This is a genomic window from Janthinobacterium sp. OK676, assembly GCF_900103595.1.
Classification (GTDB): Bacteria; Pseudomonadota; Gammaproteobacteria; order Burkholderiales; family Burkholderiaceae_D; genus Janthinobacterium.
Window position 1 is genome coordinate 56139 of the sequence record NZ_FNHA01000015.1, and the last position, 56561, is coordinate 112699.

A 56561-nucleotide genomic window follows, 5' to 3' on the forward strand; every position below is an offset into this window, starting at 1 on the left:
GCCATCAAGAGCGCCACTTCGCGTTCGCGCGCCGTCAATGTCGCCAGTGCTGCCTGTGCCGTATTGGTGCTGGCGGCGCTGCGGCCCTCTTCCACGCTGCGGGCCACGGCGCGCGAGACGGCGTCCAGCAGCACCTGGTCCTTGCACGGTTTTTCCAGAAAGTCGCAGGCGCCCGCCTTCATCGTTTGCACGGCCATGGCCAGGTCGCCGTGACCGCTGAGAAAAATCACGGGCAGCGCAATCGCGTGGCGCGCCAGCTCCTGCTGCAGTTCCAGTCCGCTCATCAAGGGCATGCGCACGTCGAGCAACAAACAGCCCGGGGCATGGCCGTCGTAGCGCTGCAGGAAATCGCGCGCCGATTCAAAAGTCTGCACTTGCCAGCCGGCCGAATCGAACAGATAGGCCAGCGAGCGGCGCATGGCGGCATCGTCGTCGACGACAAAGATGATCGCATCGCTTTCATTCATGGTGTTTCCTTGTTTGCTTCCATGCCGCTATCTTCGGGCAGGCGGAACCAGACCGTCAAGCCTGGCGCATCAGCGTTGGCGTGCGCCGACAGGCTGCCGCCGAACGATTCGATGATGCTTTTGCTGAGTGACATGCCCAGTCCCAGGCCTTCGGCTTTGGTGGTAAAGAACGGTTCGAACAATCGCGCCATCTGCGCTGTCGGCAGGCCGCATCCCGCGTCGCGCACGGCTACCATGCAGGCGCCGTTTTCGCGGTGCAGCAGCACGCCGATCGGCTGCTGCGGATTGCCGTTTTCCACCTGCGCATCGAGCGCATTTTTCAGCAGATTGAGCAGCACCTGCTGCACTTGCTGCGGGTCGGCCAGCACGCGCGGCGCAAACCTGGCGCCGTCGTGGTTCCAGCTGATATGGGCGTGTGGGTGGGCCGCGCGGAACAGCGATACGGCTTGCTCCACGGCGCCGGCCAGGGCGAAGGGCGTGCTGTGCGCGGGGCGCTTTTGCGCCATCGCGCGGATGTGGCGGATGATGGCGCCTGCGCGTTCGCTTTGCGTGGCGATTTCCTGCGCGCCGTCGAGCAGCGGCGCCGCGTCGAGCCGGCCCGCCGTGATGCGGCGCGCCATGCCGCGCGCGAAATTGCCGATGGCCGCCAGCGGCTGGTTCAATTCGTGCGCGATGGCGCTGGCCATCTCGCCCAGGATGGCCAGGCGCGCCGTGTGGTCGAGCGTGGCCTGGCGCTGGCGCGCCTGTTCTTCCAGCGCGCGCTGCTGGTGCTGGGCCGCGCGCAATTGCTCCGTGCGCCGGCTGACCAGGTATTCCACGCGCACCGTATGCACGGCCCAGGCGACCAGCAGGGACAGCACCAGCAGCATCCAGCCCCAGTAGCGGCGCAGCGCCGTCTCGAACGTCAGCTTGTCCAGATAGGCGTAGGGACCGATGCGCAGGTCGCGGAACAGTTCATCGACGATCTGATAATCGCTGGGCACCGTCCAGCTGTAGCCTTCGCTGGTGCGCGGCATGGCCAGCAGGGCTTGCGCCACTTTTTTTGCCAGCGCGGGCGGCGTCTGGCGCAGGGCCACGAAGGGCCAGTCCGGATACAGCCGCGACGAGCTGGCGCAGCGAAAGCCGGGAATCGGGCGCGTGGTGATCACGCGCAGTTCCTCGGCGCGCACTTCGCCGCGCGCCACCATCTGTTCGAGCAGGCAAGTGCGCACGATGCCCGCATCCATGCGTCCGGCCCGTACGGCGTCGACGATCTGCTGCGAGGGAAAACCGCTGTAGCGCAGGCTGGCAAAATCGTGCGCGGGATCGACACCCGCTTCGCGCAGTTCGCGCGCGGCGATCTGGTAGCCGCCAAAGGCGTCGGGCGCCACGGCCATCACATTCTTGCCCGCCAGGTCGGCCAGGTCATGCAAGGGCGACGCGCTGCGCACGACGATGGCCGAACCGATGGCCTGGCGCGGCGAGTCCGTCCACGGCGACTCCAGCGTGGCGATGCGGCTGGCGCCGTCGCTGTGTTCGAGCGCCACGTAATGACCGCTGCTGGTGATGGCGAAGGTGATCGTTTGCGACTGCACGGCGCGCGTCAGGCCCGCCTGGTCGTAGTCGGCCAGGATGAAACGGATGCCGGGTATGCTGGCCTGCAGGTGGCGCGTCACGTAAGACCAGTCCTGCTGCACGGCGTCGCCGCCCTTGTAGGCCAGCACGCCAATGCGGACCTCTGGCAGTGCGTCATCCGCTTGCGCGCCGTGCAGACACAGCGCCGCCAGCGCGAACAGTAAAAAACGCACTAGAACATGCTGCGCTGTGCCGAACGCGCATCGCCGAACAGGTCCAGCAGCAGTTTCTTGATCGGTGCGGGCAGTGGCGCGTCCGCGATTTTCGCGCCGTCGTACCAGACGTGCGTCGCTTCCCCGGCCAGTGCCAGACGGCGCGCCAGCGTGATGCGGCAGGGGACGATGTGCAGCTTGTAGTGAGTGAAGACGTGCGCGATGGGCAGCAGCCGTTCCTGCGATTCGATCTCGCCGAACGGCGCCACGGCGCGCGCCAGCGCATCCTGGTCGATGGCACGGGGAGAGTCTGCATCGGCCAGCACGTGGCCATCGAGTTCGGGCAGGGACAGCAAGCCGCCCCAGATGCCCGAGCCGGGACGCTGTTCCAGCAGCACCTGGCCATCGTCGATGATGACGAGCATGACGGCGTGTTTTTCCGGGCTGGTTTTCTTCGGTTTGCGCACAGGCAGATCCTTGGTGCGGCCGGTGGCGTAGGCCACGCAGCGCGGCTGCAAGGGGCAGCGGCCGCAATCGGGGCTGCTGCGCGTGCACAGGGTGGCGCCGAAGTCCATCAGGCCCTGCGTGTAGGCTTCGATGCCGGTTTCCGGCAGCAGTGCTTCGGCGCGGCGCCACATGGCTTCCTCGACCCGTTTTTCGCCGGGATAGGCATCGATGCCGAAGGTGCGCGCGAATACGCGCTTGACGTTGCCGTCCATGATGGCCGCGCGCGTGCCGCTGGAAAACGCGGAGATGGCGGCCGCCGTCGAACGGCCGATGCCGGGCAGCTCGGCCAGCAGGGCCGGATCGCTGGGGAACACGCCGTCGTATTCGGCCACCACGCGCTGCGCGCACTTGTGCAGGTTGCGCGCCCGCGTGTAGTAACCGAGGCCGCTCCACTGCGCCATCACGTCTTCCACCGGGGCTGCCGCCAGATCGCGCAGGGTGGGGAAGCGTTCGAGAAAGCGCGCGTAGTAGCCGAGTACGGCCGTGACCTGCGTTTGCTGCAGCATGATTTCGGACAGCCAGATCAGGTAGGCGTCGCGCGTGTTTTGCCATGGCAGCGCGTGGCGGCCGTGCTGCTTTTGCCAGGCGATGACGGTGGCGGAAAAAGTCGGGTCGACGTAATCTTCCAAAGGTGCCGCGCCCGTGGCGGGCGAGAGCGGATGCAGCAGACGTTTCATGCAGGGTTCCAGTGTTCTGTTATCTATGTTGCGCTGGCCGCGCGCAAGGCAGCGAGCAACTGTGCCAGCCGCGCCTTGTCGCGTTCGAGCGCCGCCAGGCTGGCCTCGAAGCCGGCGATTTTCTGTTCCAGGCTGCCCGTGGCGTCGTGGATGCGCTGGATCGAGGCAAAGCGCAGTTTCAGCTGTTCCTTGTACTCGACGATCTGCGCTTCGAGCGGCGCCATGATGACTTTCAGCCAGGCGCTGGCGTCGTCGTTGGCGTTGGTGAAACTGCGGCGCACGCGCGAGGCGATAGTGTCGAAGAATTTTTCCATCAGCACGACGCGGCTGGTGGTGAGCAGGGTCGCCGTGCCGAACTGCTTATGGTAGACGGCTTCGATGTCGGCGATCTCCTGGCGGTAGCGGGCCAGCGAGAACGGCATCGGCAAGGCCAGCGCCAGGCCGTGTTCCGAGGCGAATTTGCGGTACATCACGTTCATCATTTCCGTGATCTCGGCCGTCTTGCCTTCCGAGCGGTCCAGGTTGCTGGCGATGCGCTCGAAATACTGGCGCACGGCTTCGCGCAGGCCCGTGAAGAAGCGGCTGCGCTGCATGGCGGCGCGCACGCCATCGATATCGTCGCGCACGATGTCCATGCCCAGGCTTGTGTACAGCTCCGTGGACAGACGGGTAAACACGGCGCGCGTCGCCTGCAGCTTGAACAGGCTGCTGTCGAATTCCTTCTTCTCGATATCGACGCGGCGCATCATGTGCGCGATCACGCTCTGGTTCTTGCCGCGCAGGCTGTGCAGCTCATGCAGCTGCTCGGCGATGCCGCGCGCGCGGGCCGCCGCCTGCACCTGCTGCGCCGCTTCGATGGCGTCCAAGTCGAACGCCAGCTGGCGCCGGATGATCTCCTTGCGCGCCGGGATCAGCTCCTCGAACAGGGCCGTTTCCAGCGCCTGCAGGCGGCTCTTTTCCAGCAGCGCCGCATCGTCGTTGATCTTGCCCACCAGGGCCTTTTGCGCCGAGACGGGAAACACCTGGCCCGCATCCAGCGTCAACAGATGCGCGACGCTGGCCTGCTGGCGTTCGATCGCTTGCGCCACCTCGGCATCGCCGCGCAATTCGTCCCACATGCTGTCGATCTTGTTGAGCACCACCAGGCGCCCCGCGCCGGCGCCGATGTGGTTGCGCCATACCTCGATATCGCTGCGCGTGACGCCCGTGTCGGCCGCCAGGATGAACAGCACCGCGTGCGCATTCGGGATCAGGTTCAGGGTCAGTTCCGGTTCCGTGCCGATGGCGTTCAGACCCGGCGTGTCGAGGATGACCAGGCCCTGTTTCAGCAGCGGATGGGGGAAGTTGATGATGGCGTGGCGCCACATGGAGATTTCCACCTGGCCGTCCTCGTCCAGCATGGCGTGGGCGTCCGCGTCGCCAGCGTCGTACAGGCCGTAGCGCGCCGCTTCCTCGACGCTGACTTTTTTCGTCAGGCTGACCTGGCGGATCGCTTCCTGCATGTCGCCGCCCGCTTCGATGTTCAGGGGCAGGACGGTCCAGGCGGCGGGCAGGTCGCGGTAGTCGCTGGTTGACAGGTTCTGCGCGCGCGTCTCGATGGGCAGCAGCCGGATCGAGGGCGGGCAGGCCGCGTCGTACAGCAGCTCGGTGGGGCACATGGTGGTGCGGCCCGCGCCCGAAGGCAGGATGCGCTGGCCGTAGCCGGCAAAGAAGATGGCGTTGATCAGCTCGGATTTGCCGCGCGAAAATTCCGCCACGAAGGCAACGGATAAACGGTCGTCGAGCAGGCGGGAGCCACAGCGCGCCAGGCGCAGCGCGGACGCGCCGTCAACCAGGCCCGCCGCGCTGGCGGCTTGCCGGTATGCCTGCAAGGCGGCCTGCACGTCCTGCCGCCATGCGCTGTATTGTTCCAAATCTCTGACCATCAGGTCCCCTTTACTTTTGACAGTTCACGCAGTAGAACGTGGAACGCTGTCCCTGCACGATCTGGCGGATAGGCGCGCCGCAGACGCGGCATGGCTTGCCCGCGCGGTTGTACGTGAAATACGTCTGCTGGAAGTAGCCGGACTGGCCGTTCACGCCGATGAAGTCGCGCAGGGTGCTGCCGCCTTGCACGATGGCTTCGGCCAGCACGTCGCGGATCGCTTGCGCCAGTTTTTCGTAGCGGGCCAGGCCGATGCGCCGGGCCGGCGTCTTCGGGTTGATCCCCGCGCGGAACAGGCTTTCGGAACAATAGATATTGCCCACGCCGACGACGATGTCGCCCGCCATCAGCACCTGCTTGATATTGGTGCCCTTGTTGCGCGTTTTTTCGAACAGCAGCTGGCCCGTGAAGCCGCCTTCCAGCGGTTCCGTGCCCAGGCCGCGCAGCAGCGCGTGGCCGTCGAGCGGACCGTCGGCCTCGTCGTGCCACAGCACGGCGCCGAAGCGGCGCGGGTCCGTCATGCGCAGCACCTGGCTGCCCCCTTGCGCGTCTTCCACGACGAGGTCGAAATGGTCGTGCTTCTGCGCTTCCGTCCCCGTTGGCAGCACGCGCAAATGGCCCGACATGCCCAGGTGGATGATCAGGGTGCCGTGGCGGAAGTGGATCAGCAGGTATTTGCCGCGGCGCCCCGTCAGGCCGATGGTTTGCCCCGATAATTGGTCGCCCAGGGCAGGGGGGAAGGGCCAGCGCAGGCCGTCGCGGCGCAGCACGACGGAGCGCACGGCGCGCCCTTCGAGGTGGGGCGCGACACCGCGCCGTGTGACTTCGACTTCTGGCAATTCTGGCATAGGGCTCGAATGGTTGAAAACCGGGTAAAAAACAGGCGGCTTGCTGGCCGAGGGCAGGCCCGGGCAAGTGACGCCGCCACGATGTATATATTTCGTTACATACGTGAAGTACGCGATAGCCGCGTTGGGCGTAGAATCAAACTTTGCCGTTTAGCCAGGATCAGCCTTTGAAAAACGCTTTCGCCATTGTAACCTTGTCCGCCCTGATGGCCACGCATGCCATGGCACAGACGCCTGTCGCCCCTGTCGAGGGGGCGGCCAGCCCCGCTGCGGCCGCGTCCGCAGCGCCGCAGGAAGAGGGCGTCGAGTCCAAGGCAGACGGCTTGCCCAAGGTCGAGTTGAGCAGCGACCTGCTGTACAAGCTGACCAAGGCAGAAATGGAATTCAAGAGCGGCCAGTGGCAAGGGCCTTACGTGACGATGATGGTGGCGGCGCAGCAGACGCGTGATCCCCGCCTGGCGCGCCGCGCGTCCGAAATGGCGCTGGCCGCCAAGCAGGGACCCGAAGCGCTGGCGGCCATCCGCCTGTGGCGCGAACTGGCGCCCGAATCGGACGAGGCAACGCAATTCTTCCTCGGCTTTGTCGTGTTGACGGACAAGATCGAGGAAGCGGAGCCGATCTTCGCCGAACGCCTGGCCAATGCGCCACCGGGTGCGCGTGGCGTGGCCCTGTTCCAGATGCAGCAGATTTTGTCGCGCTCGAATGACAAGCTGTATGCGTATTCGATGGTGACGCGCCTGGTGGAGCCTTACCTCGACATGTTCGAAGCGCACCTGGTGCTGGCGCAGGGCGCCTTGTCGATCGGCGAGCGTGAGCGCGCCATCCGTGAGGCGAACAAGGCGCTGGCCATCAAGCCGAACTCGGAACTGGCCGCGCTGACCCTGGCGCAGGTGACGGGCGAACCCGAGGCGGCAAACAAGGTGCTGGCCGCTTTCCTGCAAAAGAACCCGGACGCCGTCGAGGTGCGCGGCGCGTATGCGCGCCTGCTGGTCGAGCAGAAGCAGCTGGAGCCGGCGCGCGAGCAGTTCCTGCTGCTGCTGAAAAGCCAGCCCGATAACGTGGGCGGCCTGTATGCGCTCGGCATCGTGGCGCTGCAGCTGGAAGACACCAAGGGCGCCGAGCAGTACTTCAAGCGCTTCCTGGCCGTGCTGGAGAAAAATCCCGGCGACACGCGCGATCCGTTCAAGGCCCTGATGATACTGTCGCAGATCGCCGAGACGCGCGGCGACACGGCGGGCGCCATCGCCTGGCTGGACAAGGTCGACAACAGCGCGTCGGCCGGCTATGTCGAGGCGCGCTTGCGCCGCGCCCAGCTGATCGCCCGCGGCGGCAATCTCGATGCGGCACGCAAGGCGCTGACGGAAATTGAAACGGACGATCCGGCCAGCCAGGCGCAGGTACTGCTGGTCGACGCGCAATTCCTGCGCGATGCCGGCTACGTGCAAAGCGCGTACACGGTGCTGGAAAACGCCTTGCTGCGCTTCCCCGACAATCCGGAACTGCTGTACGACTACGCCTTGCTGGCCGAGCGCCTGGACAAATTCGAGCTGATGGAAGCGAGCCTGCGCCGCGTGATGGCGCTGGCGCCGGACAATCAGCACGCGTACAACGCGCTCGGTTATTCGCTGGCCGAGCGGGGCCTGCGCCTGGAGGAAGCCCATGCGCTGATCGAGAAAGCCTTGCAGATGGCGCCGGGCGACCCCTTCATCATGGACAGCATGGGCTGGGTGCAATTCCGCATGGGTAACCTGGCCGCGGCGGAAAACGCGCTGCGCCGCGCCTATGCCGTGCGCAGCGATCCGGAAATCGCCGTCCACCTGGGCGAAGTGCTGTGGCAGAAGGGCGACAAGGCCGAAGCGCAAAAGCTGTGGCGCGAAGCGCAAGGCAAGGACCCGAAAAACGATGCGCTGAAAAGTACCCTGGCGCGCTTGAATGTCAGTTTGTGATTATTGACCCCAAGGACAAATGCCGGGGTCAGACCTTCGGAGTCTGACCTCGGGTTTTGCACTTGGGGTGGACTCAAAAAATTTCCCATGTCAAAAAACCTCTTTGCTCTCACCGCCCTTTGCCTGTCCCTCTCGGCCTGCTCGACCCTGACCTCCCCCTTTTCGTCCGGCGCCGCGCCATCGGCTGCGGCCGTCGCCCCCTACCGCGAGCAGGTCGAACTGACGGGCCGCCTGAACGTCGTGTACCAGAAGGATGACAAGCCGGAATCGGCCACCGTCAATTTCAACTGGCAGCAGACGGCGCAGCGCACGGACGTGACCTTGTATTCGCCCGTCGGCAGCACCCTGGCGACGATCGCCGTCACGCCGCAGCAGGCCGTGCTGACGCAAAGCGGCAAGGCGCCGCGCAGCGCGCCCGATGTCGATACATTGAGCGCGCAGATGCTGGGCTGGTCCTTGCCCGTGTCGGGCTTGCGCGACTGGCTGCAGGGCTATGCCGTGGGCGCCGATGGCAAGCGCTTCGCCGCTTCGCCGGCCAACGACAGCGTGACGACGAAAGACGGCTGGCGCCTGCGCTATGTGTCGTGGCAAGAAGTAGGGCAAAATGCGTCCGACAATACACCGGGCGCCTTGCCCCAACCGCGGCGTATCGATGCCGAACGCAATGCCAGCGCGCAGGCCGATGCCGTGTCGCTGCGCATCGTGCTCGATCCCGCCCCATCCGCTCAAGCACAATGACGTTGACGACCCTGAATAACTGCCCCGCGCCGGCCAAGCTGAACCTCTTTTTGCACGTCAACGGCCGCCGCGCCGACGGCTACCATCTGCTGCAGACGGTGTTCCAGTTGCTCGACCATGGCGACACCCTGCACTTCGCGTTGCGCGACGATACGCTGATCCGCCGCGTGACGGCGCTCGCTGGCGTGCCGCAGGAGCAGGACCTGATCATCCGCGCCGCCAGGCTGCTGCAGGCCGAAGTGCTGCGCCGCACGGGCGCCTTGCCGCGCGGCGTCGATATCGCCATCGACAAGGTGTTGCCGATGGGCGGCGGGCTGGGCGGAGGGTCGTCCGACGCGGCCACGGCCTTGATGGCCTTGAACCGCCTGTGGCAGGCCGGTTTGACGCGCGAGGAATTGATGGCGCTGGGCTTGCCGCTGGGCGCCGATATCCCGTTTTTCATCTTTGGCGAGAATGCCTTTGCCGAAGGCGTGGGCGAGGCCCTGCAGCCCGTCGCCACGCCCGAATGCTGGTATGTGGTGATCGAGCCTGGCGTGCAAGTGCCGACCGCCGCAATTTTTTGTGCGGAAGGCTTGACGAGAAATACCGAACCCGTCACAATAGCGGACTTTTCCAGGCACCTCGCAGAAGAAAACGATGCGGGCGGGTTTGGTAAGAATGATTTACAGCAAGTAGCATGCAGTCTTTTCAAGCCGGTAGCAGATGCGGTAGAATGGCTGGGTGCTTACGGTGAGGCCAGGATGACTGGCTCCGGTGCTTGTGTGTTTGGTGCGTTTGGCAGTCAGGAAGAAGCGGATGCGGTGCTCAGCAATGTGCCATCAGTCTGGATCGCCTGGAAGGCAAAAGCGCTGAGCCGCCACCCGATGCTCACCATGTTGTAGAGAGAAAAAAAAGATTTTGCTTAGCGTCAAATAGTCGGTATAATACTGGCCAACATGACGGCAAGCAGTCAGTAACGTAGGGGAATCGCCAAGCTGGTTAAGGCACTGGATTTTGATTCCAGCATGCGAAGGTTCGAATCCTTCTTCCCCTGCCACCCTTTCACCGTAGTCTGTCGATGCGAAGTTGGCGTCCAGTGCGGGAAAAAGCAGATGTGTCGCCACGCGGCATATTCTAAACAATGACTGACCGGGCCTATGCCCGGTTAGTGCTTTTCAAGACTTCTATATCACCTCTTGGGACTCCCATGGCTTACGAAAACCTGATGGTTTTTACCGGCAACGCGAATCCAGCGTTGGCAGAGGGGGTCGCAAAAAACCTCGGCATCCCTCTCGGTAAAGCAAACGTTTCGAAATTCTCCGACGGCGAAGTAATGGTCGAGATTAACGAAAACGTACGCGGCAAGGATGTTTTTGTTTTGCAATCCACCTGTGCTCCAACCAACGACAGCCTGATGGAAATCATGCTGATGGTTGATGCCTTGAAACGTGCTTCCGCCGGCCGCATCACCGCCGCCATTCCTTACTTCGGCTACGCCCGCCAAGACCGTCGTCCGCGCTCCGCGCGTGTGGCGATTTCGGCCAAGGTGGTGGCGAACATGCTGGAAGAAGCCGGTGTCGAGCGCGTCCTGATCATGGACTTGCACGCCGACCAGATTCAAGGTTTCTTCGATATCCCAGTCGACAATATTTACGCTTCGCCAATTTTGCTGGGCGACCTGCAAAAGAAAAACTACCAGGATCTGCTGGTGGTGTCGCCGGACGTCGGCGGTGTGGTACGTGCGCGCGCCCTGGCAAAACGCCTGGGCTGCGACCTGGCCATCATCGACAAGCGTCGTCCAAAAGCGAACGTGTCCGAAGTGATGAACATCATCGGTGAAGTCGAAGGTCGCAACTGCGTGATCATGGATGACATGGTCGACACGGCAGGCACCCTGACCAAGGCTGCCGAAGTGCTCAAAGAGCGCGGCGCGAAAAAGGTCGTGGCGTATTGCACGCACGCGGTGCTGTCGGGCCCGGCGATCGACCGTATTTCGGCTTCGCCACTCGACGAGCTGGTCGTGACCGACACTATTCCCCTGTCCGAAGCGGCCCTGGCCTGCGGCAAGATCCGTCAATTGACGTGCGCGCCGCTGCTGGCCGAGACGTTCAAACGCATCATCAAGGGTGACTCCGTCATCTCGCTGTTCATCGACTGATTCGATCAGCAGTAACAGACGTAATGCCTGCGGCGCGACCGGCTTTTTGCCTGTTGCGCCGCAGTGTTTTAATTTTCGGGGTGTTTTTGCACCCCATTTTCGAGGATTCCTGGTCGCGGGAATCTTCATAACACAAGGCGCAAGCCTTGTTCTTCTTGGAGTATCACATGAAAGTTATCGCATTCAAACGCGAATTGCAAGGTTCCGGAGCGAGCCGCCGCCTGCGCATTTCCGGCCAAACCCCTGGTATCGTTTACGGCGGCACTGAAGCCCCGGTACTGATCTCGCTGGATCACAACGCCCTGTACCACGCGTTGAAAAAAGAAGTGTTTCACTCGTCGATCCTGGATCTGGAAATCGACGGCGTTTCCCAGCAAGTTCTGCTGCGCGACTTCCAAGTCCACGCATACAAACAACTGGTTCTGCACGCTGACTTCCAGCGCGTTGACGCATCGCAGCCTGTCCACGTGAAAGTTGCCCTGCACTTCACGAACGCTGACGTTTCCCCAGCAGTCAAACTGCACGGCGCGACCATCAGCCACGTTGCCAACGAAATCGAAGTCGCTTGCCTGCCAGGCCAGCTGCCAGAATTCATCAACGTTGACCTGTCGAACATCGACGTTGGTCACTCGCTGCACGTAGGCGACCTGGTCCTGCCAGCTGGCGTGACCGCTGTCACCCACGGCGCCAACCTGACCATCGCTACCGCTTCGGTACCGGCTGGCCACGTTGCTGCTGAAGCCGCTGCTGCTGAAGTTGTTGCTGACAAGAAGTAATTTTGCCGCCGCAGCAATGCGGTAGTCGCAAGGAAAAACCCGCCAGGTTCGCCGCGCGGGTTTTTTTCTGCCTGTTTTCACCGATAATGCTTTCTTTTACATTGCAGACACAGCCATGCCCATACGCCTGATCGTCGGCCTCGGCAATCCGGGACCCGAATACGAACAAACCCGCCACAATGCCGGCTTCTGGCTGGTGGACAATCTTGCCAATAGCTTGCCCGGCACGCGTTTGCAGCGCGACTCGCGCTATAACGCCATGCTGGCGAAAACGTCGATAGGCGGCAAGGAAGTCTGGCTGCTCGAACCGCTGACCTTCATGAACCGCTCGGGCCAGTCCGTGGGTGCGCTGGCGCGCTTCTTCAAGATCGCCGCCGATGAAGTGCTCGTCGTGCACGACGAACTCGACCTGATGCCCGGCATCGCGCGCCTGAAAAAGGGCGGCTCGGCCGGCGGCCACAATGGCTTGAAAGACATCACGGCCGCGCTGGGCACGCAGGATTACTGGCGCTTGCGCCTGGGCATCGGCCACCCGCGCACCCTGAGCCTGCAGCAGCAGGTGGCCGACTTCGTGCTGCACCGCCCGCGCCGCGAAGACCAGGAACTGATCGAGCAAGCGATCGAAAAATCGTTGCAGGTGATGCCGCAGATCGTCGAAGGCAAGTTCGAGGCGGCGACCATGAAACTGCATACGGCCTGAGAACAGGGCCTGATGGCGTCACGATGCGGCTGTTTTGGCGCCATTTGCCCATCATCGGGCTTTTGAAGCGCGCGGGACACGGGTACAATTGACCCCTTGAAACGCAGCACACGCACTATCCCCGGAAAAGGGCGAACCATCGCCCGTTTTCCCTAACAGCACGGCAAGCACGCCGATAGACGGCGCCATGTGCTTTGATTATTAAAGGTTTTCCATGAGTCTCCAATGCGGTATCGTCGGCTTGCCGAACGTCGGCAAGTCCACCCTGTTCAATGCACTGACGAAAGCCGGCATCCCGGCTGAAAACTATCCGTTCTGCACCATCGAGCCGAACGTCGGCGTCGTCGAAGTGCCGGATCCGCGCATGGATGCGCTGGCCGCCATCGTCAAGCCGGAACGCATGGTCAACGCCATCGTGGAATTCGTCGACATCGCCGGCCTGGTGGCGGGCGCATCGAAGGGCGAGGGCCTGGGCAACCAGTTCCTGTCGCACATCCGCGAAACGGACGCCATCGTCAACGTCGTGCGCTGCTTCGAAGATGACAACGTCATCCACGTGGCCGGCAAGATCAACCCGCTCGACGATATCGAAGTCATCCAGACCGAACTGGCGCTGGCCGACATGGGCACCGTGGAAAAAGCCATCCACCGCGAAAACAAGAAAGCCCGCTCGGGCGACAAGGACGCGGCCAAGCTGCTGGCCATCATGGAACGCATGATGCCTTACCTGAACGACGCCAAACCCGTGCGCGCGATGGGCCTGGATGCCGACGAAATGGAACTGATCAAGCCGCTGTGCCTGATCACGGCCAAGCCGGCCATGTTCGTGGCCAACGTGTCCGATTCGGGCTTCACGGACAACCCGCTGCTGGACCAGCTGACGGCCTATGCGCAATCGCAAAACGCCCCCATCGTCGCTATCTGCGCCGCGCTGGAAGCGGAAATCGCCGACCTGGACGACGCCGACAAGGGTGCTTTCCTGGCCGACATGGGCATGGAAGAGCCAGGCCTGGACCGCTTGATCCGCGCCGGCTACAAGCTGCTGGGCCTGCAAACCTACTTCACGGCAGGCGTGAAGGAAGTGCGCGCGTGGACCGTTCCCGTGGGCGCCACGGCGCCGCAAGCGGCCGGCGTGATCCACACCGACTTCGAACGCGGCTTCATCCGCGCGCAAACCATCGCCTATGACGACTTCATCGCCTACAAGGGCGAAGCGGGCGCCAAGGAAGCGGGCAAGATGCGCGCCGAGGGCAAGGAATACGTGGTCAAGGATGGCGACGTGCTGAACTTCCTGTTCAACGTCTAACCCCGACGCGCTCCCGTATGGCGCCACCGAGAACCCTGCAAGTCATTGATTTGCAGGGTTTTTTATTGCCCGCATGGCCAGCATGTCTGCGCTGGGGCGATTTTCTAGTCTTCACGGCCCCGCGCCAGGCTCTCCGAGCGTCGCCACGTCCACATCAGCCCGATGCCGGCCGAGGTTCCGCTGTTCTGGCGCAGCAGGGGGCTGGCGCGGTTGGCGGCACCCGTGTAGTTGTCGTAGCGTACAAAGGCAAAGGCGCGCCAGTCCCGTTGTAGCCGGTACGAAGCACCGAGGCTCAGCCGTGTGAGCATCAGCCCGCTTTTTGCCGCATACGCGGGGCGCTGAGCGGTGGCAAACGCGGGGTCCACGCCATATAAGTAATCGTTGATGGCGGCATTGCCCAGCATGGCGCCCAGGCTGGCGTCGACATGCCAGGCCTGCTGTTCGCCTTGCAGCGCGTAGACGAGGCGCGGCTCGAACGTGGCGCCCTGGCGTCGCAGGCCGCCGCGCGCTTCGATGACGGCGCGCAAGGGCAGTTCCAGCCCCAGGCGGCTGTGCTGCGTGGGTTCGGCCAGCTTGATTTTCAGGCGCGGGCCAAATTCCACCAGGGTGCCCAGGTCCGGCATGCCGCGCCGGGCCGGCACGTCGCTGGAGCGGGCCGGCAAGGACAGGGCAAAACCGATATCGAAGTCGAGGCGCTCCGTGTCGAACAGGCGCGCGCCCACGCCGGAGCGGTCGGCGCGCAAGACTTTGCCGCGATAAATCAGATAGGGCAGGGCCAGGCTGCGCGTCGAGCGTTCGCTGGCGCCCGGATAGGCGGGCGTGACGGCCGTGCCGCCAAACACGCCCGCTTCCCATAATGGCAGCGGTGCTTCGGCGGCGCGGGCCGGCGCCATGGCGAAGCAGAAGGCCGATGCCGCCAGCAATGCGCGCGCGGCGTTCATCGGGGCACGGCGCAAGGTTTGCCGGCGAGCAGCGAGTCCAGCGCCTTGTCGCTGAGGGCGCTCGATTGGCCGCTTTTCTTTGCCAGCGCGATGGCGCTGCGGAAATGAAAGGCGGCCGCGTCGTCGCGGCAGGCGGCGCTGGCGGCCCGTCCCGCCTCGTGGTGCAGCCGCGCCTGCCAAGCGGGATCGCCATGGCCCAGTTCGACATTATCGGCGGCGTCCGCGTAGTTGCGCATGGCTTGCGTCCAGTCGCCCTGGCTGGCCGCTTCCCGCGCGAACTGCTCCTGTTGCGCCGCCGTGCGCAGTTCGATTTGCGTGGCGCAGGCGCCCAGCGCCATCAGGACGAACGGCAGGACGAGGCGAGACCGGATGTGCAGGAGTGTGGACATGGCGCCACTGTAGCGTATGGGAAGGGGCGCACGTTTGCGCAGAACGCGCGAATCGGGGCTTTTTTGTAGCACTGATGACATATAATTTGCACACGACTTTGTTATCTTTGACACATCACCGAACAGGAGCACCATGTTTTCACGTAAATTTCATTCTTGTGCACAGCTGATGCTGGCTACCTTGCTGATGGGTTTTGTCGCAGCCTCCCCTGCGCGCGCGCAACAGGCGGCTGTCAAGTTGCCGAACGTGGTGATCCTGGCAACAGGCGGCACCATCGCCGGCAGCGGCGCCGACAGCACGACCACCGTCGGCTACACCTCGGCCACCGTCGGCGTCGAGCGCCTGATCGCGGCCGTGCCGGAACTGAAGAAAGTGGCAAACGTAAAAGGCGAGCAAGTATTCCAGATCGCCAGTGAAAGCATGGGCAACAGCCACTGGCTGACCCTGGCCAAGCGCATCAACGTGCTGCTGGCCTCGAACGACGTCGACGGCGTGGTCGTCACGCACGGCACGGACACCATCGAAGAAACGGCGTATTTCCTGAACCTGACCGTGAAAAGCCACAAGCCGGTCGTCGTGGTGGGCGCCATGCGTCCATCAACGGCCATCTCGGCTGACGGTCCGATCAACCTGTACAACGCCGTGTTGCTGGCCGGTAGCAAGGAAGCCGTGGGCAAGGGCGTGCTGGTCGCCTTGAACGACCAGATCAACGCCGCGCGTGAAGTGAGCAAAACCAACACTTCGACGACCGACACCTTCAAGTCGCCGGAACTGGGCATGCTCGGTTACATCCAGGGCAGCAAGCCTTACTTCTACCGCCAGTCGACGCGCAAGCACACCCTGGAAACGGAATTTGACATCAGCAAGCTCGATGCCCTGCCGCAAGTGGACATCGTCTATGGCTACGCCAACATGAACCGTGTCGGCATGGACGCCTTCATCGCCGCTGGCGCCAAGGGCATCATCCACGCTGGCGTGGGCGATGGCAGCGTGGCCGCGCAAATGAAGCCGGCCCTGGTGGAAGCGCGCCAGAAGGGCGTGCTGATCGTGCGTTCGAGCCGCGTCGGCCAAGGTATCGTGGCGCGCAATGGCGAAGCGAACGACGATGAACTCGACAGCGTCGTCTCCGACACCCTGAACCCGCAAAAAGCCCGCATCCTGCTGATGCTGGCCCTGACCAAAACGAACAGCACGCAAGAAATCCAGCGTATTTTCTACACGTATTGATCCTTGCCGCGCCAGGCCAGCCTCATCGGCTGGGCCTGGCTGATTTACGCTTGCCCGCTTTGCTGCCATACTTCGCCTCTGAATAACTTCCTGACAGAAGCAGCAACACTGTCTCCGGTTCATGGCCATCCTGTCCGACATCATTCTGTATCCCATCAAATCGTGCGCCGGCATCCATTTGCGCGAGGCGGTCCTGACGCGTTCAGGGCTGATGAGCGAACACGTGTTCGACCGCGAATGGATGGTGGTCGATGAGCAGGGCCGCTTCCTGACCCAGCGCGAATATCCGCGCATGGCGCTGATCGTGCCGTCCATCAAGGCTACCACCCTGGAATTGCGCGCGCCGGGCATGCTGCGCCTGGAAATCGAGCTGGGCTTGCCGCATCCGCAACTGGCGCCCATGCTCGAGGTGCAGGTGTGGGACGATAGCGTGCGCGCCTACGATTGCGACGACGTCACGGCCACCTGGTTTTCCAATGCCATCGGCGTGCCGTGCCGCCTGGCGCGCTTTCACCCGGACGTGGTGCGCGCCACCAGCACCACATGGACCAATGGCGTGGCTGCCGAGACCATGTTTGCCGATGGTTATCCGGTGCTGATCGCGGGCAATGCCTCGCTCGATGACGTGAATGACAAGCTGCGCGCGGCTGGCCGGGAGGCATTGCCGATGAACCGTTTCCGCCCCAACCTCGTCATCGGCGATATCGGCGCCTTCGAGGAAGACTACGCCGACTTCCTGCAATTCGGCGCGACCACCTTGAAACCCGTCAAGCCGTGCTCGCGCTGCCCGATCCCGTCGGTGGACCAGGCCACGGGCGTGCCAGGCCCGGACCCGCTCGACGTCATGCATGGCTATCGCGCCAAGCCCGAGCTCGACGGCGCCATCTGCTTCGGCATGAACGCCATCGTCACCGAAGGCGGCGATGAGCGTATCGTGGTGGGGCAGGACATCGGTTTCGAACTGGCATTTTAAGCATGGCGCCCGCATACAAGGGTTTAAGGTTTCTATGAATCAAGCAATACCGCCGGACCCGCGCATTGCCAGCCTCGAAGCCGAAAACCAGGCCCTGCGCGCGCGCATGGCCTATCTGCTGGAACAGGTCGAGCGCAACCACGACATCATGTGCCGCCACCAGGCGTTCGACCTGGAAATCGTCAGCGCGTCCACGTTTCCCGAGTTGATCGGCACCATCTTCCGCACCTTGCCCGTGATTTCCGACCTCGACGGCGTGACCTTGAGCCTGCTCGACGAAGATGACGATATCGTGCTGGTGATGGAAAAGCTGGGCGTCGATTTCAGCGCCTTCCCGCAATTGCTGTTCGTGCATGCCGTGGCCGAGCTGGGCTTTGCCGCACCACAGCCCGTGGCCGAAGGCGAAGCGGCCTTGCCGCCGCTGCCGCTGCTGGGACAGTTTGACGCGGCCGTGCATGGCCCCCGCTTTCCCGGCATCGATGCGCTGCGCAGCGTGGCGCTGGTGCCCTTGCTGCGCAACAAGCGCCTGATCGGCAGCCTGAACCTGGCCAGCAGCGACGTGACGCGCTTTACGCCTGCGCTGGGCACGGACTTCATCAAGCACATGGCGTCCATCATCGCCATTTGCCTGGAAAACGTGATCAGCAATGAAATGCTCAAATACATCGGCCTGACCGATTCCCTGACGGGCGTCTACAACCGCCGCTATATCGACCGCCGGCTGCTGGAAGAAATCGCCCGCGCGCGGCGCCAGAATTATTGCATCTCATGCATGTATATCGACATCGACCATTTTAAATTGGTCAATGACACGCATGGCCACCAGGGCGGCGATGAGGTGCTGCGCGAAGTGGCCACGCGCATCCGCACGGAATTGCGCCGCTCCGATGCGCTGGGCCGTTTCGGCGGCGAGGAATTCGTCGTGCTGCTGATCGATGCCAGCCTCGACAGCGCAACCTTCGTTGCCGAGCGCATCCGCGCCAGCATTGCCGGCACCATGTTCGACTTGCCTGGCAGCGCGCAGGCGTGGGTCAGCGTGTCGATCGGCGTGGCCAGCCTGGAAGCGGACGCTGCCCTGCTACCGATCGAAACGGTGGCGCAGCAACTGGTGGCGCACGCGGACCAGGCCCTGTACCAGGCCAAGGCGGCCGGGCGCAACAAGGTCGTCAGCTGGCAGGCGCAGCGCAGTTAATTATTTTAAAAGTAAAGTTTCCGCTTTTGCCACGGCGTCGGCCGTGCCGCGCAGCACCACCACGTCGCCGCTGGCCAGCTGCGTTTCGGGCGTGACTTCGAGGCGGCCGCGGCCGCGGCGGATCGCCGTCACAAACGCGCCGCAGCCGGCTACGTCGATCGCACTCAAGGGCAAGTCCACGCAATGCGCGCCGTCGCTGACGGTGACCGTATGCAGGCGCTCCAGCTCGGCATCGTCGCCCGCATCGCTGGTGCCATGGAAATAACCGCGCAAGGAGGCATAGCGTTCCTCGCGCGCCGCCTGCACCCGGTGCACGACGCGGCGCAGGGGCACGCCCATCATGATCAGCGCGTGTGAAGCGAGCATCAGGCTGCCTTCCATCAATTCCGGCACCACTTCGGCCGCGCCCGCCTTTTTGAGTTGGTCGAGGTCGCTATCATCGTGGCTGCGCACGATGACGGGCAAGGTCGGCGCCATTTCATTGAGCAAATGCAATAACCGCAGCGCCGACGGCGTGTTGGCATACGTGATGACCACGGCGCTGGCCCGGTAGATGCCGGCCGCCACCAGGCTTTCGCGCCGGCCCGCGTCGCCATACGAGACGTTGGCGCCGGCCAGCTGCGCTTCCTGCACCCGTTCCGGGTCCAGGTCCAGCGCGTGGTATTCGATCTTTTCTTCCGCCAGCAGGGTGGCCAGGCTTTGCCCGCTGCGCCCGAAGCCGGCGATCAGCACGTGTTTCTGCGACGCCATGGTGCGCGTGGCAATCTTCGTCAGCGCCAGCGATTGCATCATCCAGTCGTTGGCCGCCAGTTTCATGACGATGGCGTCGGACTTGGCGATGAGGAAGGGCGCCACCAGCATCGACAGCACCATCGAGGCCAGCACCACCTGCACGACGAACGGGTCCATCAGCTTGATGCCGCCAGCCAGGTTCAGCAGCACGAAGCCGAACTCGCCCGCCTGCGCCAGCCCCAGACCCGTGCGCAGGGCCACGCCGTTGCTGGACCCGAACAGCCGGGCCAGCCCCGCGATCAGGGCAAATTTCAGCAGCACGGGGCCGCACAGCAGGAGCAGCACGAGCCACCAGTTCTCAAACACGACGCGGATATTGAGCAGCATGCCGACGGTGATGAAGAACAGGCCCAGCAGCACGTCGCGGAACGGTTTGATGTCCTCTTCCACCTGGTGCTTGAATTCCGTCTCGGAAATGAGCATGCCGGCAACAAATGCGCCCAGGGCCAGCGACAGCCCGGCCCGCTCCGTGATCCACGCCGCGCCCAGGGTGATCAAGAGCAGGTTGAGCATGAACAATTCTTGCGAGCGGCGCTTGGCAACGATGGTCAGCCAGCCGCGCACCATCTTCTGGCCGATGAACAGCAGCAAGATCAGCACGACCAGGGCCTTGCCGCCGGCCCAGGCCAGGGTTTCGGCCAGGTTGTCCGAATCGCGCGTGAGGGCGGGAATCAGGATCAGCAGGGGCACGACGGCCAAGTCCTGGAACAGCAAGATGCCGATGATCTTGCGGCCGTGCTCGCTTTCGAGTTCCAGCCGTTCCGTGAGCATTTTCGACACGATGGCCGTCGACGACATGGCCAGCGCGCCACCCAGGGCGAACGCGGCTTGCCAGCTCAGGTGGACGTAGGCGGACAGGTAGCGTCCGACGAACCAGCCGAAGACGACGGTGGCGATGATGGTGGTGACCACCTGCGCCATGCCAAGGCCGAAGACGATGCGCCGCATGGCGAGGAACTTGGGCAGGGAAAATTCGAGTCCGATGGAAAACATCAGAAAGACGACGCCGAACTCGGCCAAGGTATGGCTGGCCTCGTTTTCGGCCGCCAGGCCCAGCGCGTGGGGGCCGATGACGATGCCAACGGCCAGGTAGCCCAGCATGGGCGGCAAATGCAACATTCTGAAAGCGACCACGCCCAGCACGGCGCTGCCGAGTAACATCAGGGTCAGTTCAAGCGAGGAAAACATGGGTTGCCCGGTGCGGTCAATGGAAATCGTTGTTTGTTGTGACTGGCAAGTTTTTTGCTTTCCTAATTCGTTTATACTTTGGGCATGAGTGTAACCCATGAAAAAACAATGCTGAAAGCTTTTGATCGAATTGACATGCAAGCGACGACCGAGCGCGCCGTTGCGCTAGCCCGCACCACCTTGCAGATCGAGTCCGACGCCATCGTTGCGCTGCACGCGCGCCTGGCCACGGACGACAGCGTGGGCCGCGCCGTGGCGCTGTTGCTCCAATGCAAAGGAAGAGTCGTCGTCTCCGGCATCGGCAAGTCCGGCCATATCGCGCGCAAGATTGCCGCCACCCTCGCGTCCACCGGTACGCCGGCCCTGTTCGTGCATCCGGCCGAAGCGGCCCATGGCGACCTGGGCATGGTCACCTCGGACGATGCTTTTATTGCCATATCGTACTCGGGCGAATCGTCCGAGCTGATGGCCATCATGCCCGTCGTCAAGCGCATGGGCGGCGTACTGATTTCCATGACGGGCAAGCCGAATTCCAGCCTGGCCCAGCTGGCCGACGTGCACCTGGATATTTCTGTTGAAAAAGAAGCCTGTCCGCTGAACCTGGCGCCGACGGCCAGCACTACCGTCACCCTGGCCCTGGGCGACGCCATCGCCGTGGCCTTGCTCGACTTGCGCGGCTTCAAGGAAGAAGATTTTGCCCGCTCGCACCCGGGCGGCGCCCTTGGCCGCCGCCTGCTCACGCACGTGCATGACGTCATGCGCAGCGGCGAACGCGTACCCAAGGTGCCCGTTGAGGCATCCCTGCTGCAGGCGCTGGAAGAAATGACGAAGAAGGGCATGGGCATGACGGCCATCGTCGATGCCGACAACCGTCCCGTGGGCGTGTTTACGGATGGCGACTTGCGCCGCATGTTCGAGCGCGTGCAGGACTTCACGCAAGTGGCGATCCGCGACGTCATGCATGCGCAGCCGCGCAGCATCGCGCCCGAACGCCTGGCCGTCGATGCCGTGGCCGTGATGGAGCAGTTCCGCATCAACCAGATGCTCGTCGTCGATGCCGACGGCAAGCTGGTGGGCGCGCTGCATATCCATGACCTGACGCAAGCGAAGGTGATCTGATGGACAGCGTGGCGGACAACCTGGCACGCGCGGCCAAGGTCAAACTGATGATCTTTGACGTCGATGGCGTGCTCACCGACGGCAGCCTGCATTTCGGCCCCGATGGCGAGATGATGAAAACGTTTAATGTGTATGATGGCCTGGGCATCAAGCTGCTGCAGGAATCGGGCGTGCAGACGGCCATCATCAGCGCGCGCCGCTCGGCCATCACGGCGCGCCGCGCGCAGGACCTGGGCATTACCCACGTGCACCAGGGCGGTCACGACAAGCTGACGCCGTTTCGTGAACTGCTGGCGCTGACGGGCTTGACGGAAGAGCAATGCGGCTATATCGGCGACGACGTCATCGATGCGCCCATCCTGAAACGCGTGGGCTTTGCCGTCAGCGTGCCGGGCGGGCGTCCGGAAGCGCAGGGCCTGGCGCACCATGTGACGCAGGCCGGCGGCGGCCGTGGCGCCGTGCGCGAGATCTGCGAATTCCTGCTGCGCGCGCAGGACAACTATACGCGCGTCATGGCGCCGTTCCTGGAGTGAGGCGCGCCGCCTCGCCAGTGACATTTGAAAGAGTAAAGTCCTATGCGTAAGCCAGGAGGCGCCCATCGCTGGCGCATCATTTTCACCGTGCTGGGCGCGGTTGTCGTCGCGCTGGGCAGCTTTTGGCTGCTCGAAGTGATGAACAAGAATGGCCAGGATGCCATGCCCAGCAAGCACTTGGATGAGCCCGACTATTTCATCACCAATTTCAGCCTGGTGCGCATGGACTTGACGGGTAAGCCCAGCTATATCGTGTCGGGCACCAAGCTCACGCATTATCCTGCCGACGATTCGTCCGACATCGACCAGCCCTTCGTGCGCAAGCTCACGCCGGGCATGCCGCCGTTGAACATGAACGCGGAACTGGCGCACATCGACCAGGACAATACCCGGCTGCAACTGCACCGCAATGTCGTGATCGACCGCGTGGCCAGTCCGAAGGCGCAGAACCTGACGATCAAGACGGAAGCGCTGACGGTGTTTCCGGACGAGGAAAGAATGGAAACGGACGTGCCTGTCGATATCCTGACGGGCACCTCGCGCCTCAATGGCATCGGCATGAAAGCCAATAACGCCACCGGCGAGGTGGAAGTGCAGAATGCGCTGCGCATGGTCCTCCCGCCGAAACCGCGCCCGGCCGCGGCGGCAAAATGACAGAATGAAACAAGGAAACCATACTATGAAGAACATCTTGCTGTTGACCGTATTTTCTCTGGGCATCATGGGCGCGGCGCATGCCGAGAAGGCCGATTCCGAGAAGGAAGCCGTCATCACGGCGCGTAGCGGCCACGTCGATGACGTCAAGCAGATCCGCACCCTGACGGGCGACGTCGTGCTGGTCAAGGGCACCCTGACCATGAAGGCGGGCCGGGCCCTGATCACGGAAGACCCGCAAGGCTACCAGTTCATCACCTTCTGGGCCGATCCCGGCAAGCTGGCCACCTTCCGCCAGAAGCGCGATGGCGCGGGCGACCTGTGGATCGAAGGCGAAGCGGAGCGCGTGGAATACGACAACAAGACGGAAGTGGTGAAACTGTTTTCCAAGGCCAAGGTAACGCGCCTGGAAGGCACGAAAGTGACCGACGTGGCCAACGGCGCGTTCATCTCGTATGACAGCCGCAAGGAAGTATTCCAGATGGAAAATACCAACAGCGGCACCAGCACGCCCGATGGCGGCAGCGTGCGCATGGTGATCCAGCCGAAGACCAAGGCGCCGGCGGCGGAGAAAGCGCCGGCCACGCCTGCGCCAGGAACGAAATAATGGACAATACTCGTTGCGGCAGCACCCTGATCGTTCGCGGTCTGCAAAAAACCTATGGCAAGCGGCAAGTCGTGCATGATGTTTCGCTGCAAGTCGAATGCGGTGAAGTGGTGGGGTTGCTGGGCCCGAACGGCGCCGGCAAGACTACCTCGTTCTACATGATCGTCGGCCTGGTGCCGTCGGACGGCGGCAGCATCGACATCAGCGGCGTGGACATTTCCAGCCTGCCGATCCATCGCCGCGCGCAGATGGGCCTGTCCTATCTGCCGCAGGAAGCGTCCGTGTTCCGCAAGCTGACGGTGGAAGACAATATCCGCGCCGTGCTGGAAATCCAGACCGTCGAAGGCCGCCCCCTGAAGAAGGCCGAGATCGAGGAACGTCTGGATAAATTGCTGGCCGACTTGCAGATTGAAAAGTTGCGCGAGAACCAGGCCTTGTCCCTGTCGGGCGGCGAGCGCCGCCGCGTGGAAATCGCCCGCGCGCTGGCCACCGATCCCCGTTTCGTGCTGCTTGACGAGCCGTTCGCCGGTGTCGATCCGATCGCCGTGATCGAGATCCAGCGCATCGTGCGCTTCTTGAAGGAGCGCAATATCGGCGTGCTCATCACCGATCATAATGTGCGCGAGACGCTGGGTATTTGCGACCGTGCCTACATCATCAACCAGGGCTCGGTGCTGGCGTCGGGACGCCCCGACGACATCATCGCGAACGAGTCGGTACGCCGGGTCTATCTGGGCGAACACTTCCGTATGTGAGCCAATGAAACAATCATTGCAGCTGCGCACCTCGCAGCACCTGGCACTGACGCCGCAGTTGCAGCAATCGATACGCCTGTTGCAATTGTCTACCCTGGAATTGCACCAGGAACTAGAGCAACTGCTGACGGACAATCCCCTGCTCGAACGGCTCGACGATCCGCTCGACCGTTCGCTGCGCCTGCTGTCCGATGGCGCCTTGAGTTCGACGGCCGCGCCGGCCGAAGCGCCGCCCCAGCCGCCAGGCCAGGAGGCGCCCGCGGCGCCGGCTGAAGCGGAAACCTTTGACGGCGAGGCGGGCGAGGGCCCGGCCGCCGTGGATGGCGGCGACAGCGACTGGAGCGAGGCGAGCCGGGGCAAGGCGCCCGACGACGAAGATTCCCGTCCGCAACTGGAAGCCCATCACTGCACCCTGCGCGAACACCTGATGGAGCAGATGCGCGTGACGGTGCTCGAATTGCGCGACCGCGCGCTGGTCGAGCTGATCATCGACGCGCTCGACGACAATGGCTACCTGGAAGAGTCGCTCGACGACATCCTGGCGCGCCTGCCGGAAGAGCTGGAAATCGACGCGGACGAGATGCGCACGGCCCTGGCGCTGCTGCAAAGTTTCGATCCGCCCGGCGTGGGCGCGCGCAATGCGTCCGAATGTCTGGCCCTGCAGATCAAGCGCTTGCCGCAGGTTGCCATGGTGACGCGGCGCATGGCCCTCGTCATCGTGGAAAAGCACCTGGCCTGGTTTGCCCAGCGTGATTTCAACAAGCTGAAAAAAGCCCTCGATTGCGACGATGAAGACTTGCGCGAAGCGCAGACGGTGATTCGCCAATGCAACCCGCATCCGGGTGCCGTGTTCGCCTCTGACGTGTCCGATTACGTGGTGCCCGACGTCGTCGTCAAGCGCGCGCGCAATGGCTGGCAAGTGACCCTGAACAACGACGTCATGCCGCGCCTGCGCGTGAACGCCATGTACGCCAACCTGCTCAAGCAGGGCAAGGGCGAAGGTGCCATGGGCGCACAGTTGCAGGAAGCCAAGTGGCTGATCAAGAATATGCGCCAGCGCTTCGACACCATCCTGCGCGTGGCACAGGCGATAGTAGAAAGACAAAAGAACTTTTTCTCGCATGGGGCCGTTGCCATGCGCCCCCTTGTGCTCCGTGAAATAGCTGATACACTGGGTTTACACGAGAGTACTATCTCGCGGGTAACAACTCAAAAGTACATGCTGACCCCGCACGGCATGTTCGAGTTGAAATATTTCTTTGGTAGCCACGTCGCCACCGAAGCGGGGGGCGAAGCGTCATCGACGGCGATACGGGCATTGATCGTGCAACTGACAGGAGCAGAAGACCCTAAAAATCCTTTATCCGACAGTAAGATTGCGGACATGCTGGGGGAACAAGGCATGGTGATTGCGCGACGTACTGTTGCCAAATACCGGGAAGCATTAAAAATTCCGCCAGTGAGCCTGCGTAAGTGTTTGTAAGTTTTTTTCGGTTCCTCTGCGGGCCGGATACGATGGACCGCACGAACCCGATCATCTTTAGGAGTGTGTATGAATCTCACCATCAGCGGACATCATCTCGAAGTGACACCAGCCATCCGTGAATACGTACAAACGAAGCTGGAGCGCGTGAAACGTCATTTCGATCAAGTCATCGATATCGCCGTGATTCTGACCGTGGATAACCTCAAAGAGAAAGAAAAACGTCAAAAGGCCGAAGTCAACCTGCGTCTGAGTGGCAAGACCGTCTATGTGGAAAGCCTGGCGCAAGACTTGTACGCCGCAATCGATGCCCTGATCGACAAGCTCGATAGGCAAGTGATGAAATACAAAACCAAAGTGCAAGGGCACGGTAAAGAGGCGATCAAGCATCTGCCAGACAGCTCGGAAGAAGAATTCGCCCCCGCCTAAGCGGCCTGCGACTTTCAACCGGTTGTGATCAACTAAGGGCGCACATTGCGCCCTTTTTTGCGCCCAGCGGAACGCAATGTTCCCCGCGCAGGCGCTAGAATGTTTGCACTTTCACTTCTTTCCTGCCTGCCATGAGCGACTTCGTCCAGACTGCCATCCGCAACCGCACGGGCCACATCGTGCTCGACCGTCCGAAAGCCTTGAATTCCCTGTCGCTGGACATGGTGCGCGCCCTGAGCGCGGCCCTGCTGGTCTGGCGCGATGATCCCCAGGTGGACGCCGTCGTGATCCGCTCCAGCAGCGAGAAGGGCCTGTGCGCCGGCGGCGACATCCGTTTCTTTTACGATGCGGGCCTGGCCACGCCGCAAGGCGGCAGTGCCTTGCTGGAAGATTTCTTTACGGAAGAATACGCTTTGAATCATTTGATTCATTTCTATCCGAAACCGTATATTGCCGTGATGGATGGCGTGGTGATGGGCGGGGGCATGGGCGTGGCGCAAGCTAGCCCCGGCAACTGCCTGCGCATCGTCACGGGCCGCACGCGCATGGCCATGCCGGAAGTCAATATCGGCCTGTTTCCGGACGTGGGCGGCAGCTATTTCCTGTCCCGCCTGGCTGGACAGCTGGGTCTGTACCTGGGCTTGACGGGCTTGACGATCAACGCGGCCGACGCCCTGTACACGGGCCTGGCCGATGTCTACCTGCCCGAAGCGCAGGTGGGGGCCCTGCTGGACCTGTTCGAATCGACGCCGGGCGAGGCCTTGCCGGTGGCGATCAAGGCCCTGGCGGCGCCGTTCCAGGCCAAGGCGGGCGTTTCTTCCCTGGCCACGGCGCGCGCGGCGCTGGATCGCCATTTCAGCGCTGGCTCCGTGGCAGCCATCATGGCCTCGCTGGCGCAGGACGACGGTGCGTTCGCCAGCAAGGCCTTGGCGGCCATGCGCCTGCGCTCGCCCCTGATGATGTCCGTGACGTTGGAATTGCTGCAGCGGGGCGCCCACCTGGGCGTGGCCGATTGCCTGCGCATGGAACGCACGGTGGTGCGCCACAATTTCGAACATGGCGAAGTGCTCGAGGGCGTGCGCGCGCTGGTGGTCGACAAGGATAATGCGCCGCGCTGGAATCCATCAAGCCTGGACGAGGTCGACGCGGCCATGGTGGCGCGCTTCTTCGCTCCCGTCTGGCCGGCGCAAGCGCATCCGCTGCGCCACCTGAATTAAACTAGGCGCGTTCGCGGTGGCGCAAGACGACGCGTTCGTTGGGCCCGAAGTATTGCGCCAGCCGTTCCGCCATGTACACGGAGCGGTGCTGGCCGCCCGTGCAGCCCAGGGCCACCGTCAGGTAGCTGCGGTTGTCGGACTTGAATGATGGCAACCATTTCTCGATGAAGGCGCGTATGTCGGCCAGCAATTCCAGCGCGCTCGGCTGCGCGTCGAGGAAGGCGATCACGGGCGCGTCGCGTCCGTCGAGGGGGCGCAGGGCCAGGTCGTAATAGGGGTTCGGCAAGGCCCGCACATCGAAGACGAAGTCGGCGTCCAGCGGCACGCCCAGCTTGAAGGCGAACGATTCGAAGAACAGGGTCAGCGGTGCACGCTCGGAGGCGACGATATCCTTGATCCAGGCGCGCAGCTTGTTGGCGCTCAGCTCCGACGTGTCGATCACGTGGCCCAGCTGTTCGATGGCCGACAGGCGCTCGCGTTCTTCCGAGATGCATTCGATCAGGGTGCGGCGGCTGGCCGGATTCTGGTTCGGACGCAGTTCGTGCGACAGCGGATGGCTGCGCCGCGTTTCCGAGAAGCGCGCCACCAGCGAATGCGTGGTAGCCGTCAAGAACATGACCTTGACGTCGTGCCCCTGGTCGCGCAGCAGGGCCACATTGTGCGGCAGGCTGACGAGCGACTCGGCGCTGCGCGCATCGACGGCGACGGCCAGTTGCGGTGTGCCTTCGTCGAGCAGGGTTTGCACCAGGCTGGGCAGCAAGGCCGGTGGCAGGTTGTCGACACAATAGTAGCCGGCATCTTCCAGCACATTGAGCGCGACGGATTTACCGGAGCCGGATATTCCGGTGATAAGGACGATATGCATAGCCCGATCATACAATAAAGACCGGTGCTCTGCTCCCAAGGCAATTATCTTTACAAACTATTGCAATTTCATATGTGTATTTCGTAGGTCGGCTTAGCGCAAAGCGGTGCAGCAGGGAATTCACGCAGCATGGCTGCGTGCCTGCGTAACGGTCCTCGCTTGCAAGCGAGGGCTCCTGCTGACACCCGCTAACAATGTCGTCGGATTACGCTGGGCCTTGCCCCGCTAGTCCGACCTACGTTGCTAATCCCCGCTCATTGCGAGTCGTTGGTGCAGCCGGGAATTCACGCAGCACGGCTGCATGCTTGCGTAACGGTTCGCCCTTGCAAGGGCGAACTCCTTGGCAACATTAATCGCCACTCATGGCGAGTCGTTGGTGCAGCAGGGAATTCACGCAGCACGGCTGCGTGCGTGCGTAACGGTTCGCCCTTGCAAGGGCGAACTCCTTGGCAACATTAATCGCCACTCATGGCGAGTCGTTGCCGTTCCATGAACTCCTGCAAGGTATCGATGCCGCGCAGTTGCAGAATGGTATTGCGCACGGCCGCTTCCAGCAGCACGGCGATGTTGCGGCCGGCGGCGACGGGGATGACGACCTTGCGCACGGGCAGGCCCAGCACGTCTTCCGTGGGGAACAGGAAAGGCAGGCGCTCGACTTCCTCTTCCAGCGCGTTGCGGCGCACGAGGTGCACGATCAGTTTCAGGCGCATCTTGCGGCGCACGGCCGTTTCGCCAAAGATGGCCTTGATGTCGAGCAAGCCCAGGCCCCGTACTTCCAGCAGGTTCTGCAGCAGGGGCGGGCAGCGGCCTTCGATCATGTTCGGTGCGATGCGCGAGAATTCGACGGCGTCGTCGGCCACCAGGCCGTGGCTGCGCGAAATCAGCTCCAGCCCCAGTTCGCTCTTGCCCAGGCCCGAGTCGCCCGTGATCAGCACGCCTACGCCCAGCACGTCCATGAACACGCCATGCATGATGATGCGTTGCGCCAGTTTTTTCGACAGGTAGACGCGCAGGAAGTCGATCACTTGCGCGGCCGGCAGCGGAGTGGAGAACAGGGGAATGTTTTGCTCGTCGCAGATGGCGAGGATGTCGGGCGGCGTTTCCAGCCCTTGCGCGATGATCAGCGCGGGCGGGCCGCCGGCGATCAGTTCGCCGATCACGTGGGTGCGCGTGTTGACCTTCAGGCGCTGGTAGTAATTGATTTCCTGGTGGCCAAAGACCTGGATGCGGCCCGGATGGATCAGGTTCAAGTGGCCCACCTGGTCGGCGGCCGACGAGACGTCGCCCGAGATCAGGCGTTCGCCGCCGGGGAAGCCGGCGAACCAGCCCAGTTGCAGACTTTCACGATTATCGTCGTACAGGCGTTGTATCGTCAGTGGCGTTTGCAACATGGCGGTCTTCTTCAGGAGTGGAGGAATACCTGAAGTTTAACCTGCCGCTTGCAGACTGGGTTGCCAATTGACGATGCGCGAATGCACGGATTTCGGTTCCGGATCCGTGGCCAGCGCCGTGCGGAAGGCGTCATCGGAAAACATTTCGGCGATTTCCGACAGGATTTCCAGATGTTGCTGAGTGACATGATCGGGAATCAGCAGGAAAAACAACAGATTGACGGGCTTGCCATCGGGCGACTCGAAGGGAATCGGTTCGGCCAGGCGCACGAAGGCGCCCAGCGGCGATTTCAGGGTTTTGCTGCCCTTGACTCTGCCATGCGGCACGGCCACGCCATGGCCCAGACCGGTCGAGCCCAGGCGTTCGCGGGCAAACAGATTGTCCGAAACGGTAGAGCGGGCGATGCCGTAATTGTTTTCGAAGATCAGGCCGGCTTGCTCGAAGGCGCGCTTTTTACTGGAGACTTCCAGGTCCAGCAGGACGTTTTCGAGGGATAATATTTTGCTAAGATTAGTCATGACACTCAATGAAATGGTGCAATGCGCAGAGGGCTTGCGAGCCGAATTATAGGCCTGTTTCGGCGGCCTGTAACGCCAATTCTCAACAGTATACGCCCGCTGCGGGCGCAGTAGGCGCTACAGCCCACGTGGCCATCATTTTAGCAAAAAAATAACATCGGCGTGTATCGGCTATTTCTTGATTAAAAACACGCGGTGCGCCGGTTTTTCCGCCGCCGAATGCTGATTTTCCGATTTTTCAGCGTCTTTGACATGCACTGCGGCACTACGACAACGTTGTTTTAAAACACAGCCAACATTCCTGCTGGCATGGTTTTGCGGTGTTGCTCGGTTGTTACTGTCGCGCGTTGCGCAGATTGCCCGGCATCGTACCCGTGCTGTAGTTGCTGCGCCACGGATTGATATCGAGGCCGCCGCGGCGCGTATAGCGCGCATACACGGACAGTTTTTGCGGCTTGCACTGACGCAAGATATCGACAAAGATGCGCTCCACGCATTGCTCGTGGAATTCATTGTGCTCGCGGAAACCGATCAGGTAGCGCAACAGGCTTTCCTGGTCGATCTGCGGCCCCGCATACTCGATCTGCACGCTGCCCCAGTCGGGCTGGCCCGTCACCAGGCAATTCGACTTGAGCAAGTGCGAGACGAGTTTTTCTTCCACGGGCGCTTCATCCAGGGCAGCTTTCAGCAGCAGCGGCGAGGGCGTGTATTGCGTGATTTCCAGGTCCAGGCGGTCCAGCAGCACACCATCGAATTCGCCCATTTTCAGCTTGCCGAAATCGTCCTGCAAGGTCAGTTCGACTTGCACGGGGGCGCCGAAACCGTTCGACAAATCCTGCTTGAGCAGGGCCAGCAGCGCTTCGGGGCTGTCCAGTTTGGTCTGGTTGAACGAGTTCAGGTACAGCTTGAACGATTTCGATTCGATGATGTTCGGCGAATCGGCGGGCGCACTGACCTTGGCGATGGCCACCTGCGGCTTGCCGCGCTGGTTCAGCCACGACAGTTCATACGCATTCCAGATGTCAAGGCCGAAGAAGGGCAAGGTGCCGCGCAGTTCCAGCTCGTCGCGCTTGCCCTGGCGCGGAATCGGAAACAGCAATTCCGGCGCGTAATCGGTGCGGTAGGCGGAGCTTTTGCCCAGGGGGGATTGTTCGGCGAGGTCGTTGGTGGTGGTCATGGTCGTGTGGCTACAAATTCTGTGAAGGGTGAATGGTAGCTTATTTCAACCCAACGGCAAGGACCGGGGTCAGACCCGGCGGGGGAATGCGCCCCGGTGGGACGCATTCCGATCGTGAAGCGACTGACCTGTTATTACCCCAGGAATAATTTGTACACAGGATTGCTGCTCTCATCCCAATAGCGGTACCCCAAGGTATCGAGGAAGCGGGCGAATTCTCCCATCTCATCGGGCGGCACTTGCAGGCCGATCAGGATGCGGCCCACGTCGCCGCCCTGGCTGCGGTAGTGGCACAGGGAAATATTCCAGTTCGGCGCCATGCTGTCGAGAAAGCGCATCAGCGCGCCCGGGCGCTCGGGGAATTCGAAGCGGTACAGCAGCTCGTCCTGGGCCAGGCGGCTCTTGCCGCCCACCAGGTGGCGGATGTGCGACTTGGCCAGCTCGTCGTGGGTCAGGTCCAGGGTCTTGAATTCGTGTTCCTCGAAGGTCTTCGCCAGCACGCTCGATTCATGCCGGTCTGCAATCTGGATGCCGACGAACACGTGCGCGGCTTTTTCATCGCTGATGCGGTAATTAAATTCCGTCACGTTGCGCGCGCCGATGAGCGAGCAGAAGCGCTTGAAGCTGCCCCGCTGTTCGCGCATGGTGACGGCAAACACGGCTTCGCGGAATTCGCCCAGTTCAGCCCGTTCCGCCACGAAGCGCAAGCGGTCGAAATTCATGTTCGCGCCGCTGGCGATGGTGACCAGGGTTTCGTTGTTGACGGGGTGCTTGGTCAGGCTGGCCCGTTCCACATAGGCCTTGGCGCCGGCGATGGCCAGCGCGCCGGACGGTTCCAGGATGGAGCGTGTATCCGTAAACACATCCTTGATGGCGGCGCAGATGGCGTCCGTGTCGACGGTGATGATTTCATCGACATACGCCTGCACGAGGCGGAAGGTTTCCTCGCCGGCCAGGCGCACGGCCGTGCCGTCGGCAAACAGGCCCACGTCGTTCAGGGTCACGCGTTCGCCGGCCTTGAGCGAGCGGGCCATGGCGTTCGAATCGACGCTTTGCACGCCGATGATCTTGATGTCAGGGCGAATCTGTTTCACATAGGCGGCAATGCCGGCGATCAAGCCGCCGCCGCCGATGGGGGCGAAGATGGCGTGGATGGGGCCGGCGTGCTGGCGCAGGATTTCCATGCCGATCGTGCCCTGGCCAGCGATCACGTCCGGGTCGTCGAACGGGTGCACGAAGGTCAGCTTCTGTTCCTTTTCCAGGGTCAGCGCATGGTTGTAGGCATCCGTGTACGACTCGCCGTGCAGCACCACTTCCACGTTCACGCCGCCGCGTCCCTTGACCGCCTCGACCTTTACTAGCGGCGTGGTGGTCGGCATGACGATGACGGCACGGCACCCCATGCGCGCGGCCGACAAGGCCACGCCCTGGGCGTGGTTGCCGGCCGAGGCGCAAATCACGCCGCGCTTGCGTTCCGCTTCGCTCAGTTTGGACATCTTGTTGTAGGCGCCCCGAATCTTGAAGCTGAACACGCTTTGCATGTCTTCGCGCTTGAAGTAAATCTGGTTGTTCAGGCGCTGCGACAGGGCAGGGGCCAGTTCCAGCGGCGTTTCGGTGGCGACGTCATAGACGCGGGCGGTCAGGATTTTCTTGAGGTAGTCGATGTTCATAGTCTGCAAGCAAGTGATTCTGGGCCAGAAAGGGTCTGGAGCGTGTCTGTCGATAGCGGCGGCGCGGCGGCGGATAGCCTGGCGACAATAATGCTCTGTGGAACTGCGGGCGGGTATGCCTTTGCCTGCCGGCGCGGATTGTGCGGCGCCCAGGCTGCTCTTCATTATAATGGAGAGCCTTACCTCATCGTGTAGTGTTCCATGATCGAATCCGCAATCGCCTGGCTGCTGCAGCTGATCGCAGCACCGGAAGTCGGGCTGACATCGGTCTTTCTGATCAGCTTTATTTCCGCCACCTTGTTGCCGCTCGGCTCGGAGCCGGCCGTATTTGCCGTCATCAAGGCCAATCCCGCGCTGTTCTGGGCCGCCATCGGCGTCGCCACCCTGGGCAATACCTTGGGCGGCATCGTCGACTACTGGATGGGCTACCGGGCCAAGCAGGCGTTCGCCAAGGAGCGCGACACGCGCTGGTTCCGCTGGCTGGCCCGCTACGGCGCCAAGACCATGCTGCTGGCCTGGCTGCCCATCGTGGGCGACCCGCTGTGTACCCTGGCGGGCTGGCTCAAGCTGCCGTTCTGGCCCAGCGTCGCCTACATGGCCGTCGGCAAGTGCGCGCGCTACCTGACCATGACGGGCTTGCTGCTGTACGTGCCCGATGGCGTATGGCACCGGATCGGCCAGATGCTGGCCTAAATGGGGCTGCCTGCAACGCCAGTTTGCCCCATTTTTGGGCAGATCGATAGTTTGTAGTAGAGCTCAATTATTGGCATTTTTGCGTCAAAAAATCATGAAAACTGGTTTTTTGTTCATGTAAAGGAAAGCTTTTCCGTATTTGCTATGGCAGTCGATGAGGTGCTTAAACCTTGGGCGGCATAAGGCTGTTCCCGCATGGTGCGGCGCAATAAGATAAAATGTACCTTTAGGGTCCAGTCTACATCGTCACCACACTCCATGAACGCTCCCGCACAAATCCAAGCTTTACTGGCAGAAACGCCGAATGGTCCCGCAGCAAGCCGCCTGCGCGAAATCCCGTATAACTACACGTCGTTTTCCGATCGCGAGATCGTCATACGCCTGTTGGGGGAGGACTCCTGGCGCCTGCTCGACGAGTTGCGCGGCGCCCGCCAGACGGGCCGTTCGGCCCGCATGCTGTACGAGGTGCTGGGCGATATCTGGGTCGTGCGCCGCAATCCCTACCTGCAGGACGACTTGCTCGACAATCCGAAGCGCCGCCAGGGCTTGATCGATGCCTTGCATCACCGCCTGGCCGAAGTCGACAAGCGCCGCCTGTCCATCGATGCGGCCGGCGGCGACGCGCTGGCGGCCGGCGAAGCGCCAGAAGTGGCCAAGGCGCGCAGCGCCAACGTGGAGCTGCTGCTGAAAGCGGCCAGCAAGGCCGTGGCCGACTTTGGCGACGAATTCCGCAAGACCTACGACTTGCGCAAGCGCACGGTCAAGGTGCTGGGCCGCTACACGGAAAAACACAATGTGCGCTTCGACGGCATGACGCGCGTGTCGCACGTGACGGACGCCACCGACTGGCGCGTGGAATACCCGTTCGTCGTGCTCACGCCCGACACGGAAGAGGAAATGGCCGGCCTCGTCAAAGGCTGCATCGAGCTGGGGCTGACCATCATCCCGCGCGGCGGCGGCACCGGCTACACGGGCGGCGCGATTCCCCTGACGCCGATGTCGGCCGTCATCAACACGGAAAAACTCATCACCCTGGGTGCCGTGGAAATGACGGTCTTGCCGGGCCTCACGCACGAATACGCGACGATCAATTCGGGCGCGGGCGTGATCACGAATAAAGTGTCGGAAGCGGCCGAGAAGGCCGGTTTCGTGTTTGCCGTCGATCCGACGTCCGCCCATGCTTCGTGCATCGGCGGCAACGTCGCCATGAATGCGGGCGGCAAGAAGGCCGTGCTGTGGGGCACTGCGCTGGACAACCTGGCTTCGTGGCGCATGGTCGACCCGAACGGCGACTGGCTCGACGTCACGCGTCTCGACCATAACCTGGGCAAGATCCACGATATCGCCTTGGCACGCTTCCAGCTGGAATGGCGTCACCCGAGCACGCGCGACGCGACAAAACCGAACGCGCCGTTCAAGACGGAAATTTTGGAAATTCCTGGCCGCAAGTTCCGCAAGGAAGGCCTGGGCAAGGACGTGACCGATAAATTCCTCGCCGGCTTGCCGGGTATCCAGAAAGAAGGCTGCGACGGCCTGATCACGTCGGCGCGCTGGATTTTGCACAAGATGCCGAAGTTCGCCCGCACCGTCTGCCTGGAATTCTTTGGCCAGGCGCGCGACGCGATCCCGTCGATCGTGGAAATCAAGGATTACCTGGACGGCTTGCCGGCCAAGGGCGAGCAATACACGAGCATCCGCCTGGCGGGCCTGGAGCATCTGGACGAGCGCTACCTGCGCGCCGTCGGCTACGCCACGAAGTCGAAGCGGGGCGTGCTGCCGAAGATGGCCCTGTTTGGCGACATTGTCGGCGACGATGAAAATGCCGTCGCGCAAGCGGCGTCGGAAGTCGTGCGCATCGCCAACACCCGCGTGGGCGAAGGTTTTGTCGCCGTCAGCCCGGAAGCGCGCAAAAAGTTCTGGTTAGATCGTGCCCGCACGGCGGCGATCGCCAAGCACACGAATGCGTTCAAGATCAATGAAGACGTGGTGATTCCCCTGAACCGCATGGGCGAATACACGGATGGCATCGAGCGCATCAATATCGAGCTGTCGATCAAGAACAAGCTGCAACTGGCCGACGCCCTGAGCGAATTCTTTGGCAAGGGTAATTTGCCAGTAGGCAAGAGCGATGATGCGTCCGACGACCGTGTCGACGATGCGGAAATGCTGGGCGACCGTGCCGAGCAGGCGCAGCAGTTGCTGGCGCAAGTCACGGCGCGCTGGACCTATCTGCTGGCCCAGCTCGATCGTCCGCTGGCGGACGTGAAGGGCGAATTGGCCGAACTGGGCCTGGAGCGCTTGCTGCCCGTCTTCGATGCACGCCTGGAAACGCAGCCGGCCGCCACCCTGTTCGACGTGGTGCAGGACCGCACCGTGCGCATCACGTGGAAGCAGGAAATCCGCGCCCAGCTGCGCCAGATCTTCAATGGCGCCGCCTTCAAGCTGATCCTCGACGAAGCGACCGCGATTCACGCGCGCATCCTGCGTAGCCGCGTGTTCGTCGCGCTGCACATGCACGCGGGCGACGGCAACGTGCACACGAACTTGCCCGTCAACTCGGACAATTACGAAATGCTGCAAGACGCCCACGAAGCCGTGGGCCGCATCATGATTTTGGCCCGCTCGCTGAACGGCGTCATTTCCGGCGAGCACGGTATCGGCATTACCAAGCTGGAATTTTTGACGGAAGAAGAGATTGGCGACTTCCGCAGTTACAAGCAGCGCATCGATCCGGAAGGCCGTTTCAACAAGGGCAAACTGCTGAACCTGCCAGGCATGGGTGCCGACTTGCGCAATGCCTACACGCCGTCGTTCGGCCTGATGGGCCATGAATCCTTGATCATGCAGCAAAGCGATATCGGCGCCATCGCGGACAGCGTCAAGGATTGCTTGCGTTGCGGCAAGTGCAAACCCGTGTGCTCGACCCACGTGCCGCGTGCCAACTTGCTGTATTCGCCACGCGACAAGATCTTGGCGACCTCGTCCCTGATCGAAGCCTTCCTGTACGAAGAACAGACGCGCCGCGGTATCTCCATCAAGCATTGGGAAGAGTTCGAGGACGTGGCTGACCACTGCACGGTCTGCCATAAATGCGTGACGCCTTGCCCAGTGAACATCGATTTCGGCGACGTGTCGATGAACATGCGCAACTTGCTGCGCAAGATGGACAAGAAGAGCTTCAATCCGGGCACCAAGGCCACGATGATGTTCCTCAACGCCACCGATCCCGTGACCATCAACGCCACGCGCCAGGTCATGATCGGCTGGGGTTACAAGGCGCAGCGCCTGGGTCACGACTTGCTGAAGAAATTTGCCAAGAAGCAGACCAAGGCGCCGCCGCCATCGACGGGCAAGCCGCCCGTCAAGGCGCAGGTGATCCACTTCATCAACAAGAAAATGCCGGGCAACCTGCCGAAGAAATCGGCGCGCGCGCTGCTCGACATCGAAGACGACAAGGTCATCCCGATCATCCGCAATCCGAAGACGACGACGGCCGATACGGAAGCCGTGTTCTACTTCCCCGGTTGCGGTTCGGAACGTTTGTTCTCGCAAGTGGGCCTGGCCACGCAAGCGATGCTGTGGGAAGTGGGCGTGCAGACGGTCTTGCCGCCGGGCTACCTGTGCTGCGGTTATCCGCAACGCGGTGCTGGCGAGTTCGACAAGGCCGAGAAGATGATGACGGACAACCGCGTCCTGTTCCATCGGATGGCCAACACGCTCAATTACCTGGACATCAAGACGGTGCTCGTCTCGTGCGGCACCTGTTACGACCAGCTGGCAACGTACCAGTTCGAGAAGATTTTCCCCGGCTGCCGCATCATGGATATCCATGAGTATCTGCTGGAAAAACAGGTGAAGCTGGAAGGCGTCAACGGCACGCGCTATATGTACCACGAGCCATGCCACAATCCGATGAAGCTGCAGGAATCGGGCAAGACCATCAATTCCCTGATCAGCACGGTAGACAACGTGAAGATCGAGAAGAATGACCGTTGCTGCGGTGAATCGGGTTCGCTGGCCGTCACGCGTCCCGACATTTCCACGCAAGTGCGTTTCCGCAAGGAAGACGAGATGGTCAAGGGCGCCGACAAGCTGCGCGGCGACGGTTTCACGGGTGACGTGAAAATCCTCACCAGCTGCCCATCGTGCCTGCAAGGCCTCTCGCGCTACAATGACGATTCGGGCACGACGGCCGACTACATCGTCGTCGAGATCGCGAAACACTTGCTGGGAGAGAACTGGATGCCGGATTACGTGAAACGCGCCAATGACGGCGGCATTGAACGGGTGCTGGTGTAATGTCCACGAATTGCGATCTGTGTCAGTTGCTGGACGGCTACGCCAACAAGCAGGGTCTGGAGACCTTGCTGTGGCGCAGCGAGCGCCTGTCCGTCGTGGCCGTCGATGACGCCGCCTATCCCGGCTTTTGCCGCGTGATCTGGAACAAGCACGTCAAGGAAATGACGGATTTGACGCCGGGCGAGCGCAACTACGTCATGGAAGTCGTGTGGCAAGTCGAGCTGGCCGTGCGTGAAGTGATGCAGCCGGAAAAGGTCAACGTGGCCAGTTTCGGCAACATGACGCCGCACGTGCACTGGCACGTGATTCCCCGCTACCTCGACGACGCGCATTTCCCGAACCCCAGCTGGGCCGTGGTCCAGCGCGAGACGGCGCCCGAGGTGCTGGCCGCGCGCCGCGCCCTGCTGCCGGCTCTGCGCGACGCCATCATTCAACGTTTATCCGCATAAAGTATCGTCATGACTGAAAAAGCAGCAACACCGCAACCGACCGGCTTGACCGTGCACAACCAGTCGCGCGTGCTCGACGTGGCTTTCGACGATGGCAGCGAATTTGCGCTGCCGTTCGAATACCTGCGCGTGTACTCGCCGTCGGCCGAAGTGCAGGGCCATGGCAAGGGCCAGGAAACCTTGCAACTGGGCAAACGTCTGGTCGGCATCACGGGCATCGAGCCGGTCGGCAACTACGCCGTGCAGCCCACCTTCAGCGATGGCCACAATTCCGGCCTCTACACCTGGGCCTATCTGTACAAGCTGGGCGCCGAGCAAGCGACTCTGTGGCAGGATTACCTGGACCGCCTGGCGGCAGCCGGCTACCCGGGCGACAGCGGCCGCGACGCCAAGGCGGACATGACGGTCAAGCAGTCGTCCGGCGGCCATGTGCACGGACCGAGCTGCGGGCATAAGCATTAAGCTGAAAAAATAATGCGGTAAGCTTGTCGGATTGCCGCATATCCATTCGTCGTATGAATGCCCGCGCTTGCGGGCATTTTTCTTTTGGAGAAGAGACTATGGAATACCTGATCCTGATCTATGCCGACGAGGCGCGCTATGCCGCCATGGAAGACGGGCAGATGGCCAGCCTGATGGCCGACTTTGCCAGCTATACGCAGGCGCTGGAGGCGGCCGGCGTGTTGCGCGGCGGGGCCGAGCTGGCGCCCGTGGCCAGCGCCACCAGCGTGCGGGTGCGCAATGGCAAGCCCGTCATCACGGATGGGCCGTTCGCGGAAACCAAGGAGCAGTTGGGCGGCTACTATCTGCTAGCCTGCGCCAACCTGGACGAGGCGCTGGCTTGGGCCGGGCGTTGCCCGGTGGCCTCCTTGGGCACCATCGAAGTGCGGCCCGTGACGGCTTGACGATGGCCGGCGACGCCATTGCGGCCGTCGAGCACGTCTTTCGCCAGGAAAGGGGCAGGGTGCTGGCCGGCCTGATGCGGCGTTTCGGCGACCTGGGCCTGGCGGAAGATGTGTTACAGGAAGCGTGCCGCAAGGCGCTGGAACTGTGGCCGCGCACGGGCATCCCCGATAATCCCGTCGCCTGGCTCAGTTCCGTGGCGCGCAATGCGGGCCTCGATCACGTGCGCCGGGCGGGCAAGAGCGTCGGCGAGGCCGAGGCCGTGTTCTCCGGCCTGCCTGCTCCCGTGATTGAAGAAGCGCAGGCCATCGTGGACGATCGCCTGCGCCTGCTGTTCATCTACTGCCATCCCGCGCTGGCGCCCGAGGCGCAGGTGGCGCTGGCCCTGCGCACCCTGTGTGGCCTGTCTACGGGCGAGATCGCGCGCGCTTTCGGCGTGGCGGAAACGGCCCTGTCGCAGCGGCTGTTGCGCGCCAGGCGCAAGATCGCCGAAGCGCGCATCCCCTTCGAGTTGCCACCGGAGCAAGACTGGCCGCAACGGCTGGCGCAAGTGCTGCACGTGATTTACCTGGTGTTCAGCGAAGGCTATTGCGCCAGCGGCGGCGAGACCCTGCTGCGCGCCGACTTGTGCGCGGAAGCGCTGCGCCTGGGGCGGTTGCTGGACAGCCTGCAGCCGGGTCAGCCGGAAGTGCAGGGGCTATTGGCCCTGATGTTGCTGCAGGCGTCGCGCGGCCCGGCCCGTTTGTCGCCCGAGGGGCATTTGCTGACCCTGGAAGAGCAGGACCGCGGCCTGTGGCAGGGCGACCTGATTGCCGAGGGACTGGCCGTGCTGGAGCTGGCCTTGCCGGCGCGCGCGCCAGGGCCATATCAGCTGCAGGCAGCGATTGCCGCCTTGCACGCCAAAGCGCCCGTGGCCGGGCAGACGGACTGGCGCCAGATCAGCGCCCTGTACGGCGCCTTGTTGCGTCACAAGCCGGAACCGTTGATTTTGCTCAACGCCGTCATCGCCTGCGCCATGGCGCATGGGGCCGCACACGGCCTGGCGTGGCTCGATCGCCTGGAAGCCGTGCCCAGCCTGGCGCAATCGCATTATCTGCATGCGGCCCGGGCCGACTTGCTGCGCCGCCAGGGCGACCGGCAGGGGGCGCTGGCCGCGTATGCCCAGGCGGCCATGCTGGCTTCGAATGCAGTGGAAAGGCAATACCTTCTCCGGCGTCACGGGGAAATGCGCCTGCCGCTTGTATAATGCTCCCAAGTTCAAACAGACTGCCTACCATGACCAATACGACCCATTTCGGATACAAAACAGTTGCAGAAGACGACAAAGTGCGCGAAGTCGCCAAGGTGTTCCATTCCGTCGCTGCCAAATACGATGTGATGAACGACTTGATGTCGGGCGGGCTGCACCGTCTGTGGAAGACGTTCACCATTGCCAACGCGGGCGTGCGCCCCGGTTTCAAGGTGCTCGACATCGCCGGCGGCACGGGCGACCTGTCGAAGGCGTTTGCCAAGCAGGCGGGTCCTACCGGCGAAGTCTGGCTGACCGATATCAATGAATCGATGTTGCGCGTGGGCCGCGACCGCCTCTTGAATCGCGGCTTGCTCACCCCCACCATGTTGTGTGACGCGGAAAAACTGCCATTCCCCGACAATTATTTTGACCGTGTCAGCGTGGCCTTTGGCCTGCGCAACATGACGCACAAGGATGTGGCGCTGGCGGAAATGCGCCGCGTGCTGAAACCGGGCGGCAAGCTGCTGGTGCTGGAGTTTTCCAAGGTGGCCGCTCCCCTGCAAAAGCCGTACGACCTGTATTCGTTCTCGGTCTTGCCATGGTTCGGACAGAAAATCGCGGGCGACGCGGAAAGCTACCGCTACCTGGCTGAATCGATCCGCATGCATCCGGACCAGGAAACCCTGAAGACCATGATGGAAACGGCGGGCCTGGAACGCGTGCAGTACTACAATTTGACGGCAGGCATTGCCGCTTTGCACACCGGTATCAAGATGTAATGCATCAACGTTGGTGTTTTTAGGAGATGGAATGAAATTGAAGAAATTTATGGTCGGCATGATGCTGGCCGCGACCACGGTATCCATGCTGGGCGAGGCGCTGGCCCGTCCCATGGGCGGTGGCCGTTCGTTTGGCCGCCAGTCGCAAAACGTGGGCCGCCAGGCTCCCGCACCGGCCCCAGCGCCGGCGCCGGCCGCCGCGCCACGCCAGGCGCAACCTGCGCCGGCTCCCGCGCCGGCCCCTGCCGCCAAGGCACCGAGCCGCTGGAAGGGTTTATTGGGCGGAGCACTGCTGGGCCTGGGCCTGGGCGCCTTGCTGTCGCATTTCGGCCTGGGCGGCGCCCTGGCCAGCATGATCAGCACCCTGCTGATGGTGGCCTTGCTGGCCGGCGTGGCTTTCTTTATCTACCGCATGGTACGTGGCAAGCGCGACAGCAATACCGTCGGCAATGCGCCGTTCGCCGGTTTCGGCAACCAGCCTGCGCCGGCGGGCAACGTGCCTGACATCGGTTCGGCCATCCCGCCACTGCCGCCGCTGCAGCCCGTTTCGTCCGGCGTAGGCCTGGACAAGCCGGCCCCGGCTGCCGCGCCATGGGGCGTGCCAAGCGACTTCGACAAGGATGCCTTCCTGCGCCACGCGAAAAGCAATTTTATCCGCCTGCAAGCGGCCTGGGACAAGGCCGACGTCAACGATATCCGCGAATTCACGTCGCCGGAAGTGTATGCGGAACTGCGCATGCAAATCCAGGAACGGGGCGCGCAGCCGGACTTTACCGATGTCGTCACCATCGATGCCGAACTGCTGGGTATCGAGACGAGCGTCAACGATTACCTGGCCAGCGTGAAGTTCACGGGCCTGATCCGTTCGGCGCCGGGCGCTGCGGCGGAACCGTTCGCGGAAGTGTGGAATATGTCGAAACCCGTCAGCGGCAATAGCGGCTGGGTATTGGCGGGCATCCAGCAATTGAATTAATTGCAAAAACTTGCTGAATATTGGCTTAAGTCCATGCGGAATGCATGATGCTTGACAGATATTTCCTGCTGAACTGGTAAGATCGAAACCGCCCGCGTTGTCATACGGGCGGTTTTTTCTTTTTGGGGGCGCGAAGCGCGCAACATGATGGCACCACTTTCCGATCTTTCTATGATGACGCCCGTCATCGCGACACTCAACCACCTGCTGGCGCAGGAGCCGTGGGCGCGCCAGCAGCTGGCCGTGCATGCGGGCAAGCTGGCCTGCATCGACACGGGTGCCGTGGCCTTGCGCCTGCGCGTCGACAGCGCCGGCATGCTGGAAACGGCGCCGGCCGACATGCCGGCCAGCGTCACCATCCGCGTGAAATTGTCCGACGTGCCGCTGATCCTGCAAAACCGCGAGCGGGCGTTTTCCTACGTCAAGATTGAAGGCGATGCCGAGTTTGCCAATGCGATTTCGCAATTGAGCAAGGGCTTGCGCTGGGAAGCGGAGCACGACCTGGAAAAGGTCGTCGGCCCCATGCTGGCCACGCGCCTCGTTGCCGGTGCGAAGGATGCGGCCGCCTTTGTGCGCACGGGCCAGCAAAAGCTGGCGGAAAACGTGGCCGAATATTTTCTCGACGAACAGCCCATGCTGATCCGTCCTTCTACCCTGCAAGAGTATTCCGCTGGCGTGACGCGCGTGCGCGATGACGTCGAACGCCTGGCCAAGCGCCTTGCCCGGCTGGAAAAGGCGGCCGCCGCCGTCCAGCCGCAGTCCTCCTCACCGGATTTGTCTACATGATATTGAAATTCCTGCGCCTGTTTAAAATCATCCGTGTTTCCATCAAGTACGGTTTGGATGAGATAGCGATTTCTGGTCTGCAAGTTCCCCGCACCGCCAAATTGATCGACACCCTGATTTTCTGGCGCGACCTGTCGTCGCCACGGGGCTTGCGCCTGCGCCTGGCGCTGGAAGAGCTGGGCCCGATCTTCGTCAAGTTCGGCCAGGTGCTGTCGACCCGGCGCGACCTGATGCCGCCCGACATCGCCGAAGAACTGGCGCGCCTGCAAGACCGGGTGCCGCCTTTCGATTCCGACCTGGCCATCGCGCAAATCACCCGGTCGCTCGGCGCCCACCCGGACCAGTTGTTTGCCCGCTTCGAGCGCGAACCGGTGGCGTCCGCTTCAATTGCCCAGGTGCACTTTGCCACCTTGAAGGATGGCAAGGAGGTGGCCGTGAAGGTCTTGCGCCCCGGCATGAAAAAGCTGATCGACGAAGACGTGGCCCTGATGCACATCGCCGCCGGCTGGATCAGCCGCCTGTGGGCCGACAGCAAGCGCTTGAAACCGAAGGAAGTGGTGGGCGAGTTCGACAAATACCTGCACGACGAGCTGGACCTGATGCGCGAGGCGGCCAATGCCAGCCAGCTGCGCCGCAACTTCGCCAACTCGAACTTGCTGCTGGTGCCGGAAATGCACTGGGATTACTGTTCCAGCAGCGTCATCGTGATGGAACGCATGTATGGGATTCCCGTGTCGCAGACCGAGCGCCTGGTGGCGGCCGGCGTGGATTTGCGCAAACTGTCCAGCGATGGCGTGGAAATTTTCTTCACGCAAGTGTTCCGCGATGGCTTTTTCCATGCGGACATGCACCCGGGCAATATTCTCGTGTCCATCGCCCCCGAGTCGTTCGGCCGCTACATCGCGCTCGACTTCGGCATCGTCGGCACGTTGAACGACTATGACAAGGATTATTTGTCGCAAAACTTCCTCGCCTTCTTCCGCCGCGACTACAAACGCGTGGCCGAGGCGCACATCGAATCGGGCTGGGCGCCGAAGGACACGCGCGTCGATGAGCTGGAAGCGGCCGTGCGCGCCTGCTGCGAGCCGATCTTCGACCGTCCGCTCAAAGATATCTCGTTCGGCCAGGTGCTGCTGCGCCTGTTCCAGACCTCGCGCCGCTTCAACGTGGAAGTGCAGCCGCAACTGGTGCTGCTGCAAAAGACCCTGCTCAATATCGAAGGCCTGGGCCGCCAGCTGGATCCGGAACTGGACCTGTGGCAAACGGCCAAGCCCTATCTGGAAAAATGGATGAGCAACCAGGTGGGCCCGCAAGGTTTCATGGAGCGTTTGCGCGCCGAGGCGCCCCGCTATGCGCACATCTTCCCGCAACTGCCGCGCTTGCTGCACCAGGCCTTGACCGTGCATGGCGAGCCGCGTGAAAACGATGTGGAACTGATGAAAACCTTGCTGGCGGAACAACGCCAGACGAACCGCCTGCTGAGCTTTATCGTGTACTTCGTGGGCGCCTTCGCCCTCGGCGCGCTGGGCTTGCAAGTGTTCATGCGCTGGCATCAACTGCCGTTTTAAAGGCTGAGGACGTAAGTGATGGCTGACTTTCACACCCGCGACCCCCTCTCGCCCGCCTTCTGGGACGAGCGTTTCGAAAAGCAATTCACGCCCTGGGACCACGGCGGCGTGCCGTCGCGCCTGCGCAGCTTCGTTGCCAGCAGTCCGGCGCCGCTGCGCTGCCTGATTCCCGGCTGCGGCTCGGCCTATGAGCTGGTCTTCATGCTCGATCACGGCTGGGATGCGACGGCCATCGACTTTTCGCCGGCTGCCGTGGCCGCCGCGCGCGCCGTGGTCGGCGAACGGGCAGGGCAGGTGGTGGAAGCGGATTTCTTTGCCTGGGAACCTGTCGCGCCGCTGGACCTGATCTATGAACGTGCTTTCCTGTGCGCCATGCCGCGCGCCATGTGGCCGCAGGTGGCGGCCCGCTGGGCGCAGTTGCTGGCGCCGGGCGCCATGCTGGCAGGCTACTTTTTCTTTGATGACAATGCCAAGGGACCGCCGTTTGGCATTTCGCGTGAGAAACTGCAGGAATTGCTGGCGCCGCATTTCGACTGTCTTGCCGATGAAGCCGTCGACGATTCCATCGCCGTCTTCGCGGGCAAGGAGCGCTGGATGAGCTGGCGCCGCCGGGCGGACTGAGGCTGGCAAGGAAAGCGGCGGGGCATTTTCCGCTGGGAATGGCGGAAAAGCTTTATAATTCAGGGTTTTTGATGATTTTCTCGGAGTAGAGATGCCGATTTACGCTTACCGTTGTGACGAGTGTGGTTTTGCCAAGGATGTCTTGCAAAAGATCTCCGATCCAGTACTGACGGTGTGCCTGTCGTGCGGCAAGCCCAGTTTCAAGAAACAATTGACGGCCGCCGGTTTCCAATTGAAAGGCACCGGCTGGTACGCGACTGATTTCCGCGGCGGCACGGCGCCCACCACGGCCATTCCGACGGGCCCGGCCGATAATGCCAAACCCGCCCCGGCCGCCGACAGCGCGCCTGCCGCCGCCCCGGCACCCGCCCCGGCTGCCGCTGCGCCAAAAGCGGACTGAGCGCACGCCGCGCCGATACGATCCCTTACCGAGAAACTGATGCGTAAATATTTTATTACCGGATTACTGATTTTGGTGCCTCTGGCCATTACGGCCTGGGTCCTGAATTTGGTCATCAGCACGATGGACCAGTCGCTGCTGCTGGTGCCCGGCAGTACGCAGCCCAGCGTCTGGTTCGGCCACAAGGTTCCCGCGCTGAGCACCATTCCCGGCCTGGGCACGGTATTGACGGTGCTGATCGTGTTCTTCACGGGCTTGCTGACGAATAACCTGGTCGGCAATTACGTGGTGAAACTGTGGGAAAAATTGCTGCAACGCATACCCATCGTCAATTCCCTGTATTCGAGCGTCAAGCAAGTGTCCGATACCCTGTTTTCCCCGTCGGGCAATGCCTTCCGCAAGGCCGTGCTGGTGCCGTATCCGCACCAGAACTCCTGGACCATCGCTTTCCTGACGGGCGTGCCGGGCGGCGATGCGGCGAACCACCTGGTGGGCGACTTTGTCAGCGTGTACGTGCCGACGACGCCGAACCCGACATCGGGCTTTTTCCTGATGATGAAGCGCAGCGACGTTGTCGAACTCGACATGAGCGTCGATGCGGCGCTCAAATATATCGTCTCGATGGGCGTGGTGGCGCCTGCGGAAGTTGTTGCTGTACCGGCCCCGGCAGCCAAAGAATAAAGGCAGGCGTCCCACGTGGGACGTGGCCGGATTGAACACTCACTAACCTGAACTGAGAATTTTATGTCTATGCGTACTGAATACTGCGGCCTCGTTACCGAAGCCATGCTGGGACAAACCGTCAGCCTGTGCGGCTGGGTACATCGCCGCCGCGACCACGGCAGCCTGATTTTCATCGACTTGCGCGACCGTGAAGGCCTGGTGCAAATCGTCTGCAACCCGGAACAAGCGGAAATGTTCAAGGTCGCCGAAGCCGTGCGCAATGAATTCTGCCTGCGCGTGACGGGTGTCGTGACCAACCGTATCGAAGGCACGATCAACAACAACCTGAAGTCCGGCAAGATCGAAGTGGTCTGCTCGGAGCTGGAAGTGCTGAACCCTTCCGTGCCCGTGCCGTTCCAGCTGGACGACGACAACCTGTCGGAAACGACGCGCCTGACGCACCGCGTGCTGGACCTGCGCCGCCCGCAAATGCAGAACAACCTGCGCCTGCGCTACAAGGTGACGATGGAAGTGCGCAAGTACCTCGACGCGCTGGGCTTCATCGACATCGAAACGCCGATGCTGACCAAGTCCACGCCAGAAGGCGCGCGCGATTACCTGGTGCCGTCGCGTGTCAACGCGGGCAGCTTCTTCGCCTTGCCGCAATCGCCACAGTTGTTCAAGCAACTGTTGATGGTCGCCAACTTCGACCGTTACTACCAGATCACCAAGTGCTTCCGCGACGAAGACTTGCGCGCCGACCGCCAGCCTGAATTCACGCAGATCGACTGCGAAACCTCGTTCCTGACGGAACAGGAAATCCGCGACCTGTTCGAAGACATGATACGCGTCGTCTTCAAGAACACCCTGGACATCGACCTGCCGAACCCGTTCCCGGTGATGGATTTCGCCGAAGCGATGGGCTTGTACGGTTCCGACAAGCCGGACATGCGCGTCAAGCTGGCCTTCACGGATTTGACCGAAGTCATGAAGTCGGTCGAATTCAAGGTCTTCAACGGCGCCGCCAACATGAAAGGCGGCCGCGTGGTTGCCCTGCGCGTACCGCAAGGCGGCAGCATGCCCCGTTCGGAAATCGACGCCTACACCCAGTTCGTCGCCATCTACGGCGCCAAGGGCCTCGCTTACATCAAGGTCAACGAGAAAGCCAAGGGTCCTGAAGGCTTGCAGTCGCCGATCGTCAAGTTCCTGCCTGCCGACGTGCTGGCCACGATCCTCGAGCAGACGGGCGCGCAAGACGGCGACCTGATCTTCTTCGGCGCGGACAAGGCCAAGGTCGTCAACGACGCCATCGGCGCGCTGCGCGTGAAAATCGGTCACAGCGAATTCGGCAAGAAAGCCGGCCTGTTCGAAGACGTGTGGAAGCCATTGTGGGTGGTCGACTTCCCGATGTTCGAGCACGACGAAGAAGCGGACCGCTGGACGGCAACCCACCATCCATTCACGGCGCCGAAAGACGGCCATGAAGACATGCTGGAAAGCGATCCGGGCGCCTGCATCGCCAAGGCCTACGACATGGTCTTGAACGGCTGGGAACTGGGTGGCGGTTCGATCCGTATCCACCGCGAAGAAGTGCAGTCGAAAGTGTTCCGCGCGCTGAAGATCGACGCCGAAGAAGCGCAGCTGAAGTTCGGCTTCCTGCTCGACGCCCTGCAATACGGCGCGCCACCGCATGGCGGCCTGGCATTCGGCCTGGACCGTATCGTGACCATGATGACGGGTTCCGAATCGATCCGCGACGTGATCGCCTTCCCGAAAACCCAGCGTGCGCAAGACTTGCTGACCCATGCGCCGTCGGAAGTGGACGAGAAGCAATTGCGTGAACTGCACATCCGTTTGCGCAGCGCCGAGCCAAAAGTAGTGTAATGAAGCATGCGGCTGCCCCGGCGGCCGCTGTTTGATCCACTATGCAAAAAAAAGGCGCTGTCGTGGCGCCTTTTTCATTGTTGATATGACTCATAAAATCCCTGTTTCCGTGCTGGTCGTCATTCATACGGCTGACCTTGACGTCTTGCTGATCGAACGCGCGGGCCAGCCCGGTTTCTGGCAATCGGTGACGGGTTCCGTCGATGCCGTCGAAGAACCGCTGCTGCAGACGGCCGCGCGCGAATTGTGCGAGGAAACCGGCATCGTTGCCGATGGACGCGACATCGTGCTGCGCGACTGGAACTTGTCGAACGTGTACGAGATCTACCCGATCTGGCGCCACCGCTATGCGCCCGGGGTGACGCGCAACACGGAACACGTGTTCAGCGTGCAAGTGCCGCGCGACATCGTCATCACCCTGAGCCCGCGCGAACATCTGCAATACGCGTGGCTGCCTTACTTGGAGGCGGCTGACCGCTGTTTCTCGTCGTCCAACGCGGAAGCGATTCTGCAATTGCCGGCCATGACGGGCCTGGCGCGTCCCACCTGATAGAAAGCATTCCATGTTGAACTGGTTACATTTGACTGCGCAGCAAAAACTGCTGGGCACCCTGGGCATCGTTTTTTGCCTGTGCTTTATCTTCCTGCTGTTCAGCTCCACCGTGCCCGGCCGCACACCGCCGATCGGCATGCCGCTGATGGCGATCGGCTGGCTGCTGCACCCGGGCGCCTTTGCCAAGGGCAAGCGCACCGTGGCCTGGCGCGGCGCACCGTTGCTGGTCAAGATCGTCTGGGCGGCCGGCATCACGGCGCTGATCGTCAGCGTGACGGCGGGCGTGGGACGCATGCTGGCCTGATTGTGTTCGTGATTGTGTCCGTTTAGGTGCGCTCGCGCACCTACGCTGGCGCCGCGCGGGGCCCGTCTGGGAGTAGAATCAATGCATGAAAATCCGCGTAGCAACTTATAATATTCACAAGGGTGTCTCCTCCGTGCGAGGCTTGCCCCGCGTGCATGCTTTAAAACAGGCGATTGCCCTGTTTCATGCCGATGTCGTCTTTTTGCAGGAAGTGCAAGGCAAGCACGACCGCAATGCGGCCCGCTATGGCGCCGAGAACAACGGCCACAAGCATTGGCCGGAAGCGTCGCAGCACGAGTTCTTTGCCGGCGCCGAGCACCATTCCGCGTATGGCATGAATGCCGTGTACGACCATGGCCACCATGGCAATGCCTTGCTCAGCAAATTCCCCATCGCCTCGCAAACCAACCACGACGTGTCCGACCACGCTTATGAACAGCGCGGCATCCTGCATTGCGTGCTCAAGACGCCGCAGACCGACGTGCACTGTTATGTCGTCCACCTGGGTCTGTTCGAATCGGGGCGGGGGCGGCAGACGCAGGCGCTGATCGATGCCGTCATGGAATCGGCGCCGAATGGCGAACCGGTCATCATCGCGGGCGACTTCAACGACTGGCGCAACACGCTCAGCGACAAGCTGCGCAATGCGCTGGGCGTGGTGGAAGTATTCGACCAGCGCGCGTCGAACTCGGCCTTGGGCGACCTGGTGCGTACCCTGGCGCGGCGCCAGAGCAAGACCCCCACGCCCGTGCCGGCGCGCACCTTTCCCGCCGCCTTGCCATGGTTCCGCCTGGACCGCATCTATGTGCGCGGTTTCCACGTGGAAGGCGCGCAAGTGATGCATGGCACCCTGTGGGCAAAATTGTCGGACCATGCGCCGATAGTTGCTGCTTTGAAACTCGCGTAGACTGCCGGCATGCGCACAGTCAATTTCATCGCCCACAACGACATCCAGCTGCTGTATTGCGGCACCGATTACTTTCCCGCGCTGATAGCCGCCATCGACGGCGCGCGCTCGGAAGTCTATTTCGAAACGTATATCTTTGCCGACGACGCCACGGGCACCCTGGTGCTCGACGCCCTGAAGCGTGCCGCCGCGCGCGGCGTGCTCGTGTGCATGATCACGGACTGGTTCGGCACGGGCAACCGCCGGGTCAATGCCATGCATGCGGAGCTGGAAGCGGCCGGCGTGCACCACCGCATCTTCAATCCGTGGTTCCGGCGCGGCATCACGCGCACGCACCGCAAGATTTGCGTGGCTGATGGCGAGATCGCCCTGGTGGGCGGCATCAATATCAACGACGACATGTTTTGCGATTACGACCACAACATCAGCCTGGAAGCGCCGCGCTGGGATTTTGCCGTGCAGGTGAAGGGCCCGCTGGTCGATGCCATCCATGAAGAAGTGCAGGCGCAGTGGGCGCGTTTGGGCAAGATGAATCTGGTGCGGCGTATCAAGCTGTACCGCAAGATGCGCGTCGTCAGCAAGGAGTTGGCGAAGAACCCCGTCGTGGCCGGCTTTGTCGTGCGCGACAATCTGCGCAACCGCCGCACCATCCAGCGCGCCTACCTGCAGGCGCTGGGTCAGGCGCGCAAAAGCGTGATGCTGGCCAACCCGTATTTCGCGCCCGGGCACAAGCTGCGCCGCGCGCTGGCGCAGGCGGCCCAGCGGGGCGTCGACGTGGTGCTGCTGATCGGCGTGGGCGAGTTCCGCATGCAAGACGCCGTGGCGCACTCGTTTTATCCGAAACTGCTGGCCGCCGGCGTGAAAATCGTCGAATACCGCAAGACGCAGCTGCACGCCAAGGTGGCCGTCGTCGACGACGACTGGGCGACGGTCGGTTCCAGCAATATTGACGCGCTGAGCCTGTTCCTGAATCAGGAAGCGAACGTCGTGATCAAGGATGTGGCCTTCGCGCAAAGCCTGCGCCAGCATATCGAGCAGGGCGTGGCCGACGGCATCGTCATCCACCAGGACGATTTCAAGCACATCGGCCGTTTCCGCCGCCTCGGCTACGAAGCCGCCTTCCTCGCGTACCGGCTGGTGATGCGCATTTTTTCAGTAGGCAAGTACGCATGAATGAGATGACCACGGTAAGGCTGGACAAATGGCTGTGGGCGGCGCGCTTCTTCAAGACGCGCTCGCTGGCCAGCGAAGCCGTCGACACGGGTAAGGTCAAGGTGGGCGGCGAGCGCGTGAAACCGGCGCGCAGCGTGCGCGTGGGCGACGAGCTGGCCATCGACAATGGCGCGGAGACGTGGGAAGTGGCCGTGCTGGGCCTGTCCGACAAGCGCGGCGCCGCGCCCGTGGCGCGCTTGCTGTATGGGGAAACGCCGGCCAGCATCGCCCGCCGCGAGCAGCTGGCCGAGGAACGCAAGCTGTTCCGCGAGCCGGGCACCACCATCAAGGGGCGACCGACCAAGCGCGACCGCCGTCAACTGAACAAGGCAGGCGGCCTCGACTGAGGCCATGCGGCAGGGGCGCGCGCCGCTTTTGCCCCCCTGAAATCGCTACAAACACGCGGCCAAGAAATGCTGCGCCGCACCAATAGAACACCGGCTCTAAAGTTCCCGTTTGACTTTTACGTGGTAGTGGATAATAGTACGAGCGTTCGGATTTTTTCGAAGCGTGCTTTTTTTTACCCTCGCTTCAGTCCGCCAAATCGGCAACATCACTTTGAGAACGGACATTTTGAATACTTCAGTCAAATTCATGCGCAAGGGCGAACTGACCCGTGCAGCCATCCTCGACGTGGCGCTGGATCTGTCCAGCCGCGACGGCCTGGAAGGCCTGACCATAGGGCTGCTTGCGGACAAAATGAACATGAGCAAGTCGGGCGTGTTTGCCCACTTTGGCTCGCGCGAAGACTTGCAGATGGAAGTGCTGAAGCTCTACCACTATCGTTTCGAGCAAGAAGTCTTTTTCCCCAGCATGAAAGAACCACGCGGTATCCAGCGCCTGCAATCGATGTTTGCGCGCTGGGTCAAGCGGGTCAGCGTGGAAATCGCTTCCGGCTGCATCTATATCAGCGGCGCCGTCGAGTATGACGACCGTCCCGGTCCCATCCGCGAGGCCCTGGTGGCCATGGTGCGGGCGTGGCAGGGCGCGCTGCTGCGCAGTGTCGAGCAATCGATCGCCACGGGCGACCTGAAAGCGGACACGGACGCCCAGCAGCTGGTGTACGAGATGTATGGCCTGATCCTGGCCCTGCATCACGATGCGCGCTTCCTGCGCGTGCCGGGCAGCATCGAACGGGCGCAAGCGGGCTTTATCCGCCTGCTGGCGTCGTACCAGAATTGCGTCACAAGCAAATAAGCCGTCAGGCAGTATCCGCAACAACGCACACGCACTTACAAGTACAACACTTTAGCTAATCGCCTTCAGGAGAAAATTATGGGTCAATACGTCGCGCCAATCCGGGATATGCAATTCGTCCTGCATGAGTTCCTGCAAGTGGAAGAAGAACTGAAGCAAATGCCGTCGTACGCCGACGTCGACGCCGACATCATCAACCAGGTGCTGGAAGAGGGCGGCAAATTCACCTCCGAAGTACTGTTCCCGCTGAACCACTCCGGCGACCGCGAAGGCTGCCACCACGACCCCGTCACGAAAAGCGTGACCACGCCGAAAGGCTTCAAGGAAGCCTACAAGCAGTACGTCGAAGGCGGCTGGGCGGCTTTGGCCTGCGATCCGGAATACGGCGGCCAGGGCTTGCCGGTCGTGCTGAACAATTCGTTCTATGAAATGCTGAACTCGTCGAACCAGGCCTGGTCCATGTACCCTGGCCTGTCGCACGGCGCCTACGAGTGCCTGAAGGAACACGGCACCGACCACCAGAAGGAAGTGTATCTGCCGAAGCTGGTGTCGGGCGAATGGACGGGCACCATGTGCCTGACCGAACCGCACTGCGGCACCGACCTGGGCCTGCTGCGCTCGAAAGCGCTGCCTGAGGCGGACGGTTCCTGGACCATCACCGGCAACAAGATCTTCATCTCGGCCGGCGAGCACGACATGGCGGAAAACATCCTGCACCTGGTGCTGGCCCGCGTGCCGGACGCACCGGAAGGCTCGAAAGGCATCTCGCTGTTCCTGGTGCCGAAATTCCTGCCGAACGCGGACGGCACGGTCGGCGAACGCAACCCGATCACCTGCGGCGCCATCGAAGAAAAAATGGGCATCCACGGCAATTCGACCTGCCAGATGAACCTGGACGGCGCGAAAGGCTGGATCATCGGCCAGCCGAACAAGGGCCTGAACGCCATGTTCGTCTTCATGAACGCGGCCCGTCTGGGCGTGGGCATGCAGTCGCTGGGCCTGACGGAAATCGCCTACCAGAACGCGCTGATCTACGCCAAGGACCGCACGCAAATGCGTTCGCTGTCCGGCATCAAGAACCCGGAACTGCCGGCCGACCGCATCATCGTGCACCCTGACGTGCGCCGCATGCTGTTGACGGGCAAAGCCTACGCCGAAGGCGCGCGCGCTTTCACCTCGTACGTGGCGCTGCAGATCGACCGCGAACTGCACCACCCCGACGCCGACGTGCGCAAGGAAGCGGCCGACGAAGTGGCGCTGCTGACGCCCGTCATCAAGGCCTTCATCACCGATAACGCCTGGATCGCCACCTCGGACGCGATGCAAGTGTTCGGCGGTCATGGCTACATCTCGGAATGGGGCATGGAACAGTATGTGCGCGACGCGCGCATCAACATGATCTACGAAGGCACGAACACGATCCAGTCGCTGGACCTGCTGGGCCGCAAGATCCTCGGCGACAACGGCGCCAAGCTGCGCAAGTTCGGCGAAAAGATCAAGGCTTTCGTTGAAGACAACGGCACCGATGAAGCGATGAGCGAATTCGTCACCCCACTGGGCGACCTGGGCGACAAAGTCACCAAGCTGACCATGGAAATCGGCATGAAGGCCTTCCAGAATCCTGACGAAGTGGGCGCGGCATGCGTGCCTTACCTGCGCGTCGTCGGCCACATGATCTACAGCTACCTGTTCGCGCAGATGGCCAAGATCGCCCTCGAAAAAGAATCCAGCGGCGACAAGTTCTACACCGCCAAACTGGCTACCGCACGTTTCTACTTCGCCCGCTTGCAGCCTGAAACGGCAACCCTGATCCGTCAGGCGCGTTCCGGTTCGGCCAACCTGATGGCACTCGACGCAGACCTGTTCTAAGACTTGAGGAAAATATGACCAATTTCATCGTTAAAAAAGTAGCCGTCCTCGGCGCCGGCGTGATGGGCGCGCAGATCGCCGCCCATTGCATCAACGCGAAAGTGCCAGTCGTGCTGTTCGACCTGCCGGCAAAGGAAGGTCCAAAGAATGGCATCGTGCTGCGCGCCATCGAGAACCTGAAAAAGCTGTCGCCTGCCCCGCTGGGCAACAAGGACGATGCCGCGCTGATCCAGGTCGCCAACTACGAAGACAACCTGGACCTGCTGGCCGGTTGCGACCTGATCATCGAAGCCATCGCCGAGCGCATGGACTGGAAACACGACCTGTATCAGAAGGTGGCCCCGCACATCGGCCCGAACGCGATCTTCGCCTCGAACACCTCGGGCCTGTCGATCACCAAGCTGGCCGAAGGCTTCGACGCCGACCTGAAATCGCGCTATTGCGGCGTGCACTTCTTCAACCCGCCGCGCTATATGCACCTGGTCGAAATCATCCCGACCGAGTTCACCAAGCCTGAAATCAGCGACCAGCTGGAAGGCTTTTTGACCACCACCCTGGGCAAGGGCGTGGTACGCGCCAAGGATACGCCGAACTTCATCGCCAACCGCGTTGGCGTGTTCGGCATCCTGGCCATCGTGCACGAAGCTGAAAAATTCGGCCTGTCCGTGGACGTCGTCGATGATTTGACGGGCGCCAAGCTGGGCCGCGCCAAGTCGGGCACCTTCCGCACGGCGGACGTGGTCGGCCTGGACACCATGGGCCATGTGATCAAGACCATGCAGGACTACCTGCCGAACGATCCGTTCGCCGCCGTCTACAAGACGCCGGAAGTGCTGGCCAAGCTGGTGGAAAAAGGCGCGCTGGGCCAGAAGAGCGGCGCAGGCTTCTACAAGAAGGTCGGCAAGGAAATTCAACGCCTGGACTTCGCCACCGGTGAATACGTGGCCGGCGGCGCCAAGGCTGCCGACATCATTGCCCGCATCCTGAAAGAAAAGGATCCGGTCAAGAAGATGAAGGCGCTGCGCGAATCGACGAATCCGCAAGGCCAGTTCCTGTGGGCGATCTTCCGCGACGCTTTCCACTATATCGCCATTCACCTCGACACCGTGGCCGACAATGCGCGCGACATCGACTTCGCCATGCGCTGGGGCTTCGGCTGGAACGTCGGTCCGTTTGAAACGTGGCAGGCATCGAACTGGCTGCAAGTGGCCAACTGGGTCAAGGAAGACATCGACGCCGGCCACGCGCTGTGCAACGCGCCGCTGCCAGCCTGGGTCTTCGAAGGCCCGGTCGCTGAAAAAGGCGGCGTGCACACGCCGGAAGGTTCCTACTCCGCCGTGTCGAACAGCTTCGTGCCACGCTCTACCCTGTCCGTGTATGACCGCCAGCCGTTCCGCGCGCCAGTCCTGGGCAGCGGCGCCATCGACGGCAAGACCGCCGGCACCACCGTCTTCGAAGACGAATCCGTGCGCGTCTGGCATACGGGCGACGATGTGTTGATCATCTCGTTCAAGACCAAGATGCACGTGATTGGCGAAGGCGTCATCAATGGCCTGAAACTGGCCCTGGCCGAAGCCGAGAAGAATTTCAAGGGCCTGGTGATCTGGCACGCGGACGCAGCCGAAGGCGGCGCGTTCTCGGCCGGCGCCGACCTGCAATCGGCCCTGCCGGCGTTCATGCAAGGCGGCGTGAAAGCCGTCGATCCGATCATCGCCGAACTGCAGAACACCTTCATGTCGCTGAAATACGCGAACGTGCCGGTGATCGCCGCGGTCGCCGGCCTGGCGCTGGGCGGCGGTTGCGAACTGGCCCTGCACGCATCGAAGCGCGTGGCCTCGATCGAGTCGTATATCGGCCTGGTGGAAGTGGGCGTGGGCCTGATTCCAGCCGGCGGCGGCTTGAAGGAAGCGGCGCAGCGCGCCTACAAGGAAGCCAAGGGTAACGACATCCTGCAATTCCTGAAAACGGGCTTCACCAACGCAGCCACCGCCAACGTGTCGAAATCGGCGCTGGAAGCCAAAAAAATGGGCTACCTGAAGGAAGACGACGTCATCGTGTTCAACGCCTACGAGCTGCTGCATGTGGCCAAGGTCGAAGCGCGCGCCATGTTCGATGCCGGCTTCCGTCCGCAACTGCAGTCGCTGATCCAGGTGACGGGCCGTTACGGCTGGGGCACCATCAAGGCGCAGCTGGTCAACATGCGCGACGGCGGCTTCATTTCGGCGCACGATTTCAAGCTGGGCGAGATGATCGCCGAGATCGTATCGGGCGGCGACGTGGACCAGGGCAGCTTCGTCAGCGAACAGTGGCTGCTGGATATGGAACGCAAGGCATTCCTGGAGCTGTTGAACCATCC

General features: G+C 62.3%; 53 protein-coding genes and 1 tRNA gene (2 of these 54 cut by a window edge). 41 read left to right on the forward strand and 13 right to left on the reverse strand.

What is annotated here, in order from left to right:
- The 5 genes in view from BLU39_RS24995 to mutM are tightly spaced (at most 23 nt apart) and all read right to left on the reverse strand, a layout consistent with a single transcriptional unit that may run on beyond the window.
- A protein-coding gene (locus tag BLU39_RS24995; RefSeq protein ID WP_092718330.1) for a response regulator transcription factor crosses the window boundary here: on the reverse strand, positions 1 to 467 show its 5' portion. Its footprint begins 148 nt before the window's first position; only the first 467 of its 615 coding nucleotides appear in the window; its start codon is at positions 465 to 467; its stop codon lies beyond the left edge, outside the window.
- Positions 464 to 2254: a sensor histidine kinase gene (locus BLU39_RS25000; RefSeq protein ID WP_175539413.1), complete on the reverse strand. Its 1791-nt coding sequence runs from the start codon at positions 2252 to 2254 to the stop codon at positions 464 to 466. The genes BLU39_RS24995 and BLU39_RS25000 overlap by 4 nt, the downstream gene beginning before the upstream one ends.
- Positions 2254 to 3417, reverse strand: a complete 1164-nt coding sequence (gene mutY / locus BLU39_RS25005) for an A/G-specific adenine glycosylase (RefSeq protein WP_092718336.1) — start codon at positions 3415 to 3417, stop codon at positions 2254 to 2256. Before mutY ends, BLU39_RS25000 begins: the two co-directional genes overlap by 1 nt.
- 23 nt (positions 3418 to 3440) lie before the next feature.
- Positions 3441 to 5342: a dynamin family protein gene (locus tag BLU39_RS25010; RefSeq protein WP_092718339.1), complete on the reverse strand. Its 1902-nt coding sequence runs from the start codon at positions 5340 to 5342 to the stop codon at positions 3441 to 3443.
- 10 nt (positions 5343 to 5352) lie between these two features.
- On the reverse strand, positions 5353 to 6189 hold the full coding sequence (gene mutM, locus BLU39_RS25015; protein WP_092718342.1) for a bifunctional DNA-formamidopyrimidine glycosylase/DNA-(apurinic or apyrimidinic site) lyase: 837 nt from the start codon (positions 6187 to 6189) through the stop codon (positions 5353 to 5355).
- 167 nt (positions 6190 to 6356) lie between these two features.
- On the opposite strand from mutM, the gene BLU39_RS25020 reads away from it, so the two are divergent.
- The 8 genes from BLU39_RS25020 (at position 6357) to ychF (ending at position 13792) form a co-directional block, all read left to right on the forward strand.
- On the forward strand, positions 6357 to 8135 hold the full coding sequence (locus tag BLU39_RS25020) for a tetratricopeptide repeat protein (RefSeq protein ID WP_092718345.1): 1779 nt from the start codon (positions 6357 to 6359) through the stop codon (positions 8133 to 8135).
- 87 nt (positions 8136 to 8222) lie between these two features.
- Complete coding sequence (locus BLU39_RS25025) at positions 8223 to 8873, forward strand: outer membrane lipoprotein LolB (RefSeq protein ID WP_092718348.1); 651 nt, start codon at positions 8223 to 8225, stop codon at positions 8871 to 8873.
- Positions 8870 to 9754, forward strand: coding sequence for a 4-(cytidine 5'-diphospho)-2-C-methyl-D-erythritol kinase (gene ispE / locus BLU39_RS25030; protein ID WP_092718351.1), 885 nt, complete (start codon positions 8870 to 8872; stop codon positions 9752 to 9754). The genes BLU39_RS25025 and ispE overlap by 4 nt, the downstream gene beginning before the upstream one ends.
- Positions 9755 to 9832: 78 nt before the next feature.
- Positions 9833 to 9909: transfer RNA gene (locus BLU39_RS25035), tRNA-Gln, on the forward strand.
- Positions 9910 to 10059: 150 nt separating this feature from the next.
- Entirely contained in the window at positions 10060 to 11010 is a 951-nt protein-coding gene (locus tag BLU39_RS25040) for a ribose-phosphate pyrophosphokinase (RefSeq protein ID WP_034753270.1), read from the forward strand.
- A 167-nt stretch (positions 11011 to 11177) separates the two neighbouring features.
- Entirely contained in the window at positions 11178 to 11786 is a 609-nt protein-coding gene (locus BLU39_RS25045) for a 50S ribosomal protein L25/general stress protein Ctc (RefSeq protein ID WP_092718354.1), read from the forward strand.
- A gap of 115 nt (positions 11787 to 11901) precedes the next feature.
- The gene (pth, locus tag BLU39_RS25050; RefSeq protein ID WP_076565268.1) at positions 11902 to 12486 is read left to right on the forward strand and encodes an aminoacyl-tRNA hydrolase; all 585 of its coding nucleotides are present in this window, start codon (positions 11902 to 11904) and stop codon (positions 12484 to 12486) included.
- 214 nt (positions 12487 to 12700) lie between these two features.
- The gene (gene ychF / locus BLU39_RS25055) at positions 12701 to 13792 is read left to right on the forward strand and encodes a redox-regulated ATPase YchF (RefSeq protein ID WP_034753282.1); all 1092 of its coding nucleotides are present in this window, start codon (positions 12701 to 12703) and stop codon (positions 13790 to 13792) included.
- A gap of 104 nt (positions 13793 to 13896) precedes the next feature.
- On the opposite strand, the gene BLU39_RS25060 is transcribed toward ychF, so the two are convergent.
- A complete protein-coding gene (locus BLU39_RS25060; protein WP_232731280.1) occupies positions 13897 to 14748 on the reverse strand; it encodes a MipA/OmpV family protein in 852 nt (283 codons plus the stop codon).
- Positions 14730 to 15122 (reverse strand): hypothetical protein, encoded by a 393-nt coding sequence (locus BLU39_RS25065; RefSeq protein ID WP_139178482.1) that lies wholly within the window; start codon positions 15120 to 15122, stop codon positions 14730 to 14732. Before BLU39_RS25065 ends, BLU39_RS25060 begins: the two co-directional genes overlap by 19 nt.
- A 133-nt stretch (positions 15123 to 15255) precedes the next feature.
- Between BLU39_RS25065 and BLU39_RS25070 the strand changes: the two genes are divergently transcribed.
- The 3 genes from BLU39_RS25070 to BLU39_RS25080 all read left to right on the forward strand — a co-directional run bounded on the left by BLU39_RS25070 (position 15256) and on the right by BLU39_RS25080 (position 18515).
- Positions 15256 to 16350 (forward strand): type II asparaginase, encoded by a 1095-nt coding sequence (locus tag BLU39_RS25070; protein ID WP_092718362.1) that lies wholly within the window; start codon positions 15256 to 15258, stop codon positions 16348 to 16350.
- Positions 16351 to 16471: 121 nt separating this feature from the next.
- Positions 16472 to 17323 carry an MOSC domain-containing protein gene (locus tag BLU39_RS25075; protein WP_092718365.1) on the forward strand — a complete coding sequence of 284 codons (852 nt, stop codon included), beginning with the start codon at positions 16472 to 16474 and terminating at the stop codon, positions 17321 to 17323.
- Positions 17324 to 17357: 34 nt separating this feature from the next.
- Positions 17358 to 18515 carry a GGDEF domain-containing protein gene (locus tag BLU39_RS25080; protein WP_092718368.1) on the forward strand — a complete coding sequence of 386 codons (1158 nt, stop codon included), beginning with the start codon at positions 17358 to 17360 and terminating at the stop codon, positions 18513 to 18515.
- Here the strand turns inward: BLU39_RS25080 and BLU39_RS25085 are convergent, their stop codons facing one another.
- Positions 18516 to 20495 (reverse strand): monovalent cation:proton antiporter family protein, encoded by a 1980-nt coding sequence (locus BLU39_RS25085; protein ID WP_092718372.1) that lies wholly within the window; start codon positions 20493 to 20495, stop codon positions 18516 to 18518.
- A 108-nt stretch (positions 20496 to 20603) separates the two neighbouring features.
- Here BLU39_RS25085 and BLU39_RS25090 point away from each other — a divergent pair, with 108 nt between their 5' ends.
- From BLU39_RS25090 to BLU39_RS25125, 8 genes are all read left to right on the forward strand, one after another.
- The gene (locus tag BLU39_RS25090) at positions 20604 to 21614 is read left to right on the forward strand and encodes a KpsF/GutQ family sugar-phosphate isomerase (RefSeq protein ID WP_092718375.1); all 1011 of its coding nucleotides are present in this window, start codon (positions 20604 to 20606) and stop codon (positions 21612 to 21614) included.
- Positions 21614 to 22147, forward strand: coding sequence for a KdsC family phosphatase (locus BLU39_RS25095; RefSeq protein ID WP_092718378.1), 534 nt, complete (start codon positions 21614 to 21616; stop codon positions 22145 to 22147). The genes BLU39_RS25090 and BLU39_RS25095 overlap by 1 nt, the downstream gene beginning before the upstream one ends.
- Before the next feature lie 42 nt (positions 22148 to 22189).
- Positions 22190 to 22801 carry an LPS export ABC transporter periplasmic protein LptC gene (gene lptC / locus BLU39_RS25100; RefSeq protein ID WP_232731281.1) on the forward strand — a complete coding sequence of 204 codons (612 nt, stop codon included), beginning with the start codon at positions 22190 to 22192 and terminating at the stop codon, positions 22799 to 22801.
- Between the two features lie 25 nt (positions 22802 to 22826).
- Positions 22827 to 23408, forward strand: a complete 582-nt coding sequence (gene lptA / locus BLU39_RS25105) for a lipopolysaccharide transport periplasmic protein LptA (RefSeq protein WP_092718380.1) — start codon at positions 22827 to 22829, stop codon at positions 23406 to 23408.
- Positions 23408 to 24163, forward strand: a complete 756-nt coding sequence (lptB, locus tag BLU39_RS25110; protein WP_034753325.1) for an LPS export ABC transporter ATP-binding protein — start codon at positions 23408 to 23410, stop codon at positions 24161 to 24163. The genes lptA and lptB overlap by 1 nt, the downstream gene beginning before the upstream one ends.
- A 4-nt stretch (positions 24164 to 24167) precedes the next feature.
- A complete protein-coding gene (locus BLU39_RS25115) occupies positions 24168 to 25646 on the forward strand; it encodes an RNA polymerase factor sigma-54 (RefSeq protein ID WP_092718383.1) in 1479 nt (492 codons plus the stop codon).
- Positions 25647 to 25715: 69 nt separating this feature from the next.
- On the forward strand, positions 25716 to 26075 hold the full coding sequence (gene raiA, locus BLU39_RS25120; protein ID WP_086139003.1) for a ribosome hibernation-promoting factor, HPF/YfiA family: 360 nt from the start codon (positions 25716 to 25718) through the stop codon (positions 26073 to 26075).
- Between the two features lie 131 nt (positions 26076 to 26206).
- Positions 26207 to 27292 (forward strand): enoyl-CoA hydratase/isomerase family protein, encoded by a 1086-nt coding sequence (locus BLU39_RS25125; RefSeq protein ID WP_092718385.1) that lies wholly within the window; start codon positions 26207 to 26209, stop codon positions 27290 to 27292.
- 1 nt (position 27293) lies between these two features.
- On the opposite strand, the gene rapZ is transcribed toward BLU39_RS25125, so the two are convergent.
- From rapZ to ilvA, 5 genes are all read right to left on the reverse strand, one after another.
- Positions 27294 to 28157 (reverse strand): RNase adapter RapZ, encoded by an 864-nt coding sequence (rapZ, locus tag BLU39_RS25130; RefSeq protein WP_092718387.1) that lies wholly within the window; start codon positions 28155 to 28157, stop codon positions 27294 to 27296.
- Between the two features lie 455 nt (positions 28158 to 28612).
- On the reverse strand, positions 28613 to 29548 hold the full coding sequence (hprK, locus tag BLU39_RS25135) for an HPr(Ser) kinase/phosphatase (RefSeq protein ID WP_034753337.1): 936 nt from the start codon (positions 29546 to 29548) through the stop codon (positions 28613 to 28615).
- 36 nt (positions 29549 to 29584) lie between these two features.
- Positions 29585 to 30067 (reverse strand): PTS sugar transporter subunit IIA, encoded by a 483-nt coding sequence (locus tag BLU39_RS25140; RefSeq protein WP_034753339.1) that lies wholly within the window; start codon positions 30065 to 30067, stop codon positions 29585 to 29587.
- A 334-nt stretch (positions 30068 to 30401) separates the two neighbouring features.
- On the reverse strand, positions 30402 to 31244 hold the full coding sequence (gene queF / locus BLU39_RS25145) for an NADPH-dependent 7-cyano-7-deazaguanine reductase QueF (protein ID WP_092718390.1): 843 nt from the start codon (positions 31242 to 31244) through the stop codon (positions 30402 to 30404).
- A 134-nt stretch (positions 31245 to 31378) separates the two neighbouring features.
- Entirely contained in the window at positions 31379 to 32914 is a 1536-nt protein-coding gene (gene ilvA / locus BLU39_RS25150) for a threonine ammonia-lyase, biosynthetic (protein WP_034753344.1), read from the reverse strand.
- 201 nt (positions 32915 to 33115) lie between these two features.
- Here ilvA and BLU39_RS25155 point away from each other — a divergent pair, with 201 nt between their 5' ends.
- The 22 genes from BLU39_RS25155 to BLU39_RS25260 form a co-directional block, all read left to right on the forward strand.
- Positions 33116 to 33607: a YqaA family protein gene (locus BLU39_RS25155; protein ID WP_092718393.1), complete on the forward strand. Its 492-nt coding sequence runs from the start codon at positions 33116 to 33118 to the stop codon at positions 33605 to 33607.
- 258 nt (positions 33608 to 33865) lie between these two features.
- Positions 33866 to 37906 carry a DUF3683 domain-containing protein gene (locus tag BLU39_RS25160; RefSeq protein WP_092718396.1) on the forward strand — a complete coding sequence of 1347 codons (4041 nt, stop codon included), beginning with the start codon at positions 33866 to 33868 and terminating at the stop codon, positions 37904 to 37906.
- A complete protein-coding gene (locus BLU39_RS25165) occupies positions 37906 to 38355 on the forward strand; it encodes an HIT family protein (RefSeq protein WP_092718398.1) in 450 nt (149 codons plus the stop codon). The genes BLU39_RS25160 and BLU39_RS25165 overlap by 1 nt, the downstream gene beginning before the upstream one ends.
- 9 nt (positions 38356 to 38364) lie before the next feature.
- Positions 38365 to 38817 carry a gamma-butyrobetaine hydroxylase family protein gene (locus BLU39_RS25170; protein WP_092718401.1) on the forward strand — a complete coding sequence of 151 codons (453 nt, stop codon included), beginning with the start codon at positions 38365 to 38367 and terminating at the stop codon, positions 38815 to 38817.
- Positions 38818 to 38915: 98 nt separating this feature from the next.
- Positions 38916 to 39260, forward strand: coding sequence for a YciI family protein (locus tag BLU39_RS25175; RefSeq protein ID WP_092718403.1), 345 nt, complete (start codon positions 38916 to 38918; stop codon positions 39258 to 39260).
- A 2-nt stretch (positions 39261 to 39262) separates the two neighbouring features.
- On the forward strand, positions 39263 to 40504 hold the full coding sequence (locus BLU39_RS25180) for an RNA polymerase sigma factor (protein WP_092718406.1): 1242 nt from the start codon (positions 39263 to 39265) through the stop codon (positions 40502 to 40504).
- A gap of 29 nt (positions 40505 to 40533) precedes the next feature.
- Positions 40534 to 41268: a bifunctional demethylmenaquinone methyltransferase/2-methoxy-6-polyprenyl-1,4-benzoquinol methylase UbiE gene (gene ubiE, locus BLU39_RS25185; protein WP_034778407.1), complete on the forward strand. Its 735-nt coding sequence runs from the start codon at positions 40534 to 40536 to the stop codon at positions 41266 to 41268.
- A 31-nt stretch (positions 41269 to 41299) separates the two neighbouring features.
- On the forward strand, positions 41300 to 42241 hold the full coding sequence (locus BLU39_RS25190; RefSeq protein WP_092718408.1) for a Tim44 domain-containing protein: 942 nt from the start codon (positions 41300 to 41302) through the stop codon (positions 42239 to 42241).
- 147 nt (positions 42242 to 42388) lie between these two features.
- Complete coding sequence (locus BLU39_RS25195; protein WP_232731399.1) at positions 42389 to 43027, forward strand: ubiquinone biosynthesis accessory factor UbiJ; 639 nt, start codon at positions 42389 to 42391, stop codon at positions 43025 to 43027.
- On the forward strand, positions 43024 to 44595 hold the full coding sequence (ubiB, locus tag BLU39_RS25200) for a ubiquinone biosynthesis regulatory protein kinase UbiB (protein ID WP_092718411.1): 1572 nt from the start codon (positions 43024 to 43026) through the stop codon (positions 44593 to 44595). Before BLU39_RS25195 ends, ubiB begins: the two co-directional genes overlap by 4 nt.
- Before the next feature lie 18 nt (positions 44596 to 44613).
- Positions 44614 to 45216 carry a methyltransferase gene (locus BLU39_RS25205; protein WP_092718413.1) on the forward strand — a complete coding sequence of 201 codons (603 nt, stop codon included), beginning with the start codon at positions 44614 to 44616 and terminating at the stop codon, positions 45214 to 45216.
- A gap of 91 nt (positions 45217 to 45307) precedes the next feature.
- On the forward strand, positions 45308 to 45616 hold the full coding sequence (locus BLU39_RS25210; RefSeq protein WP_092718415.1) for an FmdB family zinc ribbon protein: 309 nt from the start codon (positions 45308 to 45310) through the stop codon (positions 45614 to 45616).
- A 39-nt stretch (positions 45617 to 45655) separates the two neighbouring features.
- A complete protein-coding gene (locus BLU39_RS25215; protein ID WP_034753372.1) occupies positions 45656 to 46297 on the forward strand; it encodes a DUF502 domain-containing protein in 642 nt (213 codons plus the stop codon).
- A 69-nt stretch (positions 46298 to 46366) separates the two neighbouring features.
- Positions 46367 to 48163, forward strand: a complete 1797-nt coding sequence (gene aspS, locus BLU39_RS25220) for an aspartate--tRNA ligase (RefSeq protein WP_035824170.1) — start codon at positions 46367 to 46369, stop codon at positions 48161 to 48163.
- A gap of 85 nt (positions 48164 to 48248) precedes the next feature.
- Positions 48249 to 48713, forward strand: a complete 465-nt coding sequence (nudB, locus tag BLU39_RS25225) for a dihydroneopterin triphosphate diphosphatase (RefSeq protein WP_092718417.1) — start codon at positions 48249 to 48251, stop codon at positions 48711 to 48713.
- A gap of 13 nt (positions 48714 to 48726) precedes the next feature.
- Positions 48727 to 49020, forward strand: coding sequence for a hypothetical protein (locus tag BLU39_RS25230; RefSeq protein WP_046682130.1), 294 nt, complete (start codon positions 48727 to 48729; stop codon positions 49018 to 49020).
- 85 nt (positions 49021 to 49105) lie between these two features.
- Positions 49106 to 49927: an endonuclease/exonuclease/phosphatase family protein gene (locus BLU39_RS25235; protein ID WP_092718418.1), complete on the forward strand. Its 822-nt coding sequence runs from the start codon at positions 49106 to 49108 to the stop codon at positions 49925 to 49927.
- Positions 49928 to 49936: 9 nt separating this feature from the next.
- On the forward strand, positions 49937 to 51100 hold the full coding sequence (gene clsB, locus BLU39_RS25240) for a cardiolipin synthase ClsB (RefSeq protein ID WP_092718420.1): 1164 nt from the start codon (positions 49937 to 49939) through the stop codon (positions 51098 to 51100).
- Positions 51097 to 51486 (forward strand): RNA-binding S4 domain-containing protein, encoded by a 390-nt coding sequence (locus BLU39_RS25245; RefSeq protein WP_070305356.1) that lies wholly within the window; start codon positions 51097 to 51099, stop codon positions 51484 to 51486. Before clsB ends, BLU39_RS25245 begins: the two co-directional genes overlap by 4 nt.
- A gap of 247 nt (positions 51487 to 51733) precedes the next feature.
- Entirely contained in the window at positions 51734 to 52336 is a 603-nt protein-coding gene (locus BLU39_RS25250) for a TetR/AcrR family transcriptional regulator (RefSeq protein ID WP_046682135.1), read from the forward strand.
- 78 nt (positions 52337 to 52414) lie between these two features.
- On the forward strand, positions 52415 to 54205 hold the full coding sequence (locus tag BLU39_RS25255; protein WP_034753387.1) for an acyl-CoA dehydrogenase C-terminal domain-containing protein: 1791 nt from the start codon (positions 52415 to 52417) through the stop codon (positions 54203 to 54205).
- Between the two features lie 14 nt (positions 54206 to 54219).
- Positions 54220 to 56561, forward strand: the 5' portion of a protein-coding gene (locus BLU39_RS25260) for a 3-hydroxyacyl-CoA dehydrogenase/enoyl-CoA hydratase family protein (protein WP_092718423.1). It continues 58 nt past the right edge of the window; only the first 2342 of its 2400 coding nucleotides appear in the window; it begins with the start codon at positions 54220 to 54222; its stop codon lies off the right edge, out of view.

What these genes read in the sequence shown, in the direction of transcription:
- mutY (WP_092718336.1), bottom strand. Translation starts at nt 3,417, where the DNA reads ATGAAACGTCTGCTGCATCCGCTCTCGCCCGCCACGGGCGCGGCACCT.
- BLU39_RS25010 (WP_092718339.1), bottom strand. Translation starts at nt 5,342, where the DNA reads ATGGTCAGAGATTTGGAACAATACAGCGCATGGCGGCAGGACGTGCAG.
- mutM (WP_092718342.1), bottom strand. Translation starts at nt 6,189, where the DNA reads ATGCCAGAATTGCCAGAAGTCGAAGTCACACGGCGCGGTGTCGCGCCC.
- BLU39_RS25025 (WP_092718348.1), top strand. Translation starts at nt 8,223, where the DNA reads ATGTCAAAAAACCTCTTTGCTCTCACCGCCCTTTGCCTGTCCCTCTCG.
- ispE (WP_092718351.1), top strand. Translation starts at nt 8,870, where the DNA reads ATGACGTTGACGACCCTGAATAACTGCCCCGCGCCGGCCAAGCTGAAC.
- BLU39_RS25040 (WP_034753270.1), top strand. Translation starts at nt 10,060, where the DNA reads ATGGCTTACGAAAACCTGATGGTTTTTACCGGCAACGCGAATCCAGCG.
- BLU39_RS25045 (WP_092718354.1), top strand. Translation starts at nt 11,178, where the DNA reads ATGAAAGTTATCGCATTCAAACGCGAATTGCAAGGTTCCGGAGCGAGC.
- pth (WP_076565268.1), top strand. Translation starts at nt 11,902, where the DNA reads ATGCCCATACGCCTGATCGTCGGCCTCGGCAATCCGGGACCCGAATAC.
- ychF (WP_034753282.1), top strand. Translation starts at nt 12,701, where the DNA reads ATGAGTCTCCAATGCGGTATCGTCGGCTTGCCGAACGTCGGCAAGTCC.
- BLU39_RS25065 (WP_139178482.1), bottom strand. Translation starts at nt 15,122, where the DNA reads ATGTCCACACTCCTGCACATCCGGTCTCGCCTCGTCCTGCCGTTCGTC.
- BLU39_RS25070 (WP_092718362.1), top strand. Translation starts at nt 15,256, where the DNA reads ATGTTTTCACGTAAATTTCATTCTTGTGCACAGCTGATGCTGGCTACC.
- BLU39_RS25075 (WP_092718365.1), top strand. Translation starts at nt 16,472, where the DNA reads ATGGCCATCCTGTCCGACATCATTCTGTATCCCATCAAATCGTGCGCC.
- BLU39_RS25080 (WP_092718368.1), top strand. Translation starts at nt 17,358, where the DNA reads ATGAATCAAGCAATACCGCCGGACCCGCGCATTGCCAGCCTCGAAGCC.
- BLU39_RS25085 (WP_092718372.1), bottom strand. Translation starts at nt 20,495, where the DNA reads ATGTTTTCCTCGCTTGAACTGACCCTGATGTTACTCGGCAGCGCCGTG.
- BLU39_RS25090 (WP_092718375.1), top strand. Translation starts at nt 20,604, where the DNA reads ATGCTGAAAGCTTTTGATCGAATTGACATGCAAGCGACGACCGAGCGC.
- BLU39_RS25095 (WP_092718378.1), top strand. Translation starts at nt 21,614, where the DNA reads ATGGACAGCGTGGCGGACAACCTGGCACGCGCGGCCAAGGTCAAACTG.
- lptC (WP_232731281.1), top strand. Translation starts at nt 22,190, where the DNA reads ATGCGTAAGCCAGGAGGCGCCCATCGCTGGCGCATCATTTTCACCGTG.
- lptA (WP_092718380.1), top strand. Translation starts at nt 22,827, where the DNA reads ATGAAGAACATCTTGCTGTTGACCGTATTTTCTCTGGGCATCATGGGC.
- lptB (WP_034753325.1), top strand. Translation starts at nt 23,408, where the DNA reads ATGGACAATACTCGTTGCGGCAGCACCCTGATCGTTCGCGGTCTGCAA.
- BLU39_RS25115 (WP_092718383.1), top strand. Translation starts at nt 24,168, where the DNA reads ATGAAACAATCATTGCAGCTGCGCACCTCGCAGCACCTGGCACTGACG.
- raiA (WP_086139003.1), top strand. Translation starts at nt 25,716, where the DNA reads ATGAATCTCACCATCAGCGGACATCATCTCGAAGTGACACCAGCCATC.
- BLU39_RS25125 (WP_092718385.1), top strand. Translation starts at nt 26,207, where the DNA reads ATGAGCGACTTCGTCCAGACTGCCATCCGCAACCGCACGGGCCACATC.
- rapZ (WP_092718387.1), bottom strand. Translation starts at nt 28,157, where the DNA reads ATGCATATCGTCCTTATCACCGGAATATCCGGCTCCGGTAAATCCGTC.
- hprK (WP_034753337.1), bottom strand. Translation starts at nt 29,548, where the DNA reads ATGTTGCAAACGCCACTGACGATACAACGCCTGTACGACGATAATCGT.
- BLU39_RS25140 (WP_034753339.1), bottom strand. Translation starts at nt 30,067, where the DNA reads ATGACTAATCTTAGCAAAATATTATCCCTCGAAAACGTCCTGCTGGAC.
- queF (WP_092718390.1), bottom strand. Translation starts at nt 31,244, where the DNA reads ATGACCACCACCAACGACCTCGCCGAACAATCCCCCCTGGGCAAAAGC.
- ilvA (WP_034753344.1), bottom strand. Translation starts at nt 32,914, where the DNA reads ATGAACATCGACTACCTCAAGAAAATCCTGACCGCCCGCGTCTATGAC.
- BLU39_RS25155 (WP_092718393.1), top strand. Translation starts at nt 33,116, where the DNA reads ATGATCGAATCCGCAATCGCCTGGCTGCTGCAGCTGATCGCAGCACCG.
- BLU39_RS25160 (WP_092718396.1), top strand. Translation starts at nt 33,866, where the DNA reads ATGAACGCTCCCGCACAAATCCAAGCTTTACTGGCAGAAACGCCGAAT.
- BLU39_RS25165 (WP_092718398.1), top strand. Translation starts at nt 37,906, where the DNA reads ATGTCCACGAATTGCGATCTGTGTCAGTTGCTGGACGGCTACGCCAAC.
- BLU39_RS25170 (WP_092718401.1), top strand. Translation starts at nt 38,365, where the DNA reads ATGACTGAAAAAGCAGCAACACCGCAACCGACCGGCTTGACCGTGCAC.
- BLU39_RS25175 (WP_092718403.1), top strand. Translation starts at nt 38,916, where the DNA reads ATGGAATACCTGATCCTGATCTATGCCGACGAGGCGCGCTATGCCGCC.
- BLU39_RS25180 (WP_092718406.1), top strand. Translation starts at nt 39,263, where the DNA reads ATGGCCGGCGACGCCATTGCGGCCGTCGAGCACGTCTTTCGCCAGGAA.
- ubiE (WP_034778407.1), top strand. Translation starts at nt 40,534, where the DNA reads ATGACCAATACGACCCATTTCGGATACAAAACAGTTGCAGAAGACGAC.
- BLU39_RS25190 (WP_092718408.1), top strand. Translation starts at nt 41,300, where the DNA reads ATGAAATTGAAGAAATTTATGGTCGGCATGATGCTGGCCGCGACCACG.
- BLU39_RS25195 (WP_232731399.1), top strand. Translation starts at nt 42,389, where the DNA reads ATGGCACCACTTTCCGATCTTTCTATGATGACGCCCGTCATCGCGACA.
- ubiB (WP_092718411.1), top strand. Translation starts at nt 43,024, where the DNA reads ATGATATTGAAATTCCTGCGCCTGTTTAAAATCATCCGTGTTTCCATC.
- BLU39_RS25205 (WP_092718413.1), top strand. Translation starts at nt 44,614, where the DNA reads ATGGCTGACTTTCACACCCGCGACCCCCTCTCGCCCGCCTTCTGGGAC.
- BLU39_RS25210 (WP_092718415.1), top strand. Translation starts at nt 45,308, where the DNA reads ATGCCGATTTACGCTTACCGTTGTGACGAGTGTGGTTTTGCCAAGGAT.
- BLU39_RS25215 (WP_034753372.1), top strand. Translation starts at nt 45,656, where the DNA reads ATGCGTAAATATTTTATTACCGGATTACTGATTTTGGTGCCTCTGGCC.
- aspS (WP_035824170.1), top strand. Translation starts at nt 46,367, where the DNA reads ATGCGTACTGAATACTGCGGCCTCGTTACCGAAGCCATGCTGGGACAA.
- nudB (WP_092718417.1), top strand. Translation starts at nt 48,249, where the DNA reads ATGACTCATAAAATCCCTGTTTCCGTGCTGGTCGTCATTCATACGGCT.
- BLU39_RS25230 (WP_046682130.1), top strand. Translation starts at nt 48,727, where the DNA reads ATGTTGAACTGGTTACATTTGACTGCGCAGCAAAAACTGCTGGGCACC.
- BLU39_RS25235 (WP_092718418.1), top strand. Translation starts at nt 49,106, where the DNA reads ATGAAAATCCGCGTAGCAACTTATAATATTCACAAGGGTGTCTCCTCC.
- clsB (WP_092718420.1), top strand. Translation starts at nt 49,937, where the DNA reads ATGCGCACAGTCAATTTCATCGCCCACAACGACATCCAGCTGCTGTAT.
- BLU39_RS25245 (WP_070305356.1), top strand. Translation starts at nt 51,097, where the DNA reads ATGAATGAGATGACCACGGTAAGGCTGGACAAATGGCTGTGGGCGGCG.
- BLU39_RS25250 (WP_046682135.1), top strand. Translation starts at nt 51,734, where the DNA reads ATGCGCAAGGGCGAACTGACCCGTGCAGCCATCCTCGACGTGGCGCTG.
- BLU39_RS25255 (WP_034753387.1), top strand. Translation starts at nt 52,415, where the DNA reads ATGGGTCAATACGTCGCGCCAATCCGGGATATGCAATTCGTCCTGCAT.